Origin of the sequence: Methylorubrum pseudosasae (assembly GCF_029504475.1) — a bacterium.
Lineage (GTDB): Bacteria > Pseudomonadota > Alphaproteobacteria > Rhizobiales > Beijerinckiaceae > Methylobacterium > Methylobacterium extorquens.
The window spans coordinates 3,751,892-3,806,390 of record NZ_JAQGDU010000002.1 but is presented as its reverse complement, the minus strand read 5'-3'; the positions used below and the strand labels follow the sequence as shown (position 1 = coordinate 3,806,390).

Sequence of the window (54,499 nt, the reverse complement as noted above, 5' to 3'; positions counted from 1 at the left end):
ACGACCGGCACCGCGACGAGGCGGCCGTAGGTGAGGCAGTTCGCGAGCGTCCAGGCCTGCGACCGGCGTCGGGGGAGGACGGCGTTCATCGCCGGGGTGAAATCACGGGCGGCGGGGGGCGTCAACCGCGGCGTCGCTGCATCGGGTACGGGCTCTCTCGGCACGGGGCTCGGCTCAAGCATTGGCATGGAAGAAGTCGTAGACCGCCCGCGCGGTGGCGGCGTTTACGCCCGGCGCCTTGGCGAGATCCTCCAAGGCGGCGCGTTCGATGGCTTTCACCGTGCCGAAATGGTGCAGCAGCGCGCGCTTGCGAGTGGGGCCGATCCCGGCAATCTCGTCGAGCGGGTTTTTCGTCATCTCGCGCTTGCGCCGGGCCCGGTGGGTGCCGATGGCGAAACGGTGGGCCTCGTCGCGCAGGCGCTGCACGAAATAGAGCACGGGATCGCGCGGCGGCAACTTGAACGGGCTGCGGCCGGGCACGAAGAACGTCTCGCGGCCGGCATCGCGGTCACGGCCCTTGGCGATGCCGACCAGCGGCACGCCGGTCACGCCGATCTCGGCGAGCGAGGCGCGGGCGGCCTCCAGCTGTCCGGCGCCGCCGTCGATCAGAACGAGGTCGGGCCAGGCGGGGAAAGCGTCGGGATCGTCTTGCACTTCGGCCACCGCCGGAACGGCCTGGTCCGCAGTCTGCGGTTCGCCGGCCTCGCCCTCCCGCGGCGTGCGCGGCGCCTCCTTGGCCAGCCGCTTGAAACGGCGGGTCAGCACCTCACGCATCATCCCGAAATCGTCGCCGGGGCTCAGCTCCTCCGACTTGATGTTGAAGGTGCGGTAATGCGTCTTCATGAAGCCGGTCGGTCCGGCGACGATCATGCCGCCAACCGCGGCCGTGCCGGAAATGTGCGAGTTGTCGTAGACCTCGACGCGGCGCGGCGGCTTGTCGAGGCCGAAGGCTTGGCCCAAAGCCGTCAGCAACTTGCCCTGCGAGGCGGTGTCGGCGAGCCGGCGTCCGAGCGCCTCCTTGGCGTTGCGCTGCGCGTAATCGACGAGGTTCTTGCGCTCGCCCCGCTGCGGCTGGTGAACCTCGACGCGGTGCTCGACCCGGCTCGACAGGGCAGCGGCCACGAGTTCGGCATCCTCGATCGTGTGGCTGACGAGGACGAGTTTCGGGGCGGGCTTGTCGTCGTAGAACTGCGAGATGAACGAGGCCAGCACCTCGTCCGCGCTCATGGAGCGATCGGCCTTCGGGAAGTAGGCGCGATTGCCCCAGTTCTGGAAGTTGCGGAAGAAGAACACCTCGATGCAGAACTGGCCCGCCTGCTCGTCGATGGCGAACACGTCGGCCTCCTCGACCCCTTGGGTGTTCACCCCCTGCACGCCCTGGATCGCCGAGAGCGCGGCGATACGGTCGCGGAAGCGCGCGGCACGCTCGAATTCGAGCGCCTCGGAGGCGCGCTGCATCTCCTCGCGCATCCGGTCCTTCACTGCGTTCGACTTGCCCGAGAGGAAAGCGCGGGCGCTGTCGGCGAGCGCGCTATAGTCCTCGAGGGCGATCTCGCCGGTGCAGGGGCCGGAGCAGCGCTTGATTTGGTAGAGCAGGCAGGGCCGGGTGCGGTTCTCGTAATAGCTGTCCGAGCAGGTCCGCATCAGGAAGGCGCGCTGGAGCGCGTTCACCGTGCGGTTGACCGCCCAGACATTGGCGAAGGGGCCGTAGTAGTTGCCCTTGCGGCGGCGCGCGCCGCGATGCTTGACGATCTGCGGCGCCGGCCCGTCGCTGGTCAGCAGGATGTAGGGGAACGACTTGTCGTCGCGCATCAGCACGTTGAAGCGCGGCTTCAACTGCTTGATGAGGTTGGCTTCCAGCAGCAGCGCTTCCGTCTCGGTCGCCGTGGTGACGAACTCCATCGCCGCCGTCTGGGCGATCATGCGGGCGATACGGTTGGAATGCGCCTGGCCGCGGGCGTAGGAGCCGACGCGGGCCTTTAGGTTCTTGGCCTTGCCGACGTAGAGCACGTCGCCCTTGGCGTCGAACATCCGGTACACGCCCGGCGAGTTCGGCAGGGTCGACCAGAACCGGCGGATGATCTCAGTGCCCGCCTGGACGGCACCGGGCTCGAAATCGAAGTCGATCTCGGGCGCCTCGTCGAGGGAGGCAGCCTCGGTCTCGTCCTCGTCGAACCCGTCGGGCGGGACGTCGTCGAAGGCGGATCGGGTCGCGCGGCTCATGGCCCCGATGTAAGCCGCGGCGATTCCGGTTGAAAGGGCCGCGGCGGCCTGAGCCAGGACAATCGCTTCGCGCGATCGCCCTGCGACGCGGAGCGTCAGTCGAACAGGGCGTCGATGTCCGACTGATCGACGTGGCCGGGATCGTCCTGAAGCTTCGGCCCGTTGAGGAGCGAGCTCTCGTCGTTCTCGTCGACCGCGGCCGTCTCGACCGCGAGCAGGTCGCGGAAGCCTTCGAGCCCGCTCCAGGCCTCAATGACGCGGTCGAGATGCTCCTCGACGAATTTCAGCACGTTGACGATCTTGCTGATGCGCTGACCGGTGAGATCCTGGAAGTTGCAGGCCTCATAGGCCGAGATGACGTTGTCGAGGATGCCGTCGACATTCTCCTGCGCCGCCTTGGTCAGACGCAAGCCGCGCATCATGTTGGCGTTGGTTTCGATCCGTTCGATGCTGCCGAGGATCGTCGAGGTGGCTTGCTCGGTCGATTCGACCACCGCATCGAGTTCGCCGGCGACGCGGCGCATGCCCTTGCCCGTGGTCTCGGAGCGGTGAAGGCTCGCGATCTCGCCCTTGGTGCGGGTGATCGCTTCCTTCATCACCTCGAGTTCGTGGCGCATGGCGAACGCTTCGCCGAGCTCGCGGCGGCAGGCTTCGATGGTCTCGCCGGCACTGGCCTGCGTGATGCGACGCAGGTCGTTGATCGCCGTCAGGATTTCGTCGAGCCGCGGATTCGGAGCTGACTCCGCCGGAGCCGCAGAGATACCGGCCGCCGGAACGGGCAAGCCCAGGCTTTCCTCGATGCGGTAGCGCTTGGTGATCATCGGTCGGACAGGCCTTCGAGGTAAAAACTTGCCTGACACAATCCCGTGCAGTCGTTTCGATTTGCTGAAAGTTTTCAGGGGAACGGCGGCATTTACGGCTCGTTGACGACGACTTGGACTTAGCGGGGGCGCAAGCCCTGGAGCGGATGATTCACCACGTCCGTTCATCGCCCGCAGGCACAACCCGGAAAAGACTTGCCGCATCACGTGGGCAGGGCGGGAGTCGGGGATGCGGGCGAAGTGGGGCGTGGCGCTGGCGGCGCTGGCGCTGATGGGTTCGAGCGCGGTGGCGCAGGCGGAGCCGGGCCGCTACGGCGGCGGCTTCATCGAGTTCCTGATGACGGGGGACGGGCGCGGCCCGGCCCGGCGCCCCGCCGTCGACGGCTACGGCGCTCTCGGCGAGCCGCGCCCGGTGGCGGTCGCTCAGCCGCGCGCCCGGTTCGCGGCGCTGCCGACGGGGCCGGCACCCGAGGAAGGTATGATCGCGCGGGCGGTCGATCCGCGCTTTGCCCGGCAGGTCGTCGCCTATGACGGGCCGGGACGGGCCGGACAGATCGTGATCGATACGAATGCGAAGTATCTCTACCTGATCCAGCCGGCCGGGCAGGCGATCCGCTACGGCATCGGCGTCGGGCGGCCGGGCTTCGTCTGGACCGGGGCGAAGACGATCTCGGCCAAGCGGGAATGGCCGGATTGGACGCCGCCGGCCGAGATGCTGCGGCGCCGCCCCGACCTTCCGCGGCACATGGTGGGCGGCCCGGAAAACCCGCTCGGTGCGCGCGCGATGTATCTCGGCACCTCGCTCTACCGCATCCACGGCACCAACGAGCCGCACACGATCGGGCAGAACGTGTCCTCGGGCTGCATCCGCATGATGAACGAGGACGTGATCGACCTCTACGAGCGCACGCCGGTCGGCACCCGCGTCGAGGTCATCTGACGTCAACTTACAAAAGCAGAAGCCCGGCGCCGTGGGAACGGCGCCGGGCTTTGCAAACATTCAGGACGTGCGGGCGAGATCAGGCCCAGTCGTCGTCGCCGCCATCGCCGAGGTCGCCGCCGAAATCATCGCCGCCACCGCTGCCGAACGAAGCGTCCTGGAAGCCGCCATCGCTGCCGCCGAGCGCCGACCCGAGATCCTGATCGCCGCCGCCGCCACCGAACATGCCGCCGCCCGTCTCACCGCCGGTCAAGCCCGCCGCCGAGGCGCTGCCGAGCTGAGAGTGGCCGCCGGCAAAGGCATTGGAGAGCGCGCTGCCGAGCAGCATGCCGCCCGCTGCGCCCGCCGCCATCGGCAGGGCCGTGGCCAAGAAGCCGCCGCCGCGTGCGGGCTGCTGAGGCTGGCCGCCCCAGGGTCCGCCCTGCGGAGCGCCACCATAGCCCTGCTGCGGACCGCCCTGCGGACCACCATACCCACCTTGCTGGCCGTAGCCGCCCTGCTGACCCCAAGCCTGTCCGCCGGGACGCTGCGGCTCGGAACGCTGTCCGCCGCCGAAGATGCTCGACAGGAACCCACCGCCGCCGGCCGGCTGAGACTGAGCCTGCTCGCGGGCCTGTTCGAGCTGCTGGTTGAGGCTCTTGATCGCCTCTTCCTGCACGTAGATGAGCTGCGCCATGGCGTAGGGCGCGTAAGGCTGGTTGCGAAGCTTCTCGGCGATGAAGCGCTCCGCATCGGCGTCGCGGGCCTGTCCGGACGCCTGTTCGAGCCGCTGGAAGATGCCGTTGATGATGTCGCGTTCTTCGCTGTTCATGGAGCCGTCTCCCTGAGGCGCCGACGGCATCGTGACCGCGCGGCGGCTAGAGCCGTATCCGACCTGATCGCATCAGGCCGTCGTCTCTAGGTCTTCGTTTCGACGCGCATTCGTTCGACGAACCGGTGACCACTTCGTCCGAATGCGCTCTAGGAGATGGGGACCAGCCGAGCTTTTGTCAGGGGTCTCGCGTCGATTACCCGCGCGCGGACGGCCGACCGGCATCCGCAACGGTGCGCCGAACGGCCATAAAAAAAGCCCGGCGCGAAGCCGGGCTTTTTCACAGGAGGTCCGGCGCTCCGGTGAGGGACCGCCGGAGATCCGGGTCCTAGTACGAGCCGAACTTGTAGTTCAGGCCGGCGCGGACGACGGCGAACTCGGTGTCGCGGACCTGCTGGCCACCGCTGACGAGCACGGTGCCCGGGCTGCCAATGGAGACCGTGCGGCCCTGGTTGTCGGTCGCGAAGGCGCCACGGCCGCCGGTGCCGCGGTCGAGGTTCACGTACAGACCTTCGACCTTCAGCGTCACGGCCGACGACTTGAAGAAGTTCAGGAACGAGTCGGTCGGGAGAGCGTACTCGATACCACCACCGGCGGCCCAGCCGGTCTGGAAGTCGTTGCTCGACACGCCGGTGCCGAACTCACGACCGCCGCCGGAGCCGTAGGCGAAGCCGCCGGTGCCGTACACGAGGGTGCGGTCGAAGGCGTAGCCGAGGCGACCGCGGACGGTGCCGAAGAAGTCGAGGCCGGACAGACCACCCGGATTGAACACCTGCTGGGCGGCCAGCGGGCTGGTCGAGAGGAAGCGGTTCCGGTCACGGCCGAAATCGGCGTACTGGGCGTCGGCCTCGACACCGATCACGACACCGGAGCCCGGGGTGAACTGGTAGTTGTAGCCGATCTGACCGCCGCCGACGAAGCCTTCGTTGGACTCGCGGTTGCTGAAGGCGACCACGGCGGTGGTGCCCGGGGGCACGAGCAGGGAGGCCGGGCCGACGCCGATCACGGTCGGGACGCGGTCGTCCTGGGTGCCGAAGCCGTAACCGGCGTTGAAACCGGCGTAGAAGCCCGTCCAGGTGAACACCGGCACCGGCTGGAACACCGGCGGCGGAGCCGCGCGGCGCGGGAGGTCGGCGGCGAGCGCCGAACCGGCGAAGGCGATGCCGGCGATGGCCGTGCCGGCGCGAAGGAAGGATTTCATTACTCTGGTCCTCTCTGACTGTACCGATGCTTCCGAAGAAGCGAGGCGGCACGGTGCCCCGTATCTATGCCAGCATCTCGGAAGATGCTGTTGCGGCTTGACCACGCCGACCGTCTCGAAGGCGGCCCCTTTGTGGCGGTGGTCTTCGTCCGCCGTCGTTCCATTCGGGAAACGCTGCCGAACGGCCAAGGTTCACATACGGCCGAGCTTTTTTTGGCTACGCTTCCGGACAGATTGTCGCAGGGATGCAACCACGGCGTTCCGCGACGGGAAAAGGCTTACGATAGATGCAGTGCGGGATGCGAGTGCTTCCGCGCACAAAAGCCCGAACGTAGGCACCTGCACAACCAGCGTTGCACGGATGCAACGACTTTTGTGAGATCCCGAGGAAAACCCTCATGGCGTCAAGGCGATCGCCGAGATGAGGCGCCCGTAATCTGGTTCGTTACGGTGCGTGGTGCGACGAAAACTGTAGAACCGCTCGGGATCGGCATAGGTGCACAAGCCGAGCGCGGTCGCCTCGCCGATACCGGCCTGGGCCAACCGCTCGAGTATGAAGCCCGGTAGATCGAACTGCGCGTGGCCCGGCCGCCCTTCCTCGAAGAACGTCTCGCAATCGGGCACCTCGGCCCGGAAGCGCTCCATGAAGTCCAGGCCGACCTCGTAGGAGGCTTGGGCGATCGTCGGCCCGAGGACGGCGACGATGCTGCGGCGTTCGGCGCCGAGCGCTTCCATGGCTGCGACCGTCGCCTCGACGACACCGCCGAGCGCGCCCTTCCAGCCGGCATGGGCCGCGCCGACGACGCGATTCTCCGGATCGGCGAACAGGATCGGACCGCAATCGGCCGTGGCGATGCCGAGCGCGAGGCCGGGCACCCGCGTGACCATGGCGTCCGCCTTCGGACGCTCGGCCAGAGGGAAGGGCGCTTCGACGGTCACGACCTCGGCCGAATGCACTTGGTAGAGGCTGGCAAGGTTCTCGCACGGGAGCCCGAGTTGCGCACACATCCGCGCCCGGTTCTCAGCGACCCGTGCCGGATCGTCGTTCGAGCCGATCCCGCCATTCAGCGAGGCGTAGAGCCCTTCCGAGACGCCGCCCTGCCGGGTGAAGAAAGCGTGCCGAATGTAAGAGTGCGAGCTGAGCTCGGGCGCTTCGATGAACATGGTCTCGCAGGCTCTTTCAGGAGGGCTCAGGCAGGAGGGTTCAGGACGGGGTGGGAGCGCCGGAAGCGGTCCGAGCGCGGGGTGGCTGGCGCACAGCACCTTGAACAGGGCGCCCATGCCGCGCGGGTCCGGGTCGGTCAGGCGGAGGACGGCGGCGTCGACCGCCTGCGCCTGATCCGGCGTCGCGCGCGCCTTCAGCCGCTCGGCGCGCATCGCGAGGCCGAGCCCCAGCAGGAAATCGCGCTGCGTCACGGGGCCGTGCAGGGCGGCGCCTTCCGCGGCCGCCGCGCGGGCCAGCGCGCCGAAATCGACGTGCAGCGTCAGGTCGGCCTCGCCGGGCCGGACGAGCGGGTCGGCGAAGCGGTGGCCGGCCACCGCCTGGAACGTGTCGCCGAAGCCGGGCCGGTCGTGTCCGTAATCGATCGCGAGGAGGGCGCCGCCCCGCGCGACGAGACGGCGGGCGAGATCGCGCATCACGGCGAGCCCCTGGCTCGGCAGGGTCAGCACCGCGCCCGCCGTCGCTTCCGCGGTGAGACGCGGATCGGGCTCCGGGTCGAGGCCGAAGGCCAGGGCGTCGCCGTCCGGCGTGAGGCCGACGCGGCGCTCGCACCATCCAAGCTCCGTCCGGACGAACTGACGGGCGGGAAGAGCGTCGAAGAACTCGTTGGCGATGACGAGGAGCGGCGCGTCGGGCAGGCTCGCCACCGAGTCGTGGAAGGTCGGCGCGGCGTCGGCGAGCCGTTCCGCCTGGAGCCGGCGCAAGACCGGGCTGGTCTCCACGAGGTGCAGTTCGAAGTCGCTGCCGGCCGCGCGCAGGGCCCGCAACGCGTCGGCCATCAGCGTGCCGCGACCGGGCCCAAGTTCGACGAGGCAGGGACGCACGCCCGTCGCCGGCATCATCGCCAGCACCGCCGCGGCCCAGGCGCCGACCAGCTCGCCGAACATCTGGCTGATCTCCGGCGCGGTGACGAAATCGCCGCCCCGGCCGAAGGGATCGCGCGTGGCGTAGTAGCCGTGAAGCGGATGCCCGAGGCAGAGCGCCATGTAACGGTCGAGGCCGAGCGGCCCGCTCGCGCGGATCTCCCGCGCCAGGATCGCCAGCAGCGGCGTCGCCTCGGGGCTCACGCTCAGATCTGTCCCGCTTCGGCCTGGATCTCCGGCCCGCTCTTCCGGGGCCGCGTCACCCCGCGGGCGGCGAGGACGATGTAGACGAGCCCGACCAGCGCCATCGGCACGCAGAGCAGCATCCCCATCGTCACGCCGCCGCCGAGGGCGTTGACGTCCTGCCCGAACAGAAAGCCGAGCTGCCGGTCCGGCTCGCGGAAGAACTCACAGAAGGTCCGCGCCAGCGCGTAGCCGAGGACGAAGATGCCGCCGAGCAGCCCCGGCTTGCGGAAGCCGAAGCGGCGCACGGCGAGCGCCATGACCACGAACAGCAGCAAGCCTTCCGTGGCGGCCTCGAAGAGCTGGCTCGGGTAGCGCGGCACGTCGCCCCCGGTGGGGAAGACGACGGCGTAGGGGAAATCCGGCGCGGCCCGGCCCCACAATTCGCCGTTCACGAAGTTGGCGATGCGCCCGAAGAACAGGCCCACCGGCACTACCACCGCGGCGATGTCGAGCATGGTGTAGCCGTTGAGGCCGCGTGACCGCGCAAAGAGCAGCAGCGCCAGGATCGCCCCGAGGAACCCACCGTGGAACGACATGCCGCCGTTGCGGATCGCCAGGATCTCCATCGGTTGATCGAGATAGAGCGGCAGGTTGTAGAACAGCACGTAGCCGATCCGCCCGCCGAGCACGACGCCGAGCGCGACCCAGACGATCAGGTCGTCGATGTCGGCGAGCGTCGGGCGCTTGACCACGCCCCAGAGCGAATCCGCCGCGACCAGCCGGCGCGCATAGAACCATCCGCCGACGAGCCCCGCGATGTAGGACAGGGCGTACCACTTGATCTCGACCGGTCCGATCGAGACCGCGACCGGATCGATGGCCGGGAAGGGGAGGGCGAGAAGCGGCGGCATCGACGGCCCACGAGCGGCTGACGGTTCTGGAATGCGCGCCGCATTGGACCCGCGCCCGGCGGGGCGTCAAGGCAGGGGCTCGCGTTGCGTGACGAGAGCACCGGGCGCAATCTCCGTGGCACGCCTGAATCGGGAGGAGCGATGCTCGGCAACGCAGAGATGGTGGCGCGCCTCGTGCTCGCAGGCGCCATGGGCAGCGTGATCGGCTTCGAGCGGGAGCGGCTGCTCTGGGCTGCGGGCCTGCGCACGCACATGCTGGTCTGCGTCGGCGCCTGCCTCTTCATGATCGTCTCGGCCTTCGGCTTCTCCGACGTGCTCGGACAGAAGAACGTGACCCTCGACCCCTCGCGCATCGCCGCGCAGGTCGTCTCCGGCATCGGCTTTCTCGGCGCGGGCACGATCCTCCTGCGCGGCGAGGTGGTGAAGGGGCTGACCACCGCCGCGAGCCTGTGGGCAGTGGCAGCGATCGGCCTCGCGGTCGGCGGCGGCCTCTACGTGGCGGGCATCGCGGCGACGATCCTCGTCGTCGGCATCCTCGCCGGCGTGAAGCCGATCGAGGAAAGCTGGCGCGACCGGATGCGCACCCACACGCTCCAACTCACGGTGAAAGCCGGCAGCCTCTCGATCGACACGCTGCAGGACGCCACCGGCGAGCGGGCCTCACGGGTGCGACAGTTCGTGGTGCGCCCCGGCGCGGAGGAGGGGTTGGAGGAGGTGACGATCGCCTTCGTCCGGCTCTCGCAGACGAGCGTCGCGGCCATCGCCGACCGCCTGCGGGAAAATCCGGCCGTGGTAAAGGTCCGCCTCGGCTCCGACGGCTGATCGCCGCGTCCGCCGATACTGAAATCGGCACCGCAACCCTATACGAACCGGCAAACCGCGCTACGACGTGCGCAGTGTGTCTTCCACGAGAATCGAGCGAACCATGGCGTCGAAGCGGGTTCCCACCAGCCCCTATCCGGACCAGAAGCCCGGCACCTCGGGCCTACGCAAGAAGGTGCCCGTCTTCCGGCAGCCGCACTACGTCCAGAACTTCGTCCAGGCGATCATCGACTGCATCCCCGACCGGAAGGGCGCGACCCTGGTGATCGGCGGCGACGGGCGCTTCTTCAACGAACAGGTCGTCCAGATCGCCCTCAAGATCGCCGCCGCCAACGGCTTCGGGCGGGTGCTGGTGGGGCAGAACGGCCTGCTTTCGACCCCGGCCGCCTCCTGCGTCATCCGCAAGCACGGCGCGGTTGGCGGTATCGTCCTTTCGGCGAGCCACAATCCCGGCGGGCCGGAGGGCGATTTCGGCATCAAGTTCAACGGCAGCAACGGCGGCCCGGCGCCGGAAAGCGTCACCGAAGCGATCTTCGCCCGCACCAAGGCGATCGGCGATTACCGCATCTCCGACGCGCCCGATCTCGACCTCGGCCGGATCGGTACCAGCGAAATCGACGGAATGAGGGTGGAGGTGATCGATCCGGTCGCCGACTACGCCGAGTTGATGCGCACGCTGTTCGACTTCGACGCTTTGTCGAAGATGTTCGCTTCGGGCTTCCGGATGCGCTTCGACGCGCTCTCGGCGGTGACCGGCCCCTACGCCAAGGCGATCCTGGAAGGGGCGCTGGGCGCGGCGCCGGGCACGGTCGTCAACGGTGAGCCCAAGCCTGATTTCGGCGGGCACCATCCCGATCCGAACCCGGTCCACGCCCACGAACTGTTCGAGCTGATGCACGGGCCGGACGCGCCGGATTTCGGGGCGGCCTCCGACGGTGACGGCGATCGCAACATGATCGTGGCACCTGGCCTGTTCGTGACGCCGAGCGACAGCCTCGCCATCCTGGCCGCACACGCCCACCGCGCACCGGGCTATGCCGCGGGCCTCGCGGGCGTCGCCCGCTCGATGCCGACGAGCCGCGCCGTCGACCGCGTTGCCGCCGCGCTCAAGATCGAAGCGTTCGAGACGCCGACCGGCTGGAAGTTCTTCGGCAACCTGCTGGATGCCGGCCGCATCACCTTATGCGGCGAGGAGAGCGCCGGCACCGGCTCGAACCACGTGCGCGAGAAGGACGGGCTATGGGCGGTGCTGCTCTGGCTCAACATCCTGGCCGCGACCGGTAAGCCGGCGCAGGAGCTGGTGCAGGCGCACTGGGCCGAGTTCGGCCGCGACTACTACACCCGCCACGACTACGAAGAGATCGATTCCGGCGCCGCCAACCGTCTGATGGACGGGCTTCGCGCCAAGATCGGCTCGCTGCCGGGCACCCGGATCGGCGGCCTGACCGTGAAGGCGGCGGACGATTTCCGCTACGTCGATCTGGTCGACGGCTCGGTGACGGAGGCGCAGGGCGTTCGTGTCACCTTCGCGGAGGATGCGCGCATCGTCTACCGCCTCTCGGGCACCGGCACCGCCGGGGCGACCCTGCGCGTCTATATCGAGCGCTACGAAGCCGCCCCCGACCGGCTTGAGCTGCCGGTGGCCGATGTGCTCGGACCCGTCGTCGCGGTGGCGCGGGAACTGGCTGATATCGAGGCGATCACCGGCCGGGCGGAGCCGAGCGTCGTGACGTGACGCGACGCGGCCACTGAGGCGGGGCGTTCTCTCGCACCAAGGATGGTCTGACCATCGGTGGCGGCACCTCCGTCGTGGTGCCGCCCCTCGCCGACGGGCACCGCTTCAATGGTAGATGGAACCACGGCTTCGGATCGACCGGCGCGATGGGCGGCGGCACCGTAGCCGCCCGCCACAGCCGAAGGCCGGAGCGCAGCGGCCGCTACGCGGTCTCGGCTTACCGGCGGACTCTGACGGAGGATGCCGGGACCAGGGAAACGCTCAGCTTGTTCGCGTCCGACCGAAATTCGAACAAGCTGCTGGTGATCGGCGTCGTCAACGCTCTGAGGCAGGGGCGGTGACGGGATACGCCAGCGCCGAGCGACATCAGGTCTGGTTCGGCTTCAGCTGATAAAAAATATGCCGACCGATCATGTCCTTGCGCTTGAGCCGGCGCGACCAGCCGGGGCGGACGTAATCGGCGTGATAGTGGGTCGCGCCGCCGACCTCGCTGACATAGGTGCGGCCGTCGATCACCGCGCTGGCGACGCGGGTCGCGCTGCGCCAGGATTCGGCGTCGGTGATGCGCAAAGCCTTGCCCTCGCAGGCGAAGGAGAACTGGCACCCCATGAAGCGGTGGCGGTTCTGGTAGACGACGCCGCAGACCGAGGACGGGTAGAGCCCGCTCTTGACGCGGTTCAAGATCACCTGCGCGACGGCGGCCTGCCCCTCCTCGGGCTCGCTGCGCGCCTCGAAGTAGACGGCTTCGGCGAGGCAGCGCTGCTCGCGGTCCATCGCATTCGGATCGATCAGGTCGGCATAATGGGACTTGGCCTCCGGCGCCGTCATCTGCGGATCGAGCGCGGAGGGGCCGCGATCGAGACGAGCTGAGAAGCCGGATAGGGCGAGGTTCGCCGCGGCGACCTCGATCGGGGTCGCGTCGGCGGGCGCGGGCGTGACCGAGGACAGGGCGACGGCGCGGGGCGTGGCGGGGGTGGCGCCATCCGAGTCGGCGAGCGCGGGGAAGCCGTCTTCTCCGGGCTCGGATTCATGGGAGGCGCCGGGCGCCACGAGACCCGCATCGATGACGTCCGGGCTCCAGGCGGTGGACGCCACGAGCGCGCCAGTCGTCGTAACATCCCGATCCGAGAGCTGGGCGGGCCGAAGCGTGGCATCGGTGCCCGCGGTGGCGGTGAAGGAAACCAGCAGGCCGCTGGCTAGCATCCACGGCACCACGGCCGAGACGATCCAGCGGGGGCCGATCCCCAGGCCTCGAACGCGCCTCGTACGCACCGCCGATACTCCACACTCACGAGCGGCCGGAGGCCTCAGCTTAGACCAAGCCGAAGCGACCGTTCCTCATGAGGAGAGTTTAATCGCGAACGTGGTTGCCGGACGGTTAAGGGGTCGGACGGCCGTGACGCTGGGCCATGCCGTGGACGAGGATCGCGGCGTAGCTGCTGCCATTCTGCGCGGCGACGATCATCCGGCCCGCCTCGCGGCCGTTACGGTCGGCCTCAAGGTAAACAAGCCCTGTGACACCCGCCGCTGCGGTCAACGTCGCGATGATCCAGAGATAGGCCGCCTGCATCGCCCGATGACCGGGAACGATGGCGCGATGATCGAGGAGGGCTGAGGGAGAGTCGGGATGCGACATAGCTTGAAGTCCCGCGGGTGCCCTGGCCGGAAGACCGAGGCGCTCTCCGCGCTATGGACTCCCGCTAGCAGGTAACGTGCCCGCACGACACGGGTTCAGCGGGCTGTCCGCAAAATTATTGCGAAGCTTCCCCGCCGCCCGGAAAGGCCCCGCGGGTCATGCCCGCGGGGTCGTCATGCGTCGTCTTAGGCGTCCTTGCCGAGGGCCGCCTGCGCCGCGGCGAGGCGGGCGATCGGCACGCGGAAGGGCGAGCAGGAGACGTAATCGAGCCCGACCTCCTGGCAGAAGGCGATCGAGGCCGGATCACCGCCGTGCTCGCCGCAGATGCCGAGCTTGAGCCCTTCGCGGGTCTTGCGACCGCGCTCGGCGCCGATCTTCACCAGTTCGCCCACGCCCTCCTGATCGATCGACACGAACGGATCGACCGAGAGGATGCCCTTCTGGGTGTAGGGGCCGAGGAAGGTCGCGGCGTCGTCGCGGGAGATGCCGAGCGCGGTCTGGGTGAGATCGTTGGTGCCGAAGGAGAAGAACTCCGCGGTCTCGGCGATCTCGCCGGCCATCAGCGCCGCGCGCGGCAGCTCGATCATCGTGCCGACCTGATATTCGAGCGTCGCGCCGGTCTCCTCCGTCACGGCCTTGGCCATGGCGTCGATGCGGGCCTTGACGATGTCGAACTCCATCCGCGTGAACACCAGCGGCACCATCACTTCGGAGGTCACCGGAGCGCCGGTATCCTTGGCGGCCTGCACCGCAGCCTCGAAGATCGCGCGGGCCTGCATCTCGGCGATTTCGGGGAAGGCGATGGCGAGGCGGCAGCCGCGGAAGCCGAGCATCGGGTTGTGCTCGGAGAGTTCGCGGATGCGGTTGCGGATCTTGTCCTCGCTGATGCCGGTGGCCGACATCACCTCGCGGATTTCCTCGTCGGTGTGCGGCAGGAACTCGTGCAGCGGCGGGTCGAGCAAGCGGATCGTGACGGGCAGGCCCGACATGATCGTGAACAGCTCGACGAAGTCCTGGCGCTGGTAGGGCAGGATCTTGGCGAGTGCCGCGCGACGGCCTTCGGTGTCGTCGGCGAGGATCATCTCGCGCACCGCCACGATCCGGTCGCCCTCGAAGAACATGTGCTCGGTCCGGCACAGGCCGATCCCTTCCGCGCCGAACTTGCGGGCGGCGCGGGCGTCGGCCGGGGTGTCGGCGTTGGTGCGCACCTTCATGGTCCGCACCGCATCCGCCCACTCCATCAGGGCGGCGAAGTCGCCCGACAGCTCCGGCTGGAGCATCTTGACCTCGCCCTGGATCACCTGGCCGGTCGAGCCGTCGACGGTGATGACGTCACCCGCCTTCAAGGTCACGCCGCCGACAGTTAAGGTCTTGGCCTTGTAGTCGATCCGGATCGAGCCGACGCCGGAAACGCAGGGCTTGCCCATGCCGCGGGCGACCACCGCCGCGTGGCTGGTCATGCCGCCGCGCGTCGTGAGAATGCCCTCGGCTGCGTGCATGCCGTGGATGTCCTCAGGGGAGGTCTCGATGCGCACGAGGATACACTTGCGCTCGGCCTTCTTGGCGGCCTCCGCCTCCTCCGAGTTGAAGACGATCTCGCCGACCGCCGCGCCCGGCGAGGCGGGCAGGCCGGTGGCGATCACCGTCCGCTCGGCATCCGGGTCGATGGTGGGGTGCAGGAGTTGATCGAGCGCGCCGGGTTCGATGCGCTTGATCGCCTCTTCCTTCGAAATCAGGCCCTCGCCCGCGAGTTCGACGGCGATGCGCAGGGCCGCCTTGGCGGTGCGCTTGCCGTTGCGGGTCTGAAGCATCCAGAGCTTACCCCGCTCGATGGTGAACTCCATGTCCTGCATGTCGCGGTAGTGCTTCTCGAGGATCCCGTAGATCCGCGTCAGCTCGGCGAAGCTCTCGGGCATCGCCTTTTCCATCGACGGCTTGTCAGACTTAGCCTCGATGCGGGCCTTCTCGGTGATGTCCTGCGGGGTGCGGATACCCGCGCACCACATCCTCGCCCTGGGCATTGATGAGGAACTCGCCGTAGAGCGCGCTCTCGCCGGTCGAGGGGTTGCGGGTGAAGGCGACGCCGGTGGCCGAGGTGTCGCCCATGTTGCCGAACACCATGGCCTGGACGTTGACCGCCGTGCCCCAGCTCTCGGGGATCTGGTTCAGCTCGCGATACTTCTTGGCCCGCGGGATCATCCAGGAATCGAACACCGCGCCGATCGCGCCCCAGAGTTGGTCCTCCGCTCCTTGCGGGAACTCGGAGCCGTGCTCGTCGCGGACGATCTTCTTGTAGACGCCGATCAGGTGCTTCCAGTCGTCGGCCTTCAGGTCGGTGTCGAGGGTGAGGCCCTTCTGCTCCTTGTAGTGCTCCAGCGCCTCCTCGAAGGCGTGGTGCTCCACGCCGAGCACGACGTTCGAGTACATCGTGATGAAACGGCGGTAGGAATCGTAGGCGAAGCGCTCGTCGTCGGCGTCCTTGGCCAGGGCTTCGACGGTGGCGTCGTTGAGGCCGAGATTGAGCACCGTGTCCATCATGCCCGGCATCGAGGCCCGCGCGCCGGAGCGGACCGAGACGAGCAGCGGCTTTTCCGCATCGCCGAAGCGGCGGCCGGTGAGCGTGCCGACCTTCTCCAGGGCTTCCTTCACCGCGTCGGTGAGCTCGGCCGGGTAGGTCTCGCCATGCTGGTAATAGTAGGTGCAGACCTCGGTCGTGATGGTGAAGCCGGGGGGAACCGGAAGGCCGAGATTGGACATCTCGGCGAGGTTCGCGCCCTTGCCGCCGAGGAGGTTGCGCATCGCTGCCTCACCTTCGGCCTTGCCGTCACCGAAGGAATAGACCCATTTCGTCATCAGGCTCTCCGCTGGACGGATTTGGCGACCCTAGCGCCGTTCACGCGGGCGTGGCGCATCTCATGTCGCAGTGCAAGGATTAGCTTCGCGTCGCCCCGCGGCGGGGAGTGACGATGTGCGGGCGCTGTCAGGAACGAAACGACGCGCGTCACAGGACGGTGCCCCAGCGCAAGCGCGCCCAGCGCTGCGTATCGCGCTGCGTCGGAGTCACGTCGGTTCAGGAAAAATGACGCAGCACGCCCAGGCCGATCAACCCGACGACAATCAGGTAGACCGCCACGATGTAGTTGAGGAGCCGCGGTGCGATCAGGATGAGGATGCCCGCCAGGATCGCGATGATCGGCTGCAGGTTCGACACGGTGATGGTCATGAGAACACTCCACGGCCAAGCTTGACCGCACCGGAAAGACGCTTCGGCCCCGGTTCGAGTTCCTTGACCGGGGATCGCGCTGGGCGGTCCTCGATGGTTCGCACCGCGGCCGGTGCCACGGATGAACCACCGGGCTTACCGTCGGCCGTTCTGATCCCGCACCCGGCCACGCCCCACAAGAGGCCGACCGGCTCGGGCAGGATGCGCGCGTCGGCTCTTCGACGCGAGGGCGTCCTCAGGCGCGATACTTGCTGCTGCGCTTCACCACCACACGTGGGCGCCGACGGGGACGCGCTCGAAGAGATCGACGATGTCCTCGTTGAGCATGCGCACGCAGCCCGAGGACATCTGCTCGCCGATGCTCCACGGTTCGTTGGTGCCGTGGATGCGGAACATCGTGTCGCGGTTGCCCTGGTAGAGGTAGAGCGCGCGCGCGCCGAGCGGATTGTCGATACCGCCCTTGCGCGAGCGCTCGATGCCCGGATTGAGCGAGACCATCGTCGTGGTCGGGCTCCAATCCGGCCAGACGCCCTTGCGGCCGATGCGGGCGTCGCCCTTCCAGGAGAAGCCGGCCTTGCCGACGCCGACGCCGTATTGGAGGGCCGTGCCGCCCTCCTGCACCAGGGCGAGATGACGCTTGTCGATATCGACGACGATCGTGCCCGGCGCCTCGGAACCGCTATAGGCCACTTCCTGACGGCGGTACTTCGGATCGATGCGCGACCGGTCGACCAGCGGCACGTCGAACGGCTTGTCGGGCATCGTGCCGATGTACCCAGGCCGCGTCGTCGTCGCCGCCGGCCATCGGGCCCGGCTTCGAGGATTGGCAGGCTGCCAGCGGAATGAGGCAGAGCGCGGCAAGCACAACCCGGCGGGTGCTGCGCGCCGTCCTATCGGCGGTTCGGGGGGCTGCCATGGCGGCTCCTGTCGCCGCCGGCGGGGGCGGGTTGGCGTTACAGATCATGCGCCATGACTACCCGCCCTTGAGCGGATCGGGTGTGACTTCGAGGCCGCATCGGCGGAGGAACGTTGCCGTGAGCTCGTCTCGCCTCGGGCCCAGACCGCGTTATCTGCCGCGCAAGATCGCGTGAGGAGGTGCACGATGCCCGAGACCGAGACCGAACTCGTTGCGGAAGCGGGCACCGACGTCACGACGCTCGCGCCGGCGATCCATCTCGACCATTGCGTCATCCACGTCTCCGACTGGGAGCGCTCGACGGCCTTCTACCGGGATGTGTTGCGGGCCGAAGTGATCCCGTTCGGCCAAGGCGTGGTGTTCCGGTTCGGCGGCGTGCAGCTCAACGTGCACGGACCCGGTCAAATCGGCACGCCGCGAGCGCGCGAGCCGGTGATGCCCGGCGGCAGCGACCTCTGTTTCCGCTGGTCGGGCTCGATCGAGGACGCGATGGCGCATCTCGCGACTCACGGCGTTGCGGTCGAACTCGGACCGGTGGAGCGCAACGGCGCGGCGGGGCAGGGGGTGAGCGTCTATTTCCGTGATCCCGATGGCTCGCTCATGGAGTTCATCACCTATCCGACGCCGTGAATGCAGCATCGATGGCGCAACCGGCGATGACGGCCGATCGTTGATCCGTCGTGAGGGGCGCAGAACGACGATGGAGCGAGCGATGCGACGCCTGACGATCACGACGCTGGCCCTGTCCGCGTCGATCCTCTCGGCCGGTCCGGCCTTCGCCTTCGGCCCTGGCGGCGGGTCATCGGGCGAGGGCGACGGCTACCTCCGGCAGGAACTCCAGAATCCCGACTACATCGAGCCGAGCCCCTACGCCTATCGCAACGGGTATCGTCCGAACGATCCGGGCGCTGAATACGAGGCGCGCCGACGGGGTCATCCGATCTACGGCCAATGGGGCTGGAAGTATCGCTGAGCGTCCACGCCGCTCAGTCTCGAAAGCTCGCGTCTTCGATTGCCTCAGGCGTTGCCGACGCGCTCGGCCAGCCGCTGATTGGTCTGCTCCAGACGCAGGGCGAGTTCGCGCATGACGGCGATGCTGATCTGCGGAAACTGCGCGAGCAACTCGATGAAGACGTCGCGGTCGATCCGCAAAGCCGTCGTCGCCATATCCGCCGTGACGGTCGCCGAGCGCGGCTGATCGGCCAGAATCCCCATCTCGCCGACGAGAGCGTTGGGGCCGAGCAGGGCGAGACGGACCGGGCCGAACGGGCCGTCGATCGACACCGCCGCCGACCCTTCCAGGATGAGATAGGCCGCGTCCGCCGCCTCGCCGCGCGCGAAGAAGGCCTGTCCCGCCTCGAAATGGACCCGCTCGCTGGTGAAAGCGAGGAGCTTGAGGCGGGACGTCTCCACCTCGCGGAACAACGGCACCTGCCGTAGGGACATCACCTCGGTGTCGAGGGTCATGGACTCACTCCGATGCGCCCCCTGGGCGGCAGGCGGAAAGGGCCGCGGGTAGACGCACCTGCGAACCGTGTCAAAGTCGCGGTCTGCCTGCCTTTCTGAAGACCCTGAAAACGAGATCCGACACAGCCTCGTCATCGTCCTTGCGACCGGCATCATAATGCCGCAGGCACCGATCAGCGTTTCGTGGAAAGACCGATCTCACTGGGCCCCGGCGCCTCCCGCTTCACGCTCGCATTGGGCTGCGGCGAATCCACCGGCTCCTCACGCGTCGTCGGCGTTGGACTGTCCTCGGGCGCCGGCATGGCCGGCATCGGCGTCCTGTTCGGCTGAGGGTCGCCCTTGCTTCCCGAAGCCGCAGCAGACTTGGCTGCAAGTGAAGGCTTTACCATATATCGGTTCGTCATCCGGGTTCCTCTCGGCTGTGGATGGCCTGTGGAAACGCGCTCGCAAGTCAGCGCGAGCTGCTGGCGTGAGCCCAGCTAACGTCTGGACGAAACAGGGGTTTCCCCGGACCCGGCCGTCGATACAGCCAAGGAACAATCGAGTGGGATGATGGTTGAGAGGGGTGTGAAGAGTTAGCCTGAGGAGGCGCTGATGGCATCTGGTAATTCCACCTCGAAGCGAGGTTTCGCTTCCATGAATATCGAACGGCAGCGCGAGATCGCCAGTAAGGGCGGTCGTTCCGTCCCGGCGGACAAGCGGTCGTTCTCGCAAGATCGTGAACTGGCCTCTTCGGCCGGTCGCAAGGGTGGTCAATCGACCGGTCGTACCGGCGAGGCTTAACCCGGCTGAGGCGGTGACGGGCGCGGGGTCCGCGTCCGACCGCCCAGCCTTCTCAGAATAAGAACTATATTTCTATTCGACAGGCGCTGAGGGCGTCTGTTTTTTTGAGCGGTTTCGGACCTTCAAGGCGCTGCGTCTGCGCGTGCCAATTCACGCCATTTGACGACGAGATCCTCGAACGCGCGAAGATCGGTTTCGTTGAGCTGGCCCAGGGTGCGTGCGACATAGTCAGCCTGCGCCGCGATCCCGCGGTCAGCAACCTCAGCGCCGGCCTCGGTGAGGTGAAGGGCGTGGGAACGGCGATCACCGGGGATCGGGCGGCGCTCGACGAGGCCGGCCTCGACAAGACGATCGATAAGGCCGGAGACGTTGCCCTTCGTGACGTAGAGCCGGGCGGCTAACTCCTGCTGCGTCAGCCCCTCCCGCTCGCTCAACGTCGACAACACGTCGAATTGCGGGATCGACAGGCCGAGTTCCCGCAACTCCGTAGCGACCGCGGCGGTGACCCGCCGGCTGAGACGGATGAAGCGAAACCAGACCCGAAGCGGATCGACGGGTTCGGCGTTCGATGCGGGGCGGTCTTGACGCTCGGACATGTCCGTCCAGCTTGTAGCAGAGGGATGCACCCCCGACAGCCGAGTGGCGCGCCCCACCCCCAGCCTGTAGACTGCCGGACAGGTTATCCTCGTCTTCTTCTCCAACTCATTCGTCTCCGGGGCCATGCGCCGTCAGCTTCTCGATGAACCGGTGACCCGGGCCGGCCGCTACGCGCGAACGCTCGCGCTGTTCTCCCTGATCGTGACCGGTATGGCGGTGCTGATCGTGCGCAGCCCTTCGGCGGAGCCGTCAGCGGCCCTTGCCGTTCTGGGAAGCGGGGTCGCGCTGTCCGTCATCGCGGTGGCGCTGGCGCTGTTCGCGATGGCACGGGTCTGGCAGGAAGGTGCGGGCGGGCTCGGCGCCGCCGTCGGCGGCCTGTTCGTAGCGAGCCTGGTCCTGGCTTATCCGGCCTATGCCGCCCTCAAAGGCGTTCGCCTGCCGGCGCTCACCGATGTGACGACGGATACCGAGCGCCCGCCCGCCTTCTCACGCTCGCGCCTTGCCTTCGCCGCCCGCGAAGGCCGCTACCCGACCGAACCCGGCCCGGCGGCCCGAGAGGCACAGCGGGCGGCCTATCCACAGATCGCGCCCCTCACCCTCGACGTCGAGGCCGACGAAGCCTTCGAACTCGCTCGCAAGGCGGCGGTGAACCGCAAGTGGCAGATCGTCGAGGCGATCCGGCCTGGCGGGCGGATCGGCAACGGCCGCATCGAGGCTGTGGCTCGCACCCGGATTCTGAACCTGCCCGCCGACATCACCGTGCGGGTGCATCCGCGGGCAGACGGCGCGCGCATCGACGTGCGTTCGGCCTCCCGGATCGGCGATCGCGACTTCGGCGACAATGCCGACCGCATCCGCTCCTATCTCGACGAGGTCGCCAACCTCGCCATCGCCCTGAAATAGCGTTTCGAAGAAGCGGGGCTCAGGCGGGGCGGAACGCTCCATCGAGCAGGGGCGGGCCGTCGGTGAACGCGAGGCCCCGCTCCACCAGATCTTCGAGATGGGCGAAGACCGAGAGGGCGGCGGCACCCCGCAGATGTGGTGCGAGCCCCTGGTAGACGGTGCCGACGATGGTTGCGATGTCGCGATCGCCCGCGGCCAGCCGGGCGCGGATCGCTGCCTCACGCTGGCGGCGGTGGGCGGCGAGGCCGCGCACGAAACGGCGCGGATCGCGCACGGGCCCGCCATGTCCCGGCCAGTACAGCGTCTCGTCCCGCTCCCGCAGCCGCTCCAGCGATTCCATGTAGGCCCGCATCGAACCGTCGGGCGGCGCGACGATCGAGGTCGACCACGCCATGACGTGATCGCCGGAGAACAGCACGTTCTCCTCGGGCAGGGCGAAGGCGAGGTGGTTCATGGTGTGGCCGGGCGTCGCGACGGCGGTCAGCGTCCAATCCTCGCCGGTCAGGCTCTCCCCATCAGCCAATTCCCGGTCGGGCCGATGCTCACGGTCGGCGCTGGCATCGAGGATGGGTAGCTCGTTCTCGGCGAGTTGCCGTGCGGCCCGATGCGGGCCGCAGCCGACGATCGGTGCGCCGGTCCGCGCTTGCAGGAGACGCGCACCCGGAGAATGGTCGCGGTGGGTGTGGGTGACGACGATCGCCGCCACCTCCTCGCCGTCGAGCGAGGCGAGCAAGCCCTCGACATGCCCGGCATCCGCCGGCCCCGGATCGATCACGGCAACACGGCCGCGCCCGACGATGTAGGAGCAGGTTCCGCTCGCAGTGAACGGACCGCCATTGGGGCAGATTCGCCGCCGCACGAGGGGGCTGAGAGCCTCCGTCCGCCCCGAGACAGGCAACGTGCTCTCGAAACCGGGGGAGGGGGCCTGCGCGTCCGCGGACGATTCACTCATAGACGACGGCTTCGATACGACGAGGATGCCGCCCGCCTACGACAGCCCGGCACTTTCGCCAACTCGTCGAGCCCAGCGATCAATGCCCGAACGGTGACGGTGACACCACGCGGACCGCCATGAACCCTTCGCCACGCGAAACGACCGGCGCGAAACCAGCGGAAGCCCCGTCCGCCGAAAGCGTTGGGATTTGCGCTTCGGCGACCCGTAGGCGCCGCGAGCCGTTCCCCTTCGCGTCTAAGGCCTCACGGAACGCCGCTTTCGCCGCATCGCGGCGCAGAGCGCCGACGCGATCCTCGATGGCGTTGCGATACTGCCGGCTCAAGGTGGCGACGCGGTAATCGACGAGTGCCGGCCCTACGCGGGAGAGGCCCGCGACGAGATCCGCTCCCTCCTCCGACGCGACGACGTCGCCGGGGCGCAGCGTTCGGTCCTCGGCCAACGGCATCAACAGCGCCGCGGCGCCCGGCGGCTGACAGGAGCAGTTCTCGACGCGGGTGCGGCGATAGAGGTTGGCCGTGGCGACACGCAGATAGGGTCGGCCATTGAGGGCGACGGACCGCTCGAGTTCGGCCCGCCCTGGCGCCAGGGTGAGCACTTCTGTCGGGGCATTCGGACAGGCTGCGGCGCAGGCCGCCGCATGAACGGGGAGGTCGGCCCGCGCCTGAAGGCGGCCGAGGGGGAAGACGTAGCCGTCGCAACGGCGCATGCAGACGGTCCGCGTCCCCGCCGCGAAGGAGGCCAGAGAGGCTGCCCTCGTTCGGGTGCGAATGGGCGTCGAACGCGCATCCAGGCGCGGCGTCCGCTGCACGAAGCGATGTCCGGCGATGCGCCGTGGATCGTGGAGCGACGCGTAGCGCCTGGGTGCCTTCGGCGCCGGCTTTGCGATCGTCGCCGGCGCGGGGCTCGCCGCTCCGAAGATCGTCTCGAACAGCCCGTCGAGCAGACCGCGCTCCGACGCACGCACCACCGTCGTCGCGCTGATCGTCCCAAAGCCGATCAGCAGGCCTACCAGCGCGGTGGCGATGAGACTGCGGCGCGGCCGCACTCGTGCTGTGCCGGCACTGCTCTTGTCCACCCATGCGCCGGGCGCACGCTTGCCGAACCCCATCGTTGCCGCCCCCGTCGATCTGGCGCGTTCGCCACGAAGACGAGACCGGCCGGGCGTTTCGCCCGAGATCCAGCTAGTCGGCCGTTTGCGGGGAGGACAATGTCGGCAAACCACGCAGGAACGGCCGCGTTGGCCACCTGAAAATCCTCCGGACCGCAAAGCCTTGCGGCGCCACCCTCTTTCGATCCGTATGGCGAACGACGCCGCCCATCGGCCGGCACCGCCTCTGTGGACAGCCTAATGGTATGAAAAAAGCGCCGCCCGGCGGGACGGCGCTTGGATCGACAGCATTCGGGTCGATGAAAACCAGCCGTTCAGCGGCGGTGAACAGACTTCACGCGAACGGGAATGGGTTGGAGAACCGGCTGCGGTGAGAGCGCCGAAACGAGCCGTGCAGCGGCCTCCAGAACGGCTTTCGCTTGAGCGATACCGGGGACGAGGGTCTTTTTCTGTGCGGGCACGCTGGGGGCCTCCTTCACATCATCAAGTCTGATTGTCGTCTGATCGACTAGGGGTGAGATGGTGACGAACTGCCGAATTTGCCAGTCGGTTCCAGGGGCGTAGCACGGTCGCAGGCACCCGGTAAAAAAGTGTTCACAGCCTTGGAAACGCAAAAGGAACCTGCGGCGAAAACTTGGCGTTATTGCTTCCAAGAGGCCGCGGCACGGGCCGCGCCAGTTCTTTGGAAGGAAGTTCGACATGCTCGGTTGGGCTGTTACGTTCCTGGTGGTTGCCCTCGTCGCGGCCCTGCTGGGCTTCGGCGGCATCGCCGGTACGGCCATGGAGGCCGCAAAGCTCGTCTTCTTCGTTGCGATCGTCCTGTTCGCGATCTCGGCCGTGATCGGCCTGATGCGCGGTCGTTCGCCGACCTTGTAGCCGTCCGCGACTACGACAAACGAGCCGCACCCGGCAGCGGGAGCGGCTCGCACCACTGACGAAAACAAAGATGACCGATCAGGCGCTCGCCGGATCGTCCGGATTGGCGGGTTCGTCCTCAAGCCGTGCGATGAGATCGCGAAAGCGATCCGGAATCGGCTGCTGCACGACGGAATCGTAGAGGGTGCGCAGATGGCTTCCGATGCGCCTCTGCGTCTGGTCATTCAAACCATTGTCGCCACGCCCTCGAGTGGGCCGGTCCCCGGAAGGGAACGCGCCGGCCGGCTCGTTCTCATTCATGCGTTCAAGATCCCCTTGGCGCCACATCTGCCGCGATTGTCTTGCAGCTTGACATGAGTCATGGCTGCAGCAGCAACGCCGACATGCGGTTAGGGTTCCGCATGGGCCAGGAACGGACGTCGAGCCCCCGCGTTAGGGGCGCAGCGACAAACGAAGAGCGAAGAGGCTCAGGGGAACTCATGTCCACAGCACAACTGGTCGTGCAGCACCTTCCGTATCTGCGCCGTTATGCGCGCGCGCTCACGGGCAGTCAGGTGGCGGGCGATGCCTACGTCGCGGCCACCCTCGAGACGCTGGTCAACGAGCCCGAGACCCTCGGCCGCAGCACGAACGTCAAGGCCGACCTCTTCCGCGTCTTCACGCGGATCTGGAATTCGCTGTCCGTGAACGGCCACAGCGATCAGGTGCAGCACGATCTGCCGGCCGAAGTTCGGCTCGGCCAGATCACGCCGCTTCCCCGGCAGGCGTTCCTGCTCTCGTGCCTCGAAGGCTTTTCGGAGGAGGATGCGGGCGTGATCCTCGATGTAGACGTGTCCAAGGTGCGCGATCTCGTGGACGAGGCGGGCCGCGAACTCGCCGCCGACATGGCCACCGAGATCCTCATCATCGAGGACGAGCCGCTGATCGCCATGGATCTCGAAGCCCTGGTCGAAGGCCTCGGCCACAACGTCATCGGCGTGGCGCGCACCCGCACCGAGGCGGTCAAGATCGCCTCCGAGAGCAAGCGCCCCGGCCTGATCCTCGCCGACATTCAGCTCGCCGACGGCTCGTCGGGCCTGGATGCGGTCAATGACCTGCTGAAGACCTTCGAGGTGCCGGTGATCTTCATCACGGCCTATCCCGAGCGCTTCCTCACAGGCGAGCGCCCCGAGCCGGCCTTCCTCATCGCCAAGCCGTTCCAGCCCGCCAACGTGTCGGCCGTCATCAGCCAGGCTTTGTTCTTCCAGCAGAGCGCGCGCCGTCGCGAGGCGCACAACGCCTGAGTTCAAACTTCAGAACAGCAACCGAGGGCGCCGGCCGAGAGGCTGGCGCCTTTTTTCATGCGCGATGAGCGCCGTGGGGAGCTTCACCCGCGGGCAGCTGGCTCGATGCAAATGCGCAAGAAAAAACGGGCCGGACCATTGTCCGACCCGTGAAAAGGTTCCGGCCGATGCACAAGGGGAATGCGGGGAGGACCAGAGTGGCCGGGTGATTCTCTAACGAATGACCATCGGCCCGGTTCCGAATTTGGCTCCGGACCCCGCAGATTTTTCATCCACAGGTGCTTTTTTACCACGACCTTCCGGCGCTCGCCCTCTCCACCCAGCCGCTGCATTGCGGGAGCGGACGCGCCGATGAAGATGAAAATACTGATGTGGTCCGAAGCGGGACAGTGAAGGAACCGAAGATCTGAAAGCAGCGTTGTGATGACAACCTGTCAAGCTCCCATCGGAGATCGCAAAGATGCTTCGGACCGGCTTCGCCCTCGGTGTGAGTGTTCCCGCTGCGATCATGACCCTGCTGCTTCTGCCGGTGGTCCGGCAGGAAGCCGATGCGATGGGAGCCCCGACGGCTCCGCGCGTCGCCTACGAGGCGCCGGCCACGCCGCTTCCGGGCATGCGTCCCTACTCTACCGCTCTGACCCCGATCCATGTGGCGACGGCGCCCCGCCCGTCCACGCGTTCGGAGTCGATGCCGACCCGCTCCGCTCAGGAAGAGTTGCCGGCCAAGCCCCGTCGCCTGACGCGGGAGGGCTGCGAGGCCCCGCTCAGCTCGCTCGTCGGGCCGGAGGCGCGCCGCATGGTGCCCGGCCGCTGCATGACCTGACACGTCCGCGCCGAACGGACATGCCGGACCGGTCCAGGCCACGACGGCATCGAGATTCCGGGCGGCTGTAAAATCGCGTGCTTGAGCGACGGCCTGCTTCAAGCCAGCTGCGAGACTTTCTCCACGTCGGCGGTCATCCCCGCCGGCGTCATGCGTTCGCGGCCAACCAACCGGTCGCCGGGCCCGAAGGTGCCGAGGGCTACATCTCGATCCGGCAGGACGACTGTCGTCACCTTGTTGACGTGGACGAGCACGTAGCGCTTCAGCGGCAGCGAGGCTGCAGCCCAGCGCCGCAATTGGTCGTGATACGGCGCGCGCTTCCACGCTCCCGCTTGACCGGGATCGACCTGCACGTTGAGGAAGCGAGTCACGGGGTCGAGACTGAGCACCATCTTGGCCCGGTCCGGACGCCATTCCGGGCCGATCCAGGTTTCCGTCATCCAGAGGCAGTGGAAGGCCCGGCAATGGTCGGGCCGCTCGGCATGGATGCCGCAGCCTCCGCCGGAGCGGACATGCCGGCACCACCGCCCTGCCGGGCTCTCGACGGCGGGCACGTCGTAGACCTTGCAGCACAGGGTGCAGGGGCCGCAGGCGCGGCCCGGGGCGGGCACGGCGACGATGGTGGCCGGATCGAGCATCGCGAGCGGGTCGGTTGTGTCAATCGATGAGGCGAACGGCGCCTTCCTGAGGGAGATTGCGGCCGTTAGTGTGGCGAGGTTGCCGGCGCGCCCCGTCGGCGAAGACTTCCGGCTGCCGCATCATGCTGTCGAACATCGCCGCCCGCGACGTCGAGACCCTGATCCACCCCTATACCAATCTTTCCACCTTCCGGGAGACGGGCCCGCTGGTGCTGGAGCGCGGCCACGGCGTCTGGGTCTACGACACGGACGGACGCCCGTATCTTGAGGGCATGGCCGGGCTATGGTGCACGGCCCTGGGCTACGGCAACGAGGAATTGGTCGAGGCCGCCGCCGAGCAGATGGGCCGGCTGCCCTTCGCCCACCTGTTCTCGGGCCGCAGCCACGATCCGGCGATCGAGCTGGCCGAGACGCTCAAGGAGCTGATGCCGGTCCCGACCTCGAAGATCTTCTTCACGTCTTCGGGCTCCGAGGCCAACGACGCGCAGGTCAAGCTTCTCTGGTACATGAACAACGCGCTGGGACGCCCGCGCAAGAAGAAGATCATCGCCCGCAGGAAGGGCTATCACGGCGTCACCGTGGCGACCGCTTCGCTCACCGGCCTTCCCGCCAACCATGCCGACTGGGACCTGCCGATCGACGGCTTCCTCCACACCGCCTGCCCGCACCATTACCGCGGCGCCGAGGCGGGCGAAACCGAAGAAGCCTATTCGCAGCGTCTCGCGGCGGAACTCGAAGCGCAGATCCTGGCCGAGGATCCGGACACCGTGGCCGCCTTCTTCGCAGAGCCGGTGATGGGGGCGGGCGGGGCCATCGTGCCGCCGGCCGGCTATTTCGCGGCGATCCAGGCGGTGCTCGACCGCTACGACATACGCCTCGTCGCCGACGAGGTCATCTGCGGCTTCGGCCGGCTCGGCACGTGGTTCGGCAGCGAGGCGCTCGGCATGCGCCCGAACACCCTCTCCTTCGCCAAGGCGCTGACCTCCGGCTACCTCCCGCTCGGCGGCATCAGCATCGACGAGCCGCTCTACCGGGCGATGCTCGACGAGAGCGTCAAGCTCGGCGGCTTCGGCCACGGCACCACCTATTCCGGGCATCCCGTCGCCTGCGCCGTGGCCAACCGCGCGCTGCACATCTACCGGCGCGACCGTATCGTCGAGCGTGCCGGAGAGCGTGCGCCGCATTTCCAGGCGGCGCTGGCTCGGCTGGCCGACCATCCGCTGGTCGGCGAGGCGCGGGGCATGGGGCTGATCGGCGGCATCGAGATCGTGGCCGACAAGCCCTCGAAGCGTCAATTTGAGCCGAAGGCGGCGGTGGCGGCGCGCTGCGTCGCCTTCGCGCAGGACGAGGGGCTGATCGTGCGCTTCCTGGCCGGCGACCGCATCGCCGTCTGCCCGCCGCTGGTGATCGAGCCCGACGAAATCGACACCTTGTTCGAACGCCTGACCCGCGCCCTGGATCGGACCGCAGCCTGGATCGCGCAGGAGGGCTTGGAACCGATGCCGGCCCCATGAACCGCATATCATGAGCGGCGTATCGGGACGGCGGTCCAAGTCACCGGCTCTTCCGGTGTAAATCCACGGAGGGCGTTGCAAGATGAGCCTCGTTGCAATGCACTATCGCGTTGCCGAAAAGCGACCATAGGCCGTGCCCGATTTGTCGCCGTGCGCGAAATTCAGGCTGAGCCGAAGTCTTAAGCTGCCGTTCATGTAGTTGGGTCGATCAAAGGGAGGACGGCATCTTCGCAATCTCGCCACGAGCGCGGTGTTGAAGGGTCGTCCTCGCCATGTTCGCGAGGCCAACGATCGAGCCGACGCGGTCGCCAACCGGCCGTCCCGATGCGCAAACAGGACAGGATCCATGTACGCCCCCAGCCGAACCCCGACCTTCGCGGCCGAGCCGGGCATCGCCCGCCCGGTAACCGTGGCCGGGGATCGCGAGAATTTCCGTCCCGTCGCTTTGCCGGCGCTTGCCGCCGCGGTTCATGTCAGCAGCGCTGCCATGAAAGCGGCCCGCGCCAAGGCTGAGGCCCGGAACGCCGTACGCGTCGTTCACGAGGACGAGCCCGTCGATTGAGGCTTGACGCTGCCGTCACGCCATCGGCTCTGGCGGCATGCTCATTCTCCCGACCCGCAGGCAGGTTCTCGGCGGATTCGGCGCCTCGGCGCTGACGCTCGGCTCCGGGGGCGCCTACGCCTTCATCGTCGAACCGCGGCTCCGGCTCGCGCTGACCCGCTACGGCCTGACGCCGCCGGGCTGGGCCCCCGGACACCGATTGCGCATCGCGGTGCTCGCCGACATCCATGTCTGCGAGCCCTACATGCCGCTCGACCGGGTGGCGGAAATCGTGGCGGCGACGAACGCGCTCGCCCCCGACCTGATCCTCCTGCTCGGCGATTACCCCGCCGGCCGAAAGGTGACGTGGCACCGAGTGCCGTTGTCCGATTTTGCGCGGTTGGCCGAGGGTCTACGCGCACCGCTCGGCACCTACGCCGTCCTCGGCAACCACGATTGGTGGGACGATCCCGAGGCGATGCGTGCGGGCAAGGGCCCCGTCGAGATCCGGAGGCTGCTCGAAGCACGCGGCATCCCGGTGCTGGAGAACGACGCGATTCGTCTGACACATGACGGCCGGCCGTTCTGGGTCGCCGGGCTCGCGGATCAGGAGCCGTTCCGCCCGCTCGGCAGCCGTCAGAGCCTCGCCGACCTTCCCGCCACGCTGGCACAGGTGACGGATGCGGCGCCGGTGATCCTGATGGCGCACGAGCCCGACATCTTCGTGAAAGTGCCCTCGCGCGTCTCCCTCACGCTCTCGGGCCACACCCATGGCGGCCAGATCCGCGTGTTAGGCTACTCGCCGGTGCTGCCCTCCCGCTACGGCCAGCGCTTCGCCTACGGCCATGTGGTCGAGGACGGGCGCCACCTCATCATCTCCGGCGGCCTCGGCGTCAGCCAGGTCGGCATCCGCGTCGGGGTGCCGCCGGAAATCGTCCTGATCGAACTGGGTGGCGAACCACCCGCGGCCTGAGGGCTTGCGCGCCTCAGCCCTTCCGACGCGGCGCCGCGCCGACATGCAGGAAGCTGCGCTCCCCGGTCGCGGCTTCCGCGACGTGCTGGATGGTGTCGAGAAGCTGGGCGATCGGCCGAGGCCCGGCATGGGGCGCCAGCGCGTCCGGTGCGACTCGGCGGGCGACGGTGCGCCCGGCGACAAGCTGCGCCTCGCTGAGGACATCGAAAGTACGGCCGACTCGTCGGTTCATCGCTCTCTCCGCTGAGCCCAACCGTGACGCGATCATGGTAAACGCGGCGTTAACACCTAAAGGACGAGGCGGTAGCGGCAGAAGTGGTCGGCCGCGACAAAGCGCTCGTAGAGCCGCCGGGCCTGCGCGTTCCCGGCCCGCGTGTGCCAGTAGAGCCGCGACCAGCCCCGCGCCTTGCCCCGCTCGACGAGGTCGGCGATCAGCGCCTGGCCGATCCCGCCGCCGCGCGCCTCGGGCGCGACGAACAGATCCTCCAGGTAGCAGACCGGCGTCGTACTCCACGTCCCCTCGTGCAGGACGTTGACCGTCATGCCGACCAGCGACCCGTCCCGCTCCGCCAGCCGTGCGAAGACCGGCGAGGCCGGATCGAGCATGCGCGCCCAGGTCGCGGCGGTGACTGCCTCCGGCAGAGTCTCACCGTAGAAGGCGAGATAGCCGGCCCAGAGCCGGCGCCATCCGGCCTCGTCGGCGGCGGCGGGATCACGGATCGTCATGGCATCCTCCGCGCGGCATCCTCGGCCCAGAGATGGATCGCGGCATAGGCTCGCCAGGGCCGCCAAGCCGCCGCACGGTCGAGAAGTGCCAGCCGGCTCGGCCGCCCGTCGCCAACATCGAGGGCCCGCATCAGCCCGACATCCCCCGCCGGAAAGGCGTCGGCTTGGGCCAGAGCGCGCATGGCGACGTAATGCGCGGTCCAATCCCCGATGCCGGGCAGGGCCTTCAGCCGGGCAACTGTCGCGTCGAGTTCACCGCCGGGCGCGAACAGGTCCGGCGTCGCAAGCATCGCCGCGGCAAGCCCCTGGATCGCCCGGCCGCGGGCGCGGGGCATGTTGAGCACGAGCGAGATCTCGGCGTCCACCAACTGCTCCGGCGTCGGAAACAGGTGGGTGAGACCCGGCTCGTTCTCGCACGTCTCCGCGTCGAGGGGCGTGCCGAAACCCGCAACGAGGCGGCCGGCGAGACGCGTCGCGGCCGCGACCGAGACCTGCTGGCCGAGGATCGCCCGGACCGCCAGTTCGAACCCATCGAAGGCGCCCGGCATCCGCAGACCCGGCCTGCGCCCCACGAGGCCGGCGGTAAACGGATCGCGGCCGAGCCCGGTGGCGATCGCCCGCGGGTCGGCGTCGAGATCGAACATCGCCCGCACCCGCGCGAGGATGTTCTCGTGGTCGTCGTCCGAGCCGAGGCCGCGGATACGAACCGACAAAGTGCTCGCCTCAGTCGTGACGGCGAGGGTGCCGCGGTGCCCGTCGAGGGCGAAGGTGCGGGCATAGCGCCCGGGCGTCACGGCTTCGACGCCGGGGCTCGCATGGTCGGCGAAGAAGCGTTCGAGATGCAGCCAATCGTAGGGCTGGGGGCAGGCCAGCGTGAAGCGGGCCCCGTCCTCTCGGGTCGCAGGCGAAGGGGTGCACGTCATGGATCAGTGGGGAGCGTGGCAGGAAATCGGCCCCACTGTTGGGCCGGCGTCAGCCCGGCGCAACCGGCTCGGTGCTCTCGAACTCCGCGGTATCGCCGACGAGATCCGTGAGGGACACGGCCAGGCGCCGGGAATCCTTCAAGTGAAGCGTCGCATCCGGCGTGATCCAGAGCGGGTGCAGGGCCGCGTGCCGGCCGGTGAGGCTGCCATGGGCGACGACGATGCCGCTACGGCGCTCGATGACGACCTTGTAGCGGACCGCGACCGGCTCGATCCCCTGAGCGGACACGGCACCGCGTCCGCTCAGAACCTGGAGGACTTCGTTCGGCTCGAACATGGGGTGGGGTCAGCAGCCGGGAATGAGAGGCAAAACGATTTGCCACTTAATCCCGAACTACGGCACCCTCGTTCCAACGCCAAGATGCTGCGATGACAGTTCCCCGCTTCTCCCAGCCTGCATCGGGACATTGGGGCGCCGTCCGCCGCGACGGTGAACGGCTACGGCAGTTCGCGCACGGTGACCCGGCCGCGCTCGACCGAGAGCGCCATGCGCCCGTGCTTGAGCGCCAGGGCCTTGTCGCCGAACAGGGAGCGGCGCCAGCCCTGGAGCACGGCCACATCCGCGGCGTCGTCCTCGGCGAGCGCTTCGAGGTCATCGACGGTGGCGATGATCTTGGGCGCCACGCCTTCGGCTTCGGCCACCGCCTTGAGCAGCACCTTGAGAAGGTCGATGAGCGCGCCGTTGCCGCCACCGCGGGAGCGGCTGCGCTCGGGCACGGCGATCTGCGAGGGGTCGCGGGCAAAACCCCGCTCGACCGCGGCGAGGATTTCGGTGCCGGTGCGCGAGCGCTCGAAGCCGGCCGGGATGGTGCGCAGGCGCCCCAGGGCCTCGACGCTGCGGGGCCCAGCGGTGGCGATGTCGATCACCGCCTCGTCCTTGAGGATGCGCCCGCGGGGGACGTTGCGGCTCTGGGCCTCCGCCTCGCGCCACGCGGCCACTTCCATCAGCACGGCGATCTCGCGCGGCTTGCGCATCCGCCCCGAGAGCCGGCGCCACGCCTGGGCGGGCTCGGCCTGATAGGTCTCCGGCGAGGTAAGGACCGCCATCTCCTCGTCGAGCCAGAGGCCGCGGTCGGTGCTCAGCAGTTCGGCCGCGAGCACCTGATAGATCGTCACGAGATGGGTGACGTCCGACAGGGCGTAGGCGAGCTGCGCCTCGGACAGGGGGCGCCGCGACCAGTCGGTGAAGCGCGGAGGACTTGTCGATGCGCGCCTTGGCGACATCGTTGACCAGCTGCTCGTAGGAGACCGAGTCGCCGTAGCCGCAGACCATGGCCGCGACCTGCGTGTCGAAGAACGGCTGAGGCAGCAGCCCGCCGAGCAGCCAGATGATCTCCAGATCCTGCCGGGCCGAATGGAACACCTTCACGGTGCTCTCATCGGCCATCAGGTCGAAGAACGGCTTGAGATCGAGATCTTTCGCGAGCGGATCGACGAGGCAGGCGAATCCGTCGGGCCCGGCCATCTGAATCAGGCAGAGCTTCGGATAGTAGGTCGTCTCGCGCATGAACTCCGTATCGACGGTCACGAACGGCTGCGCGGCGAATTGGGTGCAGGCGTCGGACAGAGCCTGCGTTGCGGAGATCAGTTCCATAGAACCGGCTATACCGAAGGAAGCGCGTTACCGCGAGACGACGAGGGGCCTCTTGTCCCCACGCGATTGCGCTTCACGACGAAAACTTCGCTCCTTCACGCCGCCCGGCGGGGGATGCGCGCGCTCCGAGCCTTCCGCTGCGCCTCGGCGCGGGCGAGCAGCCAATCCAGGATACCGGTTTCGATCCGCGTGCCCGAGGCGGGCTCGGTGAGCCGTCGGATGCGGTCGGCGCGCAGGCCGCGATAGAGCCCATGCGCCCGGTCGGTGCCGCCGAGCAGGGTGCGGCCGGGCCCGAGCTTCAGCTCGCGCGCGTCGAGCGTGCGGGTCGTCCAGGCGCCGCGGGCGTCCTCGTAGACGACCTCGAAGCGGCCTTCGAGCGGCAGCGTGCGCCACGCGCCCTGCACCCCGTCGTCCGACGCCGGCGCGCGACGGGAGCGGGAGGAGGGCGCGTCACTGGGGTGAAAGCGTCGAAATTCCATGGACTTGATATGGGATTTCCTCTGGTTTTCCACAAGGATGTGCACGGCCATTCGGCGCGCTCATGACGCGTTACGGAATCGAACTTTGCCTTCGAAATCGAATTGTATCCGGGCTAAGGTCACGCTTGATCTGGGGCGGGCGGCGAACGGGATCGTGGGAGAGGCCAGGATGTGTGAGAGACGGTTCCGAGCGGCGCGCTGGGCGCTCGCGGGAATGCTGGCCGCAATCGTCAGTGCGTTCCTTCATCCGGCGCCCGCGCGCGCCCAGACGTTCCAGACGGCGGCCGCGCACGCGATCCTGATCGATGCCGATTCCGGCTCGGTGCTGTTCGAGAAGGCGGCCGACGAACCGTTCTCCCCGGCGAGCATGGCCAAGCTGATGACGGCGGAAATCGTGTTCCGCGCCATCAAGGAGGGGCGCCTCTCCATGGACACCGAATTCACGGTGACCGAGGACGCGTGGCGCCGCGGCGGGGCCGGGGGCGGCGGCTCGTCGATGTTCGCGCAGGTCAACAGCCGCATCAAGCTCTCCGACCTGCTGCGCGGGCTGATCGTGCAGTCGGGCAACGACGCGGCGATCACCATCGCCGAGAACATGGCGGGCACCGAGGACGCCTTCGCCGGGATGATGAACCAGCGTGCCAAGGAGATCGGGCTGACGCGCTCGACCTTCCGCAACGCGACCGGCTACTCGGCCCCCGACCAGAAGGTGACCGCCCGCGACATGGCGCGGATCGCCCAACACCTCATCGACACCTACCCCGAATTCTACAAGATCTATTCCGAGCGTGAATTCACCTGGAACAAGATCAAGCAGCAGAACCGCAACCCGCTCCTGACCCTCGATATCGGCGCCGACGGGTTGAAGACCGGCTACCTCGAAGAATCAGGCTACGCGCTCACCGGCTCGGCGGTGCAGAACGGCCAGCGGCTGATCATGGTGGTCTCGGGCCTCAAGACCGCGCGTGACCGGGCGGCGGAAGCCCGCAAGATGATGGAATGGGGGTTCCGCGCCTTCGAGCCGCGGCAGGTCTTCGCCGCGAACGAGACGGTTGCCGAAGTTTCGGTCTTCGGCGGCGAGAAGGGCTCCGTGCCGGTGGTGGCCAACAAGCCGGTGCGCCTGCTGCTGCCGCGCGGCACCTCGGATCGGGTGACCGCCAAGGTGGTCTACCAGGGGCCGCTCGTCGCGCCCGTGGCGCAGGGCCGCGAGGTTGGCCGCCTGCGCGTCACCCGCGGCGACAGCCTCGCCCTGGAGCAGCCGGTTTATGCCGGGGAGACGGTGGAGGCCGGCACCCTGTCGCAGCGGGCCCTCGACGCGGCGATGGAAGTCGGCACCGACCTCGTCCGCCGCGCCTTCGAGAAGGCTAAGGGCGGCAACGGCTCCGGCAGCACGTCCACGGCCGGCACGGCCAGCGGCAACTCCTGAGATCGTCTCCCTGACACCCGGACCTCAGCGGTCCGGACGTCAGGGCCCCGTCGCCGGCACGTAGGCGCGGATGCCGAGGGGCAGATCGGCGCCGGGCCGCTGGAAGGAATCGGGGGCGGCACGCTGGCGTGCCTCGTCCCCGGCGGGACGCGGCCCGGCGCTGGCCCGAACGCTCACGGCATCCCAGGGACCGGCGATCTCGAACAGCGTGGCGGGGGGTGACGCCCCGTCGGCGGAGGCGGTTGACCGCGACAGGATCTCGGCCCGCGCCTGGAAGCGGCGGTCGGCCAGGGCGACGCGCCCGTTCAGGGACGCGCCGAGGGTGCGGGAGGCGAGCCTTCCCTCGACGATCTCGCCGACGCCGTCGGCGAACAGCAGGGTCACGGCGGCATGCTCGAAGGGCGTCCGGCCGTTGCGCCGGGCCAACGCCCCCGGCGCCACCGCGCCGCCGCGATGAACCACGTCGGCGAGGTCGAGCCCGGACAGGGCACCGTCCGCGCTCTCCAGCGCGACCCGGCCCGATACGGAACGGGCCAGGGCATCGACATCGTGGCCGGCTCCCTCCAGCGCGAGACTGCCCCGCGTCGCCCCGAGCACCCAGCGGGACTGGCCGAGATCGTCGAGCAGGGCTCCGAGATCGAGCCCGTCGAAACTGCCCTGCGCCTTCACGCGGGTGGCGGCCGCCTCGCCCCCGTCGGCGGCGAAGGAAACCCGGCCTTTGACCATACCGCCGCGCACATTGGCACGGCCGAGCGACGCCTCGATGCCGTCCTCGCGCACGAGAACACTGGAGGCGAGGTCCGTCAGCTGCACCGGCCCGATCCGGGCATTGCCGGCGGAAATCCGCAGATCGAGGTCGCCCCCGGTGAAGGGACGCAGGTCGAGGGACCGGCTGTGCCTGGCCGCGTCGTCGGCGGCACGATCGAAGCCCGTCAGCCGCAGGAGGCTGGCAAGCAGCGGCGAGAGGTTGAGGTTTTCGGCCGCGAGCGTGGCTTGCACCGCGTTGCGCTTCGGGCCGAAGGTGGCCGAGCCTGCCCCCTCGAGCACGTTCCCGTCGCTTCGCACGGTGACGCTCGGAAACTGGATCTGACCGGCGGCCGCCTCGAAGCTGCCCTCCACGGCGAAATCCTCGACGAAGGGCGACAGGGCGAGCCCCCCGCCGGTCAGGGCCAGCGTCTTGTGCAGGGATCGGGTCTGGAGGCTGCCGGTGCCAGACGCCCTGAGGCCGTCGCGCAGGCTGCCGTTGCCTTGGGCGTTCAGGGAACCCGTCGGCCATGTCAGGGCGGCGGTGAACGGGCTCTCGCCCCCGGAGAAGAGCGCGTAGGGCCGCAGATCCGTCAGCGTGATCCGGGCGCTGCCGTCGCTCCAGCGAAATCCCCCGTTCACCGCGAGGCTCTCGCTCCAGGCCGGCCAGGAGATCGTGAGATCGACGTCGCGGGCCGTCTGCAGCGTCCCGTCCCGCGGGTCGCGACCCTTGAGCGCGCAGCGGGCGAGAATGATCCGCCGGGGCCGGTCACCGTCCGCGCCGGCGATGCTGTGGGTCAGGCGCTCGGCCGCCGCGGACCAGCGGGGATCCCCCGCTTCCTGCGGCAGCACCAGTTCCGACCCGTCGAGCGTCAGGGAATCGACCTCGACTCGGCCGGTGAGCAGCGCGGCGAGGCCGAGCTGAAGCGACAGGTTTCCGCCCGCGGCCAGCACCGGCCCGGCGGCATCGCCCTCGGTCAGGCGGATATCCTCGAACACGATCCGGGGGAGGGGGAGCAGCACGACCTCCGTGCGCCCCCGCGCCGCCAGCGCCACGCCCCAGCCCTGCTGCAAACCCCGGCTGACGAAGCGGGCGGTGCCGGGAGCCTCGATCGACCACGGCAGGCAGGCAGCCACCAACCCCGCAGCGACGAGTCCGAGTGCGAGGGCGGAAAGGGTGCGGCGCAGCGACATTGCACTCCGTGGGCGGGCGACGCGGATCGGTTCGGCCGAACCGCGTCGGCGTGGCGAGCCGTGCGATCCGACTCCTTAGCCGTTTCCCGTTCTCCTGTCCCGCGAACGGGGTCAGACCGGCCCGCAATGCAGTGGATGGGGCGGGCCGGGCTTCGATGAGGATCGGGCGCAGCCTCGCCCACCGGGCAAGCGGTTACGGCGCGGGGCTTTTGCATTGCGCGCAAATGCGTCGCCGGTTTGACGGGGGCCGCTTCGCGTTGCACACCCGATCGCCATCGATCGGGAGCGCGGCCGGCGCCGAATCTCGGACCGAATCTCGGACATTGTATCGTGGCCAACGAATCATGGCCCGCCCTGGCGGAAGACTAAGGAAGGGACGCTGTCGATGAAGAAGGTCTATCCGGATCCGAAGGCGGCGCTCGCCGGCCTCCTGCGCGACGGCATGACGATCATGGCCGGCGGCTTCGGCCTGTGCGGCATCCCGGACGAGCTGATCGACGCGATCCAGGCCTCGGGCGTGAAGGACCTCACCGTCATCTCCAACAATGCCGGCATCGACGGCGTCGGCTTGGGCAAGCTGCTCGACACCCGTCAGGTGAAGAAGATGATCTCGTCCTATGTCGGCGAGAACAAGGAATTCGCCCGCCAGTATCTCGGCGGCGAACTCGAGATCGAGTTCAACCCGCAGGGCACGCTGGCCGAGCGCATCCGCGCAGGCGGCGCGGGCATCCCAGCCTTCTTCACCAAGACCGGCGTCGGCACCAAGGTCGCCGAGGGCAAGGAAGTGCGCGAGTTCGACGGCGAGAGCTACGTGATGGAGCGCGGGCTGTTCGCGGATCTGGCCATCGTCCACGCCTGGAAGGGCGATACCGAGGGCAACCTCGTCTACCGGAAGACGGCGCGCAACTTCAATCCGATGATGGCCACCGCTGCAGAGGTGACGGTCGCGCAGGTCGAACACCTCGTCGAGCCGGGTGAGATCGACCCCGACCACATCCACACGCCGGGCATCTTCATCGGCCGCATCCTCCACGTGCCCGTGCGCGAGAAGCGCATCGAGCAGCGCACCGTGCGCAAGCGCAAGGAGCCGGAAGCGGCGGCGGCCGGCGGCGGCCAGATCTGATTCGACCATCGGCCGAGAGGCCACGAGCGCGACGGCGCGTCGCCGCCCCTTTTTGGCGGACGGCGGATCGTCGCTCCGAGGATGCGCCAAACGAGGGAACGTCAAGACTATGGCCTGGACCCGTGAGCAGATGGCGGAGCGCGCCGCCCGGGAGCTGGAAGACGGCTTCTACGTGAATCTCGGCATCGGCATTCCGACGCTGGTGTCGAACTACATCCCCGAGGGCATGTCGGTGCAGTTGCAATCCGAGAACGGCATGCTCGGCATGGGGCCGTTCCCCTACGAGGGCGAGGAGGATCCCGACCTCATCAACGCCGGCAAGCAGACCATCACCGCGCTGCCGACCACGAGCTACTTCTCCTCGGCCGACTCGTTCGGAATGATCCGCGGCGGGCATATCGACCTGTCCATCCTCGGCGCGATGCAGGTGGCGCAGAACGGCGACCTCGCCAATTGGATGATCCCCGGCAAGATGGTGAAGGGGATGGGCGGGGCGATGGATCTCGTTGCCGGCGTCAAGAAGGTCGTCGTGGTGATGGAGCACGTCGCCAAGGGCAAGGACGGCTCGGAAAGCGCAAAGCTCCTGAAGGCCTGCGACCTGCCGCTGACCGGCACCGCCGTGGTCGACATGGTCATCACCGATCTCGGCGTCTTCACCATCGACAAGAAGGGCGATGGCTGCATGACCCTGGTCGAACTCGCCGACGGCGTCACCGAGGACGAGATCCGCGCCAAGACCGAAGGCGCGTTCACCGTCGCCCTGAACTGAGACGCGAGGGCCGGCAGGGGAGGCGGCCCGTTTCGGGACGCCTTCCGCGCTCCTCGGCCGGGCATGGCTAAGCAGGCATTAATCGGGATCGTCGAAAGCTTCGCATCGACCGGACGGCGCCGTGAGAGCGCGCCGGTCGGGGAGCTTTCCGCGATACGAAGGTACCTGTGTATGCGTAGCGTTCCGGGAACGGACAACGTCATCCCCTTCCGTCGGCCTGCGGCCGCGCGGCAGGGCGCCATCAACGCGGCATTCGGAGCGGGCGAGCCTCCCCGCAGCCGCTCGAGGAGCGACCAGCGCAACCTGATGGATGCGGTCTATGCCACGGGCAGCCTACGGGTTCCGGCGGGCGACCGCGAGACCAAGCTCATCGCCTCGCGCCTACAGGTCTACGGCTTCCTGACGATCGAGGAGATGGACGAGGACGGCGCGCTGCGCCGCCTGCGTCCCTCCGAGGCGATCCGCGCCCGCGCCGAGCGGCCTTGGCGCCTGTCGAAGGCGAGCTACGGTGCGAGCCTCGCGGTGACGATCCCTTCCGTCGATGACTTCCTGTTCGAGCCGGCCGGCATGCCGGTCTGATTCCGCCGCCGCAGGACGCGCGTCACCCGCGCGCGTCCACGTTGACCGGGTGCACCGGGCTCTTGTTTTGCATCATCTACTTCCGAAAGCTGGTAGCCACCTTTCGGGATGATGCTCTAGAAGCATGGCCATGCGCCAGCGCCCGCACCGATCCGTGCACGGCCGCGCGATCATCGGGGTGATCGCGCTCTACGCGCTTGTCTTCCAGGCTTTCCTCGCGGCTCTCGCGCCCGCCCTGCCGCGCCTCGACGGCGGCATTCTCTGCGCGGAGCATCTTACCGCCTCTGGCACGCCGGCCGACGACGAGCAGCCCTGCGGCCACCACGCCTGCTGCACGCAGGTCCAGGCGGCCCATTTCTTCCCGCCGGCACAGGTCGCGTCCGCAACCGCCCTCTGGCCGCCGCGCGCCGCCCCCGTGCCGTGGCGCGCTGCGGCGATGATCCGCGCCCGCGCACCGCCCGATCAGGGCACCAGTCCCCGAGGTCCGCCCGCCGCCTGAGACGATCGCTCCGATCCCTCAGACGCGGATTTCGAACCCATGCCTCCCACCCTGTCGGGCACCGCCGGTTTCACCGCCGCGGCGGCTTTGCGCGTCTCGCGCGATGCGGTCTATCGTGCCTTATGGCGCTGGCACTTCTATGCTGGCCTGCTCTGCCTGCCCTTCCTGATCCTGCTCTCGGCCACCGGCGCGCTCTACCTGTTCAAGGCCGAGATCAACGCGACCGTCTTCGCCCACCGCACGGTGGTCGCATCCTCGGGCCGAGCCCCGCTCGGGCCCGACCGCCTGATCTTCAACGCCATGCAGGCGGTGCCGGAGGGCAACCCGCTCTCCTACACCGAGCCCGCCGGCCCCACGGCCTCGGCCCTCGTCACCCTCGCCGAGGGTGGGGGCAAGATCCTCGTCTATCTCGACCCCTATAGCGGCGACGTGCTCGATCGCGTCGCCGCGGATCGCGAGTTCTTCGGGATCGTGCGCGGCCTGCACAGCCTCACCCTGTTCGGAACGGCGGCAAACGCCCTGATCGAGATCGTGGCCGGGTTCGCGATCATCCTCGTCGTGACCGGCGCCTATCTGTGGTGGCCGCAAGGGGAGGGACAGCGCCGGGGACGTGCCGTGAGCCTGCGCGAGACGCCGCGACGCCGGGTCTGGTGGCGCGATCTTCACACCGCCACCGGCCTATTCGCCGGGGCGGGACTGCTGTTTCTCGCGCTCACTGGTCTGCCCTGGTCGGTCTGGTGGGGGCAGGAATTGCGGGCGTGGTCGAACCGGGCCGGGCTCGGCCAACCGACCCAGCTCTGGGCCGGCAAGGCTGTCTCCACCGTCCCGCTGGGCGCGCGCCTGGAGAGCGCCGGCTGGGCGCTCGAAGACGCCTTGATGCCGCAATCGGCCCCCTCCGGAGCGCCGTCCCTCGGCATCGACCGCGCGGTCGCGACCCTTCGCGACATGGCTCTGCCTGGGGGCTTCGAACTGGCGCTGCCGCTGGGCGAGACTGGCGTCTACGCCGCCTCCGCCTATCCGCGCGAGGTCACGGGTCAGCGCATGGTCTCCCTGGACCGCTACAGCGGACAGCCGATCATCGACGTGCACTTTTCCGATCTCGGTCCCGTGGCGCGGGCGATCCAGTACGGCATCGGCATCCACAAGGGTGAGTTCTGGGGGCGGGCGAACCAGTTCGCCATGCTCGCCTTCTGCCTCGGCACGATCCTGCTCTCGGTCACCGCTGCGGTGATGTGGTGGAAGCGCCGCCCGGCCGGACGAATCGGCACGCCGCCCTGGCCGCGGGACCGGCGCGTCGTCGCCACCGTCACCGGCCTGATGCTTGGCCTCGGCGCCCTGTTCCCGCTGACCGGCCTCGCGATCCTGGCCCTGCTCGGCCTCGACCTTGCTGCCCAAGGCCTGCGCCTCGCCGCGCGGACCTGACGCCTATCATTCGCGGGCCCCTGCAGCCCGCCCCGATCTCACGTCGCCACGAGCCGTCCCATGCGTTCCCACCCCGCCGCGCGCCGTGCCGCCTGGCTCCTCGCCGCTTCGCCGCTGGCCCTATCGGGTTTGGCCGCGGCCCAGACCGCCGGCGAGTCCGTCACCCTGGAGGAACTTGCCGTCACCGGCGAGGGAACGCCGCAAGGCCAAGCGGCGGCTGGGTCCGGTGCGCCGGGCTTCGGGGTCTCCGGCCCGCCGGGCGCGGCCGCCCTCGGCATCGAGCGCCCGACCGGGCAGGTCGTCACCGCAATCGGGCGCGAGGGGACGATCGCCAACCGCCCCGCCACCTCCATCGGGACGGTGCTGCTCGACAGCCCCGGCGTGACCCTGCGCCAGGGCAATGGCGGGCGCGACGTGGTGATTTCGATCCGCGGCAACAACGCCCGCGCCACCGGCGTCACCCGCAACATGGTGGTGCTGGAGGACGGCTTCCCCGTCACCCAGCCCGACGGCGCCTCACGCTTCGATCTGGTCGATCCCCGCGCCTATTCACGCATCGACGTGTTCCGCGGGCCGCAATCGGCCCTGTTCGGCAATTTCGCCACCGGCGGGGCGCTGGCCTTCCGCACCCGCACCGGCCGCGAGATCGACGGCTACGAGATCGGCGTCGATGCCGGGAGCTTCGGCTATCTCAGCAACTACTTCAGCGTCGGCGGCGTGAGCGGTCCGTTCGAGATCAGCCTGTTTGCCAGCGACGTGCGCGCCAACGGCTATCAGGACCATTCCTCCTACGACACCCAGACGATCAACCTGCTCGCGAGCTACACGCCGAGCCCCGACAACCGCTTCACCCTCAAGGTCATCAACAACGAGGTCACGGCCAACATCCCCGCCCGGTCCTCGCTCGACCAGTTCCGCACCAACCCGTACCAGCGCGGCTGCGACGCGGCGGCGACGGCAGCCCCCGGCTGCACCACCTTCGCCCTCCTGGCGAACGGCGCCTTCGGCCCGCGGGTGCCGGTGACGGCGAGCGAAGGGGCGTTCCGCCGCGACGACCGGCGCACGATCATCGCAGGCCGCTGGGAACACGACCTCGATGCCCAGACCGCGTGGCGGGTGCAGGTCGGCTTCGACGAGCGCAACTACAACCAGCCGTTCTACACGACCTCGGGACGCGGCAGCCTGCCCTCCTATTTCGTGCAGACAGACCTGACCCGCCGCGGCGAGCTGTTCGGCCTGCCGGCCGTCGGCAGCGTGACGCTCGCCTACAGCGCGGTCGATATCGCGGCATCCGTCTACAACCGCGCGCCCTATGGCGGCGCCCGCCTCGGCACGCTGATCGGGTTGCAGGAGGCGCTGCAATCGAATCTCGGCGGCCGGGCCCGGCTCGAACTCGAACTCGCGCCGCAATGGACGGCCGTGGCCGGCCTCGGCGCGGAGGAATCGAGCATCATCGGGCGCAACCGCACCTTCGCGACGACGGCCGCCGGCACCGTATCGACCCTGGCGCAGGCCGACCGCCGCTTCCTCAACGTCGCGCCGGAACTCGCCCTGGTCTACCGGCCGGATCCGGACTGGGCCCTGCGCGGCCGGGTGGCCACCGGCTACGCGACGCCGTCCTTCTCCAGCATGTTCGTGAACGCGACCGGCCTGCCCGGCAACAACACCGACCTGAAGACGCAGGAGAATCTCGGCTTCGATCTCGGCACCGACTTCATGCCCCTGCCGGGACTACGGCTCAGCCTCACCGGCTTCTACGAGTTCTTCCACAACGAGTTCGTCACGCAGTCGCCGGGGGCAGGCCTGCTGAACTACACCTTCAACGCGCCGGCCTCCGAGCATCGCGGCATCGAGGTTGGGGTAGATTGGACCTTCGCTCCGGGCTGGCGCGGGGTGCTGGCCTACACGTTCGACGATCAGGTCTACACCGATTACGTCGAGCAACTCAGTGCCGCCGCGCTCACCGCCCGCTTCGACCGGGCCGGCAACCGCATTCCCGGCGTACCGGCCCATCAGCTCCTGGCACGGATCGGCTACGACGTGCCGGCCGGCGCCTTGGCCGGGCTTGGCGGTTTCGCCGAGGTGGTGGCGCAGGACGGCTACTTCATCGACAACGCCAATTTCCTGAAGGTGCCGGGCTTCGCGATCCTGAACCTCAACATCCACTACGCGGCCCCGCTGCCGAACGGCTACGCCCGGCGGATCGACCTGTACGGCGAGGTCCGCAACGTTCTCGACACGACCTATGTCGGCTCGGCCAACCCGCTGGCGAACACGCTCAACGCGGCGACCGGTGCCCAGAACGGCCGCGCCGCGCTCGCCGGCACAACGGGCTCGATCTTTGCCGGGCCCCCGCGCACGTTCGTAGCGGGGATGAAGCTGTCGTTCTGACGGTCCGCCGGCCGGCGCGGGACCGCCCCGGCGCGGGCTTCTCCCGCGCCCCGCCTTCGGGTGCCTGAAGCGAGGGCCGGGTCAGACCTGTGCGTCGGCCCCCTCGTCCGCGTCGCCCGCCCGCGCCTCGACATCGTCACCGCGCAGAGTCACCGCGCAGAAAGTGCGCCTGGAGATCGGCGACGCGGCGGACCGATCGCGCGTGTTTGGGCGAGACGGGTTCCAGAGGAGCCAGTCCCCGCTTGATCGCCAGGAGGTCAGGGTCGCCCCAGCGTTCGAGCAGCGCCTGGAAGGCGGCATGGCGGGCGGGGTCGAAGGCGATGCGGCGGCCCATCCCGTCCTTGTAGGGGTGGGGTGGGTAAAGCCCGCCGCAGGGCACGAAGCCGCCGGGGATCGGCGTCGTCGCCGCATGGGTGCGCCCGGCCCGCAGGAGCTTCGGCAGAACGTGCGTGTGCGGTCCCTCGGGGCTTGTGCCGCCGGGACCGGGGATCGGCGCGTAGACCTCGATCCGCCCGATGCGGGTGCAGAAGATCCGGTGCGGGCTCATCGCTGCGAGGTGCGGGCCGATTGGGTTGTCGGTGGCGAAGACCGGCTTCCCGACCCCCACGCGCAGGCGGGCGATGGTGTCAGGGTCGCTCGCGCGTACACAGGCATCGACGGCCCGCAGCCCGAGCCCGAGATCGAACAGGATCGCCGCGCGGTCCTGCTCCCGCACCGCCTCCCGGTCGGGACCGAGTTCAGTGACGACCGTTCGCCCGCTCATGGCGCAGGCGGAGTCGGGCAGGCACAGGGCCACGGCGTGGTTGTAGCCGCCGGAGAATCCGGTCTCGTAGGCGACCGGCCTGAGGCCGGGGCTGAGCGTCAGCGCGATCGCGCCGCGATCGGTGGCGAGGCCCATTCGCGCGTCCGGCAGGGGCCGCACCGGCTCGTCGTCGTCGCGCATGAACTCGGCGATGGAACCGAAGCTGCCGAGGCTCCAGGCGGTGCCGGCATCGTGGAGCGCAGCGCGCAGCAGGCCTTCGACCTCAGACGGGTCGGGGGTCGGCGGCATCAGTTGTCTCCTTGGCTGTCGCGCGGGCCCAGGGCAGGATGTAGGGCGTGCCGTCGGCTGCCTGTCCGCGCCAGACCGTGACACCGAAGGTCGCGGCCAGACGCGCATCGGTGAGCGCGTCCTCGGGCCGCCCGTCGGCGACGATGCGCCCGGCCTCCATCACCACGATCCGGTCGCAGCAGCGAGCGGCCAGCGTGAGATCGTGCAGCACCGCCACCACGCCCGTCCCACCGCGGGCGATGTCGCGGAGCAGGGCCATGGCGTCGAGCTGGTGGGCCGGGTCGAGGGCGGTGATCGGCTCGTCGGCGAGCAACCACGCGGCCTCCACCGCGAGCGCGCGGGCGAGCAGCACCCGCATCCGCTCGCCGGAGGACAGCGTCGGCTCGAAGCGCTCGGCGAGGTCGGTGATACCGGTCGCCGCCATGGCGCGGGCGATGGCGGCCGCATCGGCATCCGAGAGGCCGGCAAAGGCGCGGCGGTGGGGCAGGCGGCCGAGCGCCACGATCTCGCGGACCCGCATCGGCCAGCCGACCCCCGCCCCCTGGAACAGGGCGGCGATCCGGCGGGCGCGGGCCTCGCGGGAAAGGCGGTCGAGCGGCACGCCGTCGAGGGTCACGCCACCCTTCACCGGGGGAAGGAGGCCGGCCAGAACCCGCAGCAGCGTCGTCTTGCCGGCCCCATTCGGCCCGACGAGGCCGACGAGGCGGCCGGGTTCGAGCGCGAGGCCGACGCCGGACAGGAGGGCGCGACCATCGATGGTGAGATCGACGGCGTGGGCGCACAGGCTCATGCGGGCCGCCCCCGGTTCCGCAGCAGCAGGACGACCAGGAACGGCGCGCCGACGAGGGCGGTGACGACGCCGAGCTTCAGCTCGGGCCGGGTGGCGAGCAGCCGGACGCCGAGATCGGCCGCGAGCACCAGCACGGCTCCGGCGAAGCCGCTCGGCCACAGGCTCGCCCCTGGCCGGCCGCCGACCCACGGCCGCACGAGGTGCGGGACCACGAGCCCGACGAAACCGATGGCGCCGCTCACCGCAACCCCGCTGCCGACGGCGAGCGCCGCCCCCGCGATCATCCGCAATCGGACCGAGGTGAGATCGAAGCCGAGGCTTGCGGCGGTGTCCTCGCCGAGCGCCAGGGCATCGAGCGCGGCGGCCGTCGAGAGCATCAGCGCCCAGCCCAAAGCCATCAGCGGCAGGCACAGCAGAACGTGATCGAGGCTGCGGTCGGCCAGCGATCCCATCAGCCAGAACACGATCTCCAGGGCCGCATAGGGGTTGGGCGACAGGTTGAGGGCGAGCGCAGTGAGCGCGCCCGCGAAGCTGGAAAGCCCGACGCCCGCCAGGATCAGGCCGAGCGTGCCGCTGCCGCGTGCGGCGAGGCCAATCAGCAGAACCGCGGCGCAGGCCGCCCCGGCAATGCCGCCGAGGGGCAGGGCGAGGCCCACGCTGCCGGCAAGGCCGCCGTAGAACACGATCACCGCGCCGAGGGCCGCTGCCGAGGAGATGCCGAGGATGCCGGGATCGGCCAGCGGATTGCGCAGGAAACCCTGCATCACCGCCCCGGTCAGGCCGAGGCTGAAGCCGACGAGCCCGCCGAGCAGGGCGCGGGGAAGTCGCAGCTCCCACAGAACCAGCGCAGCCAGGGTCTCCCGGCCGGCGATCCGGTCGCCCACCGCCGCGACAAGATCGAAGGGTGCGTAGCCGACCGCCACCGAGGCCAGCGTGAGGAACACCGAGGCGAGTGCGAGGGCAAGCGTGAGTGGGGCCGGGCGCGCCGGTCGGAACCGCCGCGTCGGGCGCTCGGTGCGGAGAAGAGGGGCGTTCACGGCCGCTCTGCCCTTTGCCGAGCCGCCTCGGCGAGGCGCATCACTACCTCGGCGACCTGCGGGCCGGGGCAGGTCCACAACCGGTTCGGGATCGAGACGACGCGGCCCCGTTGCCGGAGCGCGACGAGGACCGGATGGTGCAGCAGCGTGTCGGCGAGCGAGGGAGTGCCGGGCTCGGCTTGGTCCAGCACGATGACATCCGCATTCGCCAGGGCTGCGGCCTCCAGCGGCACCTGCCCCAGACGGTCGCGGCCGATTTCGGCGGCGACGTTGACAAGCCCGGCAGCGCGGATCAGCGCATCGCCGAGGCTGCCGGGCGCCATGGTGAAGGCGTTCGGGTGCATCACCAGGGCGCGCAGCGGCTTTTCCGACGGCGTGACCGCGGCGAGGCGTGCATCGAGATCTGCGACCATCGCCTCGCCGCGCTCCGCATGGCCCAGAGCGGCGGCTACGGTGCGGATCTGCGCGCGCACGCCGTCGAGATCAGCCGGCACGCCGAGTTCGAGCACGGGGAAACCGGCGCGCTTGAGCAGGGCTACGGTGGTCCGCGTGGTGAACGCGCCCACCACGACGAGGCCGGGCCGCAAAGCCACGATCTCCTCCGAGAGGCCGCGGATCACCGGCAGGCCCTCGGCCCTGTCCGCCACGAGCGAGCCGCGGGGATCGCGGGCGAACCCGGTGATTCCTGCCACCTGCGCCCGGTCGGCGAGGCGCAGGACCAGTTCGTCCGCGCACAGGTTCATCGAGACGACGCGCGTCGGCATCGCCGCGGCGAAAGATGCGTGCGGCAGGAAGGTCAGCAGCAGGGTGAGGGCATGGCGCAGCCGCATCACGGGCTCAGAACGAGGTCAGTCGAGCCCCGCAATAGACCTCGGGCCCCGGCCCGAGGAAGCGGAATAGGTTCTGGTAGCCTTCGTCGATCAGCACACACTCGATCGCCGCCTCGCCGAAGCCGGCCCGGTTCTCGGCGTCCCAACGCAGTTGCTGGCATAAAGCCGCCTGCGCCGACCAACTCGAGACCGAGCCTCTCAGCGATCCGTTCTCACTCCCACTCGATCGTGCCCGGCGGCTTCGAGGTGATGTCGTAGGTCACCCGGTTGATGCCCTTCACCTCGTTGATGATCCGCGTCGCGACGCGGCCGAGGAAGGCCATGTCGAAGGGGTAGAAGTCGGCGGTCATGCCATCGACCGAGGTGACGGCGCGCAGCGCGCAGACGTGGTCGTAGGTGCGCCCGTCGCCCATCACGCCCACCGTCTTCACCGGCAGGATCACCGCGAAGGCCTGCCAGATCGTGTCGTAGAGGCCGGCCTGCCGGATCTCGTCGAGATAGATCGCGTCGGCCTTGCGCAGCGCCTCCAGCTTCTCGCGCGTGATCATCCCCGGGCAGCGAATGGCGAGGCCCGGTCCGGGGAAGGGGTGGCGGCCGACGAAGCTCTCGGGCAGGCCGAGCTCCTTGCCGAGCAGGCGAACCTCGTCCTTGAACAGCTCGCGCAGGGGCTCCACGAGCTTCATGTTCATCCGCTCGGGCAGGCCGCCGACATTGTGGTGGCTCTTGATCGTCACGGAGGGACCGCCGGAGAACGAGACGCTCTCGATCACGTCCGGATAGAGCGTGCCCTGGGCGAGGAAGGCGGCGCCGCCGATCTTGCCGGCCTCAGCCTCGAACACGTCGATGAACAGCCGGCCGATCGTCTTGCGCTTCACCTCGGGGTCATCGACGCCCTCGAGCGCGCCGATGAACAGATCCTGCGCCTGCACGTGGACGAGGGGGATGTTGTAGTGGTCGCGGAACAGGCGGACGACTTCGTCGCCCTCGCCGAGGCGCATCAGGCCGTGATCGACGAAGACGCAGGTGAGCTGATCGCCGATCGCCTCGTGGATCAGCACCGCCGCGACCGAGGAATCGACGCCGCCGGAGAGGCCGCAGATCACCTTTTCCTTGCCGACCTGCTCGCGGATCTTGGCGATCGCCTCCTCGCGGTAGGTGCCCATGGTCCAGTCGCCGGAGCAGCCGGCGATGTCGCGCACGAAGTTGCGGATCAGCAGGGCGCCGTGCGGGGTGTGGTGCACCTCCGGATGGAACTGGACGGCGTAGTAATGGCGGGCCTCGTCCGCCACCGCGGCGAAGGGCGCGTTGCGCGACATCGCGATGGTGGCAAAGCCGTCCGGCAGCTTCGTCACCCGGTCGCCGTGGCTCATCCAGACCGGGTATTTCTCACCCGCGTGCCAGACCCCCCGGAACAGCGGCGAGTCCGAGACGATCTCGACCTCGGCGCGGCCGAACTCGGCATGGTGGCCGCCCTCGACCTCGCCGCCGAGCTGGGCCGCCATGGTCTGCTGGCCGTAGCAGATGCCGAAGACCGGCACGCCGGATTCGAAGATTTTTTGCGGGGCGCGCGGCGACAGATCCGTCGTCACCGATTCCGGGCCGCCGGAGAGGATCACGCCCTTGGGCCGGTGCGCCTCGAAGGCGGCCTCGGCCTTCGTGAACGGCACGATCTCGCAATAGACGCCCTCCTCGCGCACGCGGCGGGCGATGAGCTGCGTCACCTGGGAGCCGAAATCGACGATCAGGATCTTGTCGTGGTGGGAGGTATCGATGGTCATGCTGCCTCGGGCCTTCTGCGATACCGGTTAGACGAGGCCTCGGAACGGCGCAACGCGCCTGGGGTCAGGAGGCACATGCGGCAGCCCTCAAGTCGGTGCCGTTAATCTTACGTTCACGGTTTCGGGGCGACACGGCACGCCCCTCGAAACGGACAGGAGCCATCCGACCATGAGAGCAGCCCTCTTCGGAATCGCCGTCACGATCGCAGGTTTCGGCGCCGCCGCGCCGGCCCAGGCCCTTCCCCTTTCCGGCGCCGCCCCGCTGACGGACGGACTGTTCCAGCAGGCTCAGTACAGCCGCCGCGTCGTCCGCGGCCCGCGCTGCCGTACCGTCGTCACCAAGCGCCGTGGCCGGTTCGGCCGCGTGGTCATCACGCGCGAGCGCCGCTGCTTCTAATCACGACGCCTGATTCAAAACGATGAGCGGCCCCCGGAGACGGGGGCCGTTTTCATTTGGCGGACCCGCCATCGCGCGGAGACGATATCCGGGGATCGTCCGCGTCGGACGGGGAGTCGCGATCCCGACCCTTGAGCCTGATCACAGCTGCGGAGCGGGGCTTTGCCTCGACGAACCGTGGTCGATTCAGCCGTGTCGCCGGGCCTCATCCGTGAAGGGGCAGTGACTGACGGCTTCGGCCGCGACACCGATCACGGCTCCGGCCAGGACATCGACGGGAAAATGCGCGCCGCGTATGACCTGGACGGCCGCGATGGCGGCCGCAGCGCCATAGGCCGAGGCCGCGGCGTTGGGATAGGCGCGCGCCACCGATCGCGCCACGGCCACGCTCAAGGCGGCGTGCCCCGAGGGGAAGGATTGCCAGGGGCCGTTGCTGGTCCCAGGCCGACCGCGGGCGTAGTGCCCCTCGTCCATGAACACGTTGGGACGGGTGCGGTGGACCGTCCGCTTGATCGTCGTCTTCACGAGGCTCGCCACAAGGCCCGCCGTGAGCATGTTGCGTCCCGCATGCGCGAGTCGGCGGTCACGGGCGACTAGGCCGAGGGCCAGGGCCGTCGCCGATAACGCGAACAGAGCCTGCCAACTGCCGATTTCGCTGGCCGATCCCATGGCTTGGATAGCCGGACGATCCTTCCCCCGCGCGAGCGAGAGGCCGGAAGCGACGTCGGCCGCCTCGATGCCAACGGCCAATTGCGTGGCTCGGGCGCGGATCGAATGTCTCGGTGTCTTCGCAAGCATGGCCCTAAACGCCCGGGATCGGCAATCGTTCGCGGCACGAGACGCGCCCGCGAGAGAGCTTTCGCACCGTGGCCGATCGGTGTCCGCGTGGGAGCGATCGCAGCGGCGCTACGACTTCAGCAGGCCATGGCCGCGCATCCAGGCCATGAACAGGGCGGGCCAGGCCGCCGCGGGACTGCCGGGCACGCCGAGCCCGAAGCCGTGGCCGCCACGCTCGAACAGGTGCATCTCGGCGGGCACCTTCGCCGCCCGCAGCGCCGCGTACATCAGGAGCGGATGGTCGGTCACCGCGATCCGGTCGTCGGAGGCTTGGACCATGAAGACCGGCGGGGTGCGCTCGTTGACCTGCACCTCAACCGAGTAGGCCCGTCGCCGCGCATCGGGCGGGTCGTCGCCGACGAGCACCCGGCGACTCGACATGGTCCGGTCGAACGGCGCCCGCATCGTGACGATCGGGTAGATCAGCCCGGCGAAGGAGGGGCGGGCGCTCAGGCCGTCGGCCTCATCGGTATCGTCGTAGAGATCCTGCTCGGCATCGGTCGCGGTCACGCCCATCAGGTGGCCGCCGGCGGAGAAGCCGAGCACGCCGATCCGGTCGGGATCGAGGCCGTATTCCTCCGCCCGCCAGCGCACGAGGCGCATGGCCCGCTGCGCGTCCTGGCGCGGCGCGTCGGGGCCGTCGCGCCATTCCTCGCTCGGCAGGCGGTAGACCAGCACGAAGGCGGTGATGCCGGCGCGGGCCAGCCATTGCCCGACCGGCAGGCCCTCGTTGCCGATGTCGATGCGCAGATAGCCGCCGCCCGCCGCGATCACGATCCCGGCTCCGTTCGGGCGCTGGGGGCGGATCACGAGAAGACAGGGCCGCACCACGCCGGTGATGACGCCAGTCAGGGTCTCGTCGAACCGGTATTCCGACCGGAACGGCCCGCCGCCGCCCGGCGGCAGGTCCGGCCACAGATCGATGATTTCGAGGTCGGAGCCGGGCGCGGATTTCGGCAGGGGCTGGACGACTTCACCGGTCTGCGGACGCACCGGAAGACGCACGGCCGGGGGTACGTCCGCCCCCTGCGCCCGCGCCTCGGCCCCGGTCAGCACCGCCGCCGTCCCCGCGAGCAGGGCTCGCCGGTGCAACGTCATGGTCTCGGCCTCGCCGTCATCGAAACTCCCGCCGCGGCAATGCGCAGGAATCTCGTCCGTGGCGGCTGCCCCGGCATGTCCCCCGCGCGGTCCCGGTGAACAACGGGATACGCGCGCAACTGATCCGGCCTCGGATCAGCTTTTGCGTGTCATTGTCGCGACATAGAAACCGTCGGTGCCGGTGAGTGCCGGGCTCATCTGGATGCCGCGGGCCGTCTTACGGACCTTCTCGTCGAGACCGGGCACGGGCGCGAGATCGGTGGCCACGGGCCGGATCGCCCCGCTGCGCTGGAGCAATCCGTCGACGGCGGCGTCGTTCTCCTCGGGCAGGAGCGAGCAGGTGACGTAGACGAGGGTTCCACCGGGGCGCAGCAGACGGGCCGCCCGGTCGAGCACCTCGGCCTGCTCGGCGAGCCGGCCGGCGAGGCTGCCCGGCCGCAGGCGCCACTTGGCATCCGGGTTGCGGCGCCACGTGCCGGTGCCGGTGCAGGGCGCATCGACCAGAACCCGATCGACGGTGCCGTCGAGATCGGCCAGCACGTCGGCGCGCGCCTTGCCGGTGCGCGGCGTGCGCACCTCGACCTGCGCACCCGAGCGGCGCAGGCGCTCGTGGATCGGGGCGAGCCGGCGCGGATCGGCATCGGTGGCGATGATGTGGGCGGCGTTGCCGGTGATCGCGGCGAGCGCCAGCGACTTGCCGCCCCCGCCCGCGCAGAGATCGACGATGGTCTCGCCCGGCTTCGCCCCGGCGAGCAGGCTCGCGATCTGCGAACCCTCGTCCTGAATCTCGAACCCGCCCTCCAGAAACAGCGGATCGACATGGAGCGCCGGGCCGCGCCCGTCCTCGCCGAGCGGGATGCGCAGGCCGAGGGCGGAGAGCGGCGTCGTCTCGGGCGAGAGGTCGACGAGCGCCGCGAAGGCCTCTTCGCGGCTCTGTTTCAGGGTGTTGACGCGGATATCGAGCGGGGCCCGGCGGCCGAGCGCCCGCAATTCCGGCAGCAGCGCATCGCCGAGCAACGCGGTCAGCGACGGCAGCACGAAGGCCGGCGCATCGCCCGCGACCTCGGGCGGCGCGTCGGCAAGGCTTCCCTCCGCCAGTCGCTTGCGCTCGTCCTCGGTGAGGGGAGGGGGCGCGAAGCGCGCGCCGTCGAACAGCGAGGCGATGCTGGGCTCGGCCAGACCGCGCTGAAGGCGCAGCATGCCGATCACGATGGCCCGGCCGGTCTGCGCGCCCATCACCCAGGCAGCGGAGGCCCGGCGCCGCAGCCCATCATAGACGAGGCTGGCGATGGCCGCGCGGTCGCCGGACCCGGCGTAGCGGTGGGCGAGCCCCCAATCCTTGAGGGCGTCGGCGGCCGGACGGCGGCGATCGGCGATGTCGTCGAGGATCTCGATGGCGGCGGAGAGGCGGGCGGAGGGGGTCAGGATCGGCTCCGGAAACGTTTCGTTAAACTTGCCGTCTTGCGGCCACGCTTGGACCCGCAACCCGACACGATAAGGCCGAGCTTCCGGCACTTTGGACGTTCAGAACGGCACGATGGCCCTGTCCGTCAAGGACAAGTGAGGAAAGGACCCTTGCGATGCCGTCCGTAAGCCTGAGTTTGAAGCCCTTTGTGTGCGCGAGCCTGCTTGCGCTCACGCTTGCCGCCTGCTCCACCGCGCCGGCCGCGCCCAGCCTCGATCCGGTGCCGCCGCCCGCCCGCCGGCCCGACGCCAAGACGCAGCTCGAATACGGCAGCCCGCCCACGCCGCCGCCCGGCCGCTACTGACGAACGGCGCGAGCGGGGCGGCTCGAGTGCCTCACAAAACTCCCGATCTCTGACCGTTCGCGCCTCGGCGAGGACGGCGCAGCGGGAATTTCGTGAGAGACAGTTAGGCCGCCTCGCGGGCGCGCCGGTGCTCGTAGGCCTTGAGGTGGGTCAGCACCCGGGCGAGCACCGGCGTCTCGACGCCCTTAGCCTGCCCGCGCGCGATCAGGTCGCCGATGATGTGGTCGGCCTCGATGCGGGCGCCACCCTCGATGTCGCGCAGCATCGAGGCGGTCATCGCCGAGCCCTCCGCCGTCAGCATCTTGCGGGCGCCGGCAAAGACCTTCTCGCGGGCGGCGTTCCCGTTGGCGCCGGCCACCGCCTGGCACTCGTCGTGGAGCGCCTCGATGAAGGCCCGGCCGCCGGGCGCCGCGACGATGTCGCCGAGCGCCGAGCGCATCAGGGTCGTCGATCCGGCGAGCGTCGCGAGGAAGACCCACTTCTCCCACATCTCCAGCAGGATCTTGTCGCTGGCCCGCGGCTGGAACCGCACGCCCTCCATCTGCGCCTCGATGCGTGCGATCCGCTCGGAGCGCGTCCCGTCGCGCTCACCATAGGTGAGCGTGTGCAGATCGGTCATCTGCCGGATCTCGCCGTCACCCGTCAGCGTCGCGACGATGGCGCAGCTTCCCCCCAACACGTGGTCGGCGCCGAACGCCTGATCCAGCACGTCGAGATGGCGCAGGCCGTTGAGGATCGGAAGCACCGCCGTGCCGGGCCCGACGGCCGGCGCCACGTCCGCGACCACCGAGTCGAGGTCGTAGGCCTTGGCCGAGAGGAGGACGAGGTCGAACGGCCCGGCCCCGGCGAGCGCGTCCGCCGTCACGGTCTTGGGCGCGTCGATGCGGATGTCGCCGAGCGGGCTACGGACCGAGAGGCCCCGCGCCGCCAGCTTTTCCGCGCGCGCCGGCCGCACCAGAAACGTCACGTCCCGCCCGGCCTCTACGAGCCGCGCCCCGAAATAGCCGCCCGT

55 protein-coding genes and 4 pseudogenes (2 of these 59 cut by a window edge) are annotated in these 54,499 nt (G+C 69.1%); 24 read left to right on the top strand and 35 right to left on the bottom strand.

The window, feature by feature from the left end:
* The 3 genes from pgsA to M2437_RS18980 form a co-directional block, all read right to left on the bottom strand.
* Positions 1-89: the start of a CDP-diacylglycerol--glycerol-3-phosphate 3-phosphatidyltransferase gene (gene pgsA / locus M2437_RS18990; protein WP_015951316.1), read on the bottom strand. The gene continues 511 nt to the left of window position 1, outside the view; 89 of the gene's 600 nt are visible here — the first part of the coding sequence; its start codon is at positions 87-89; the stop codon falls past the left edge of the window.
* A gap of 85 nt (positions 90-174) precedes the next feature.
* On the bottom strand, positions 175-2,223 hold the full coding sequence (gene uvrC / locus M2437_RS18985; RefSeq protein WP_012254220.1) for an excinuclease ABC subunit UvrC: 2,049 nt from the start codon (positions 2,221-2,223) through the stop codon (positions 175-177).
* A 95-nt stretch (positions 2,224-2,318) separates the two neighbouring features.
* On the bottom strand, positions 2,319-3,044 hold the full coding sequence (locus tag M2437_RS18980; protein WP_003600613.1) for a protein phosphatase CheZ: 726 nt from the start codon (positions 3,042-3,044) through the stop codon (positions 2,319-2,321).
* A gap of 229 nt (positions 3,045-3,273) precedes the next feature.
* Between M2437_RS18980 and M2437_RS18975 the strand changes: the two genes are divergently transcribed.
* Positions 3,274-3,984, top strand: coding sequence for a L,D-transpeptidase (locus M2437_RS18975; protein ID WP_253388364.1), 711 nt, complete (start codon positions 3,274-3,276; stop codon positions 3,982-3,984).
* A gap of 79 nt (positions 3,985-4,063) precedes the next feature.
* On the opposite strand, the gene M2437_RS18970 is transcribed toward M2437_RS18975, so the two are convergent.
* The 5 genes and pseudogenes from M2437_RS18970 to lgt form a co-directional block, all read right to left on the bottom strand.
* On the bottom strand, positions 4,064-4,795 hold the full coding sequence (locus M2437_RS18970) for a DUF2076 domain-containing protein (protein ID WP_082291682.1): 732 nt from the start codon (positions 4,793-4,795) through the stop codon (positions 4,064-4,066).
* A gap of 328 nt (positions 4,796-5,123) precedes the next feature.
* A complete protein-coding gene (locus M2437_RS18965) occupies positions 5,124-5,996 on the bottom strand; it encodes an outer membrane protein (protein WP_003605905.1) in 873 nt (290 codons plus the stop codon).
* Positions 5,997-6,392: 396 nt separating this feature from the next.
* Positions 6,393-7,160, bottom strand: a complete 768-nt coding sequence (gene pgeF / locus M2437_RS18960; RefSeq protein ID WP_085857365.1) for a peptidoglycan editing factor PgeF — start codon at positions 7,158-7,160, stop codon at positions 6,393-6,395.
* 48 nt (positions 7,161-7,208) lie between these two features.
* A pseudogene (locus M2437_RS18955) lies at positions 7,209-8,285 on the bottom strand (class I SAM-dependent methyltransferase); the annotation flags it as partial.
* Between the two features lie 2 nt (positions 8,286-8,287).
* Entirely contained in the window at positions 8,288-9,178 is an 891-nt protein-coding gene (gene lgt, locus M2437_RS18950) for a prolipoprotein diacylglyceryl transferase (RefSeq protein ID WP_253388363.1), read from the bottom strand.
* 141 nt (positions 9,179-9,319) lie between these two features.
* Here lgt and M2437_RS18945 point away from each other — a divergent pair, with 141 nt between their 5' ends.
* From M2437_RS18945 to M2437_RS18935, 3 genes are all read left to right on the top strand, one after another.
* Entirely contained in the window at positions 9,320-10,000 is a 681-nt protein-coding gene (locus M2437_RS18945) for an MgtC/SapB family protein (RefSeq protein ID WP_056118459.1), read from the top strand.
* Between the two features lie 103 nt (positions 10,001-10,103).
* A complete protein-coding gene (locus M2437_RS18940; protein ID WP_253388362.1) occupies positions 10,104-11,735 on the top strand; it encodes an alpha-D-glucose phosphate-specific phosphoglucomutase in 1,632 nt (543 codons plus the stop codon).
* Positions 11,736-11,809: 74 nt separating this feature from the next.
* Positions 11,810-12,076 carry a hypothetical protein gene (locus M2437_RS18935; protein ID WP_253388361.1) on the top strand — a complete coding sequence of 89 codons (267 nt, stop codon included), beginning with the start codon at positions 11,810-11,812 and terminating at the stop codon, positions 12,074-12,076.
* A 25-nt stretch (positions 12,077-12,101) separates the two neighbouring features.
* Here the strand turns inward: M2437_RS18935 and M2437_RS18930 are convergent, their stop codons facing one another.
* The 5 genes and pseudogenes from M2437_RS18930 to M2437_RS18910 form a co-directional block, all read right to left on the bottom strand.
* Positions 12,102-13,007: a cell wall hydrolase gene (locus M2437_RS18930; RefSeq protein WP_253388360.1), complete on the bottom strand. Its 906-nt coding sequence runs from the start codon at positions 13,005-13,007 to the stop codon at positions 12,102-12,104.
* 106 nt (positions 13,008-13,113) lie between these two features.
* The gene (locus M2437_RS18925; protein ID WP_012254230.1) at positions 13,114-13,371 is read right to left on the bottom strand and encodes a hypothetical protein; all 258 of its coding nucleotides are present in this window, start codon (positions 13,369-13,371) and stop codon (positions 13,114-13,116) included.
* A 185-nt stretch (positions 13,372-13,556) separates the two neighbouring features.
* A pseudogene (gene ppdK / locus M2437_RS18920) lies at positions 13,557-16,224 on the bottom strand (pyruvate, phosphate dikinase).
* A gap of 217 nt (positions 16,225-16,441) precedes the next feature.
* Positions 16,442-16,594, bottom strand: a complete 153-nt coding sequence (locus tag M2437_RS18915) for a DUF3096 domain-containing protein (protein WP_003599447.1) — start codon at positions 16,592-16,594, stop codon at positions 16,442-16,444.
* A gap of 235 nt (positions 16,595-16,829) precedes the next feature.
* Positions 16,830-17,510, bottom strand: a pseudogene (locus M2437_RS18910) (L,D-transpeptidase).
* A 186-nt stretch (positions 17,511-17,696) separates the two neighbouring features.
* Here M2437_RS18910 and M2437_RS18905 point away from each other — a divergent pair.
* Both M2437_RS18905 and M2437_RS18900 read left to right on the top strand, forming a co-directional pair.
* Positions 17,697-18,140: a VOC family protein gene (locus M2437_RS18905; RefSeq protein WP_253388358.1), complete on the top strand. Its 444-nt coding sequence runs from the start codon at positions 17,697-17,699 to the stop codon at positions 18,138-18,140.
* 82 nt (positions 18,141-18,222) lie between these two features.
* Positions 18,223-18,483 (top strand): hypothetical protein, encoded by a 261-nt coding sequence (locus M2437_RS18900; RefSeq protein ID WP_253388357.1) that lies wholly within the window; start codon positions 18,223-18,225, stop codon positions 18,481-18,483.
* 44 nt (positions 18,484-18,527) lie between these two features.
* On the opposite strand, the gene M2437_RS18895 is transcribed toward M2437_RS18900, so the two are convergent.
* Positions 18,528-18,977 (bottom strand): Crp/Fnr family transcriptional regulator, encoded by a 450-nt coding sequence (locus M2437_RS18895; RefSeq protein ID WP_015951328.1) that lies wholly within the window; start codon positions 18,975-18,977, stop codon positions 18,528-18,530.
* Between the two features lie 183 nt (positions 18,978-19,160).
* Between M2437_RS18895 and M2437_RS18890 the strand changes: the two genes are divergently transcribed.
* Positions 19,161-19,307 carry a hypothetical protein gene (locus M2437_RS18890; RefSeq protein WP_190274542.1) on the top strand — a complete coding sequence of 49 codons (147 nt, stop codon included), beginning with the start codon at positions 19,161-19,163 and terminating at the stop codon, positions 19,305-19,307.
* A gap of 264 nt (positions 19,308-19,571) precedes the next feature.
* Positions 19,572-19,760, top strand: coding sequence for a con-10 family general stress protein (locus tag M2437_RS18885; RefSeq protein ID WP_012254235.1), 189 nt, complete (start codon positions 19,572-19,574; stop codon positions 19,758-19,760).
* A 122-nt stretch (positions 19,761-19,882) separates the two neighbouring features.
* On the opposite strand, the gene M2437_RS18880 is transcribed toward M2437_RS18885, so the two are convergent.
* Entirely contained in the window at positions 19,883-20,356 is a 474-nt protein-coding gene (locus M2437_RS18880) for a MarR family winged helix-turn-helix transcriptional regulator (protein WP_253389646.1), read from the bottom strand.
* A gap of 124 nt (positions 20,357-20,480) precedes the next feature.
* Between M2437_RS18880 and M2437_RS18875 the strand changes: the two genes are divergently transcribed.
* Positions 20,481-21,260 (top strand): DUF1499 domain-containing protein, encoded by a 780-nt coding sequence (locus M2437_RS18875; protein ID WP_253388356.1) that lies wholly within the window; start codon positions 20,481-20,483, stop codon positions 21,258-21,260.
* 19 nt (positions 21,261-21,279) lie between these two features.
* Here M2437_RS18875 and M2437_RS18870 read toward each other — a convergent pair whose 3' ends face one another.
* Positions 21,280-22,212 carry an MBL fold metallo-hydrolase gene (locus tag M2437_RS18870; protein WP_253388355.1) on the bottom strand — a complete coding sequence of 311 codons (933 nt, stop codon included), beginning with the start codon at positions 22,210-22,212 and terminating at the stop codon, positions 21,280-21,282.
* Positions 22,213-22,291: 79 nt separating this feature from the next.
* Positions 22,292-23,323 (bottom strand): DUF2865 domain-containing protein, encoded by a 1,032-nt coding sequence (locus M2437_RS18865; protein ID WP_253388354.1) that lies wholly within the window; start codon positions 23,321-23,323, stop codon positions 22,292-22,294.
* Between the two features lie 699 nt (positions 23,324-24,022).
* On the opposite strand from M2437_RS18865, the gene M2437_RS18860 reads away from it, so the two are divergent.
* A complete protein-coding gene (locus M2437_RS18860; RefSeq protein ID WP_003599466.1) occupies positions 24,023-24,199 on the top strand; it encodes a DUF1328 domain-containing protein in 177 nt (58 codons plus the stop codon).
* A 78-nt stretch (positions 24,200-24,277) separates the two neighbouring features.
* Here the strand turns inward: M2437_RS18860 and M2437_RS18855 are convergent, their stop codons facing one another.
* A complete protein-coding gene (locus M2437_RS18855; protein WP_015951333.1) occupies positions 24,278-24,499 on the bottom strand; it encodes a NepR family anti-sigma factor in 222 nt (73 codons plus the stop codon).
* Between the two features lie 179 nt (positions 24,500-24,678).
* On the opposite strand from M2437_RS18855, the gene M2437_RS18850 reads away from it, so the two are divergent.
* Complete coding sequence (locus M2437_RS18850; RefSeq protein WP_003599470.1) at positions 24,679-25,482, top strand: response regulator; 804 nt, start codon at positions 24,679-24,681, stop codon at positions 25,480-25,482.
* A 460-nt stretch (positions 25,483-25,942) separates the two neighbouring features.
* Entirely contained in the window at positions 25,943-26,305 is a 363-nt protein-coding gene (locus M2437_RS18845) for a hypothetical protein (RefSeq protein ID WP_003599472.1), read from the top strand.
* Between the two features lie 98 nt (positions 26,306-26,403).
* Here the strand turns inward: M2437_RS18845 and M2437_RS18840 are convergent, their stop codons facing one another.
* Entirely contained in the window at positions 26,404-26,943 is a 540-nt protein-coding gene (locus M2437_RS18840) for a CxxCxxCC domain-containing protein (RefSeq protein ID WP_056118432.1), read from the bottom strand.
* A 122-nt stretch (positions 26,944-27,065) separates the two neighbouring features.
* Here M2437_RS18840 and M2437_RS18835 point away from each other — a divergent pair, with 122 nt between their 5' ends.
* The 3 genes from M2437_RS18835 to M2437_RS18825 all read left to right on the top strand — a co-directional run bounded on the left by M2437_RS18835 (position 27,066) and on the right by M2437_RS18825 (position 29,971).
* A complete protein-coding gene (locus M2437_RS18835; protein ID WP_082289680.1) occupies positions 27,066-28,457 on the top strand; it encodes an aminotransferase in 1,392 nt (463 codons plus the stop codon).
* Positions 28,458-28,803: 346 nt separating this feature from the next.
* Complete coding sequence (locus tag M2437_RS18830) at positions 28,804-29,019, top strand: hypothetical protein (RefSeq protein ID WP_003599477.1); 216 nt, start codon at positions 28,804-28,806, stop codon at positions 29,017-29,019.
* A 37-nt stretch (positions 29,020-29,056) separates the two neighbouring features.
* On the top strand, positions 29,057-29,971 hold the full coding sequence (locus M2437_RS18825) for a metallophosphoesterase (RefSeq protein WP_253388353.1): 915 nt from the start codon (positions 29,057-29,059) through the stop codon (positions 29,969-29,971).
* Positions 29,972-29,984: 13 nt separating this feature from the next.
* Here the strand turns inward: M2437_RS18825 and M2437_RS18820 are convergent, their stop codons facing one another.
* The 6 genes and pseudogenes from M2437_RS18820 to M2437_RS18795 all read right to left on the bottom strand — a co-directional run bounded on the left by M2437_RS18820 (position 29,985) and on the right by M2437_RS18795 (position 33,753).
* Positions 29,985-30,203, bottom strand: a complete 219-nt coding sequence (locus tag M2437_RS18820) for a hypothetical protein (protein WP_003599481.1) — start codon at positions 30,201-30,203, stop codon at positions 29,985-29,987.
* 56 nt (positions 30,204-30,259) lie between these two features.
* Positions 30,260-30,697 (bottom strand): GNAT family N-acetyltransferase, encoded by a 438-nt coding sequence (locus tag M2437_RS18815; protein ID WP_253388352.1) that lies wholly within the window; start codon positions 30,695-30,697, stop codon positions 30,260-30,262.
* Positions 30,694-31,620: a DNA-3-methyladenine glycosylase family protein gene (locus tag M2437_RS18810; RefSeq protein ID WP_253388351.1), complete on the bottom strand. Its 927-nt coding sequence runs from the start codon at positions 31,618-31,620 to the stop codon at positions 30,694-30,696. Before M2437_RS18810 ends, M2437_RS18815 begins: the two co-directional genes overlap by 4 nt.
* A 49-nt stretch (positions 31,621-31,669) precedes the next feature.
* Entirely contained in the window at positions 31,670-31,957 is a 288-nt protein-coding gene (locus M2437_RS18805) for a hypothetical protein (RefSeq protein WP_003599487.1), read from the bottom strand.
* A gap of 161 nt (positions 31,958-32,118) precedes the next feature.
* Positions 32,119-33,274, bottom strand: a pseudogene (gene rnd, locus M2437_RS18800) (ribonuclease D).
* 95 nt (positions 33,275-33,369) lie between these two features.
* Entirely contained in the window at positions 33,370-33,753 is a 384-nt protein-coding gene (locus M2437_RS18795) for a hypothetical protein (protein WP_253388350.1), read from the bottom strand.
* A 169-nt stretch (positions 33,754-33,922) separates the two neighbouring features.
* On the opposite strand from M2437_RS18795, the gene M2437_RS18790 reads away from it, so the two are divergent.
* Positions 33,923-35,179, top strand: coding sequence for a D-alanyl-D-alanine carboxypeptidase family protein (locus M2437_RS18790; RefSeq protein ID WP_012254250.1), 1,257 nt, complete (start codon positions 33,923-33,925; stop codon positions 35,177-35,179).
* A 39-nt stretch (positions 35,180-35,218) separates the two neighbouring features.
* Here the strand turns inward: M2437_RS18790 and M2437_RS18785 are convergent, their stop codons facing one another.
* Complete coding sequence (locus tag M2437_RS18785; RefSeq protein WP_253388349.1) at positions 35,219-37,117, bottom strand: AsmA family protein; 1,899 nt, start codon at positions 37,115-37,117, stop codon at positions 35,219-35,221.
* A 385-nt stretch (positions 37,118-37,502) separates the two neighbouring features.
* On the opposite strand from M2437_RS18785, the gene M2437_RS18780 reads away from it, so the two are divergent.
* The 6 genes from M2437_RS18780 to M2437_RS18755 all read left to right on the top strand — a co-directional run bounded on the left by M2437_RS18780 (position 37,503) and on the right by M2437_RS18755 (position 43,900).
* Positions 37,503-38,240 (top strand): CoA transferase subunit A, encoded by a 738-nt coding sequence (locus M2437_RS18780; RefSeq protein ID WP_012254252.1) that lies wholly within the window; start codon positions 37,503-37,505, stop codon positions 38,238-38,240.
* A 109-nt stretch (positions 38,241-38,349) separates the two neighbouring features.
* The gene (locus tag M2437_RS18775) at positions 38,350-39,009 is read left to right on the top strand and encodes a 3-oxoacid CoA-transferase subunit B (protein WP_253388348.1); all 660 of its coding nucleotides are present in this window, start codon (positions 38,350-38,352) and stop codon (positions 39,007-39,009) included.
* Between the two features lie 171 nt (positions 39,010-39,180).
* Positions 39,181-39,588 (top strand): hypothetical protein, encoded by a 408-nt coding sequence (locus tag M2437_RS18770; protein WP_253388347.1) that lies wholly within the window; start codon positions 39,181-39,183, stop codon positions 39,586-39,588.
* 130 nt (positions 39,589-39,718) lie between these two features.
* Complete coding sequence (locus M2437_RS18765; protein WP_253388346.1) at positions 39,719-40,087, top strand: hypothetical protein; 369 nt, start codon at positions 39,719-39,721, stop codon at positions 40,085-40,087.
* Between the two features lie 39 nt (positions 40,088-40,126).
* On the top strand, positions 40,127-41,509 hold the full coding sequence (locus tag M2437_RS18760; protein ID WP_253388345.1) for a PepSY-associated TM helix domain-containing protein: 1,383 nt from the start codon (positions 40,127-40,129) through the stop codon (positions 41,507-41,509).
* A 60-nt stretch (positions 41,510-41,569) separates the two neighbouring features.
* Positions 41,570-43,900, top strand: coding sequence for a TonB-dependent receptor family protein (locus tag M2437_RS18755; protein ID WP_253388344.1), 2,331 nt, complete (start codon positions 41,570-41,572; stop codon positions 43,898-43,900).
* Between the two features lie 136 nt (positions 43,901-44,036).
* Here the strand turns inward: M2437_RS18755 and M2437_RS18750 are convergent, their stop codons facing one another.
* The 5 genes from M2437_RS18750 to guaA form a co-directional block, all read right to left on the bottom strand.
* Complete coding sequence (locus M2437_RS18750; protein WP_253388343.1) at positions 44,037-44,951, bottom strand: DUF6925 family protein; 915 nt, start codon at positions 44,949-44,951, stop codon at positions 44,037-44,039.
* A complete protein-coding gene (locus tag M2437_RS18745; RefSeq protein ID WP_253388342.1) occupies positions 44,926-45,741 on the bottom strand; it encodes an ABC transporter ATP-binding protein in 816 nt (271 codons plus the stop codon). Before M2437_RS18745 ends, M2437_RS18750 begins: the two co-directional genes overlap by 26 nt.
* Positions 45,738-46,778, bottom strand: a complete 1,041-nt coding sequence (locus M2437_RS18740; protein WP_253388341.1) for a FecCD family ABC transporter permease — start codon at positions 46,776-46,778, stop codon at positions 45,738-45,740. Before M2437_RS18740 ends, M2437_RS18745 begins: the two co-directional genes overlap by 4 nt.
* The gene (locus M2437_RS18735; RefSeq protein WP_253388340.1) at positions 46,775-47,608 is read right to left on the bottom strand and encodes an ABC transporter substrate-binding protein; all 834 of its coding nucleotides are present in this window, start codon (positions 47,606-47,608) and stop codon (positions 46,775-46,777) included. Before M2437_RS18735 ends, M2437_RS18740 begins: the two co-directional genes overlap by 4 nt.
* Positions 47,609-47,820: 212 nt before the next feature.
* Entirely contained in the window at positions 47,821-49,386 is a 1,566-nt protein-coding gene (gene guaA, locus M2437_RS18730) for a glutamine-hydrolyzing GMP synthase (RefSeq protein WP_003603047.1), read from the bottom strand.
* A 169-nt stretch (positions 49,387-49,555) separates the two neighbouring features.
* On the opposite strand from guaA, the gene M2437_RS18725 reads away from it, so the two are divergent.
* On the top strand, positions 49,556-49,783 hold the full coding sequence (locus M2437_RS18725; RefSeq protein ID WP_003603049.1) for a hypothetical protein: 228 nt from the start codon (positions 49,556-49,558) through the stop codon (positions 49,781-49,783).
* Between the two features lie 186 nt (positions 49,784-49,969).
* On the opposite strand, the gene M2437_RS18720 is transcribed toward M2437_RS18725, so the two are convergent.
* The 3 genes from M2437_RS18720 to M2437_RS18710 all read right to left on the bottom strand — a co-directional run bounded on the left by M2437_RS18720 (position 49,970) and on the right by M2437_RS18710 (position 53,203).
* Positions 49,970-50,581 carry a phosphatase PAP2 family protein gene (locus M2437_RS18720; RefSeq protein WP_309247837.1) on the bottom strand — a complete coding sequence of 204 codons (612 nt, stop codon included), beginning with the start codon at positions 50,579-50,581 and terminating at the stop codon, positions 49,970-49,972.
* A 108-nt stretch (positions 50,582-50,689) separates the two neighbouring features.
* Positions 50,690-51,718: an alpha/beta hydrolase gene (locus tag M2437_RS18715; protein WP_015951355.1), complete on the bottom strand. Its 1,029-nt coding sequence runs from the start codon at positions 51,716-51,718 to the stop codon at positions 50,690-50,692.
* Positions 51,719-51,853: 135 nt separating this feature from the next.
* Positions 51,854-53,203 (bottom strand): RsmB/NOP family class I SAM-dependent RNA methyltransferase, encoded by a 1,350-nt coding sequence (locus tag M2437_RS18710; RefSeq protein WP_253388338.1) that lies wholly within the window; start codon positions 53,201-53,203, stop codon positions 51,854-51,856.
* A 95-nt stretch (positions 53,204-53,298) separates the two neighbouring features.
* Here M2437_RS18710 and M2437_RS18705 point away from each other — a divergent pair, with 95 nt between their 5' ends.
* A complete protein-coding gene (locus M2437_RS18705; RefSeq protein WP_253388337.1) occupies positions 53,299-53,487 on the top strand; it encodes a hypothetical protein in 189 nt (62 codons plus the stop codon).
* A gap of 103 nt (positions 53,488-53,590) precedes the next feature.
* On the opposite strand, the gene panE is transcribed toward M2437_RS18705, so the two are convergent.
* On the bottom strand, positions 53,591-54,499 hold the 3' portion of the coding sequence (gene panE, locus M2437_RS18700; protein WP_253388336.1) for a 2-dehydropantoate 2-reductase. 30 nt of this gene lie beyond the right edge of the window; the window shows 909 of its 939 coding nt (coding positions 31-939); its start codon lies beyond the right edge, outside the window; its stop codon occupies positions 53,591-53,593.

Coding starts and splice junctions, on each gene's coding strand:
- uvrC (WP_012254220.1), bottom strand. CDS start 2,223: ATGAGCCGCGCGACCCGATCCGCCTTCGACGACGTCCCGCCCGACGGG.
- M2437_RS18980 (WP_003600613.1), bottom strand. CDS start 3,044: ATGATCACCAAGCGCTACCGCATCGAGGAAAGCCTGGGCTTGCCCGTT.
- M2437_RS18975 (WP_253388364.1), top strand. CDS start 3,274: ATGCGGGCGAAGTGGGGCGTGGCGCTGGCGGCGCTGGCGCTGATGGGT.
- M2437_RS18970 (WP_082291682.1), bottom strand. CDS start 4,795: ATGAACAGCGAAGAACGCGACATCATCAACGGCATCTTCCAGCGGCTC.
- M2437_RS18965 (WP_003605905.1), bottom strand. CDS start 5,996: ATGAAATCCTTCCTTCGCGCCGGCACGGCCATCGCCGGCATCGCCTTC.
- pgeF (WP_085857365.1), bottom strand. CDS start 7,160: ATGTTCATCGAAGCGCCCGAGCTCAGCTCGCACTCTTACATTCGGCAC.
- lgt (WP_253388363.1), bottom strand. CDS start 9,178: ATGCCGCCGCTTCTCGCCCTCCCCTTCCCGGCCATCGATCCGGTCGCG.
- M2437_RS18945 (WP_056118459.1), top strand. CDS start 9,320: ATGCTCGGCAACGCAGAGATGGTGGCGCGCCTCGTGCTCGCAGGCGCC.
- M2437_RS18940 (WP_253388362.1), top strand. CDS start 10,104: ATGGCGTCGAAGCGGGTTCCCACCAGCCCCTATCCGGACCAGAAGCCC.
- M2437_RS18925 (WP_012254230.1), bottom strand. CDS start 13,371: ATGTCGCATCCCGACTCTCCCTCAGCCCTCCTCGATCATCGCGCCATC.
- M2437_RS18915 (WP_003599447.1), bottom strand. CDS start 16,594: ATGACCATCACCGTGTCGAACCTGCAGCCGATCATCGCGATCCTGGCG.
- M2437_RS18905 (WP_253388358.1), top strand. CDS start 17,697: ATGCCCGAGACCGAGACCGAACTCGTTGCGGAAGCGGGCACCGACGTC.
- M2437_RS18900 (WP_253388357.1), top strand. CDS start 18,223: ATGCGACGCCTGACGATCACGACGCTGGCCCTGTCCGCGTCGATCCTC.
- M2437_RS18895 (WP_015951328.1), bottom strand. CDS start 18,977: ATGACCCTCGACACCGAGGTGATGTCCCTACGGCAGGTGCCGTTGTTC.
- M2437_RS18885 (WP_012254235.1), top strand. CDS start 19,572: ATGGCATCTGGTAATTCCACCTCGAAGCGAGGTTTCGCTTCCATGAAT.
- M2437_RS18880 (WP_253389646.1), bottom strand. CDS start 20,356: ATGTCCGAGCGTCAAGACCGCCCCGCATCGAACGCCGAACCCGTCGAT.
- M2437_RS18875 (WP_253388356.1), top strand. CDS start 20,481: ATGCGCCGTCAGCTTCTCGATGAACCGGTGACCCGGGCCGGCCGCTAC.
- M2437_RS18870 (WP_253388355.1), bottom strand. CDS start 22,212: ATGAGTGAATCGTCCGCGGACGCGCAGGCCCCCTCCCCCGGTTTCGAG.
- M2437_RS18865 (WP_253388354.1), bottom strand. CDS start 23,323: ATGGGGTTCGGCAAGCGTGCGCCCGGCGCATGGGTGGACAAGAGCAGT.
- M2437_RS18860 (WP_003599466.1), top strand. CDS start 24,023: ATGCTCGGTTGGGCTGTTACGTTCCTGGTGGTTGCCCTCGTCGCGGCC.
- M2437_RS18855 (WP_015951333.1), bottom strand. CDS start 24,499: ATGAATGAGAACGAGCCGGCCGGCGCGTTCCCTTCCGGGGACCGGCCC.
- M2437_RS18850 (WP_003599470.1), top strand. CDS start 24,679: ATGTCCACAGCACAACTGGTCGTGCAGCACCTTCCGTATCTGCGCCGT.
- M2437_RS18845 (WP_003599472.1), top strand. CDS start 25,943: ATGCTTCGGACCGGCTTCGCCCTCGGTGTGAGTGTTCCCGCTGCGATC.
- M2437_RS18840 (WP_056118432.1), bottom strand. CDS start 26,943: ATGCTCGATCCGGCCACCATCGTCGCCGTGCCCGCCCCGGGCCGCGCC.
- M2437_RS18835 (WP_082289680.1), top strand. CDS start 27,066: ATGCTGTCGAACATCGCCGCCCGCGACGTCGAGACCCTGATCCACCCC.
- M2437_RS18830 (WP_003599477.1), top strand. CDS start 28,804: ATGTACGCCCCCAGCCGAACCCCGACCTTCGCGGCCGAGCCGGGCATC.
- M2437_RS18825 (WP_253388353.1), top strand. CDS start 29,057: ATGCTCATTCTCCCGACCCGCAGGCAGGTTCTCGGCGGATTCGGCGCC.
- M2437_RS18820 (WP_003599481.1), bottom strand. CDS start 30,203: ATGAACCGACGAGTCGGCCGTACTTTCGATGTCCTCAGCGAGGCGCAG.
- M2437_RS18815 (WP_253388352.1), bottom strand. CDS start 30,697: ATGACGATCCGTGATCCCGCCGCCGCCGACGAGGCCGGATGGCGCCGG.
- M2437_RS18810 (WP_253388351.1), bottom strand. CDS start 31,620: ATGACGTGCACCCCTTCGCCTGCGACCCGAGAGGACGGGGCCCGCTTC.
- M2437_RS18805 (WP_003599487.1), bottom strand. CDS start 31,957: ATGTTCGAGCCGAACGAAGTCCTCCAGGTTCTGAGCGGACGCGGTGCC.
- M2437_RS18795 (WP_253388350.1), bottom strand. CDS start 33,753: ATGGAATTTCGACGCTTTCACCCCAGTGACGCGCCCTCCTCCCGCTCC.
- M2437_RS18790 (WP_012254250.1), top strand. CDS start 33,923: ATGTGTGAGAGACGGTTCCGAGCGGCGCGCTGGGCGCTCGCGGGAATG.
- M2437_RS18785 (WP_253388349.1), bottom strand. CDS start 37,117: ATGTCGCTGCGCCGCACCCTTTCCGCCCTCGCACTCGGACTCGTCGCT.
- M2437_RS18780 (WP_012254252.1), top strand. CDS start 37,503: ATGAAGAAGGTCTATCCGGATCCGAAGGCGGCGCTCGCCGGCCTCCTG.
- M2437_RS18775 (WP_253388348.1), top strand. CDS start 38,350: ATGGCCTGGACCCGTGAGCAGATGGCGGAGCGCGCCGCCCGGGAGCTG.
- M2437_RS18770 (WP_253388347.1), top strand. CDS start 39,181: ATGCGTAGCGTTCCGGGAACGGACAACGTCATCCCCTTCCGTCGGCCT.
- M2437_RS18765 (WP_253388346.1), top strand. CDS start 39,719: ATGCGCCAGCGCCCGCACCGATCCGTGCACGGCCGCGCGATCATCGGG.
- M2437_RS18760 (WP_253388345.1), top strand. CDS start 40,127: ATGCCTCCCACCCTGTCGGGCACCGCCGGTTTCACCGCCGCGGCGGCT.
- M2437_RS18755 (WP_253388344.1), top strand. CDS start 41,570: ATGCGTTCCCACCCCGCCGCGCGCCGTGCCGCCTGGCTCCTCGCCGCT.
- M2437_RS18750 (WP_253388343.1), bottom strand. CDS start 44,951: ATGCCGCCGACCCCCGACCCGTCTGAGGTCGAAGGCCTGCTGCGCGCT.
- M2437_RS18745 (WP_253388342.1), bottom strand. CDS start 45,741: ATGAGCCTGTGCGCCCACGCCGTCGATCTCACCATCGATGGTCGCGCC.
- M2437_RS18735 (WP_253388340.1), bottom strand. CDS start 47,608: ATGCGGCTGCGCCATGCCCTCACCCTGCTGCTGACCTTCCTGCCGCAC.
- guaA (WP_003603047.1), bottom strand. CDS start 49,386: ATGACCATCGATACCTCCCACCACGACAAGATCCTGATCGTCGATTTC.
- M2437_RS18725 (WP_003603049.1), top strand. CDS start 49,556: ATGAGAGCAGCCCTCTTCGGAATCGCCGTCACGATCGCAGGTTTCGGC.
- M2437_RS18720 (WP_309247837.1), bottom strand. CDS start 50,581: ATGCTTGCGAAGACACCGAGACATTCGATCCGCGCCCGAGCCACGCAA.
- M2437_RS18715 (WP_015951355.1), bottom strand. CDS start 51,718: ATGACGTTGCACCGGCGAGCCCTGCTCGCGGGGACGGCGGCGGTGCTG.
- M2437_RS18705 (WP_253388337.1), top strand. CDS start 53,299: ATGCCGTCCGTAAGCCTGAGTTTGAAGCCCTTTGTGTGCGCGAGCCTG.